49 protein-coding genes, 1 tRNA gene and 2 pseudogenes (1 of these 52 running past the window's edge) are annotated in these 57,671 nt (G+C 47.0%); 36 read left to right on the forward strand and 16 right to left on the reverse strand.

Translation table 11 applies throughout. The features are described from left to right. Positions 1 to 148 precede the first annotated feature (148 nt). The 6 genes from F7D73_RS11085 to F7D73_RS11110 all read right to left on the reverse strand — a co-directional run bounded on the left by F7D73_RS11085 (position 149) and on the right by F7D73_RS11110 (position 7,122). On the reverse strand, positions 149 to 652 hold the full coding sequence (locus F7D73_RS11085; protein ID WP_153124715.1) for a LytTR family DNA-binding domain-containing protein: 504 nt from the start codon (positions 650 to 652) through the stop codon (positions 149 to 151). 838 nt (positions 653 to 1,490) lie between these two features. Further along, on the reverse strand, positions 1,491 to 2,051 hold the full coding sequence (locus tag F7D73_RS11090; RefSeq protein WP_153089672.1) for an NADH peroxidase: 561 nt from the start codon (positions 2,049 to 2,051) through the stop codon (positions 1,491 to 1,493). Positions 2,052 to 2,090: 39 nt separating this feature from the next. After that, on the reverse strand, positions 2,091 to 2,513 hold the full coding sequence (locus F7D73_RS11095) for a Fur family transcriptional regulator (RefSeq protein WP_153124717.1): 423 nt from the start codon (positions 2,511 to 2,513) through the stop codon (positions 2,091 to 2,093). A gap of 145 nt (positions 2,514 to 2,658) precedes the next feature. Next, positions 2,659 to 3,753, reverse strand: coding sequence for a phosphotransferase enzyme family protein (locus F7D73_RS11100; RefSeq protein WP_153124719.1), 1,095 nt, complete (start codon positions 3,751 to 3,753; stop codon positions 2,659 to 2,661). A 60-nt stretch (positions 3,754 to 3,813) separates the two neighbouring features. Beyond that, complete coding sequence (locus tag F7D73_RS11105; protein ID WP_153124721.1) at positions 3,814 to 4,413, reverse strand: LolA-like putative outer membrane lipoprotein chaperone; 600 nt, start codon at positions 4,411 to 4,413, stop codon at positions 3,814 to 3,816. Positions 4,414 to 4,509: 96 nt separating this feature from the next. After that, positions 4,510 to 7,122 carry an FtsK/SpoIIIE family DNA translocase gene (locus F7D73_RS11110; RefSeq protein ID WP_153124723.1) on the reverse strand — a complete coding sequence of 871 codons (2,613 nt, stop codon included), beginning with the start codon at positions 7,120 to 7,122 and terminating at the stop codon, positions 4,510 to 4,512. Positions 7,123 to 7,234: 112 nt separating this feature from the next. On the opposite strand from F7D73_RS11110, the gene F7D73_RS11115 reads away from it, so the two are divergent. From F7D73_RS11115 to F7D73_RS11175, 14 genes are all read left to right on the forward strand, one after another. Next, positions 7,235 to 7,846, forward strand: coding sequence for a 3'-5' exonuclease (locus F7D73_RS11115; RefSeq protein WP_153124725.1), 612 nt, complete (start codon positions 7,235 to 7,237; stop codon positions 7,844 to 7,846). A gap of 52 nt (positions 7,847 to 7,898) precedes the next feature. Next, a complete protein-coding gene (locus F7D73_RS11120) occupies positions 7,899 to 9,080 on the forward strand; it encodes a class I SAM-dependent rRNA methyltransferase (protein ID WP_153124727.1) in 1,182 nt (393 codons plus the stop codon). 13 nt (positions 9,081 to 9,093) lie between these two features. Continuing rightward, on the forward strand, positions 9,094 to 10,014 hold the full coding sequence (locus tag F7D73_RS11125; protein WP_153124729.1) for an ABC transporter substrate-binding protein: 921 nt from the start codon (positions 9,094 to 9,096) through the stop codon (positions 10,012 to 10,014). An 18-nt stretch (positions 10,015 to 10,032) separates the two neighbouring features. After that, positions 10,033 to 12,489: a hypothetical protein gene (locus F7D73_RS11130; RefSeq protein WP_153124731.1), complete on the forward strand. Its 2,457-nt coding sequence runs from the start codon at positions 10,033 to 10,035 to the stop codon at positions 12,487 to 12,489. Further along, the gene (gene dnaB, locus F7D73_RS11135) at positions 12,479 to 13,990 is read left to right on the forward strand and encodes a replicative DNA helicase (protein ID WP_153124734.1); all 1,512 of its coding nucleotides are present in this window, start codon (positions 12,479 to 12,481) and stop codon (positions 13,988 to 13,990) included. Before F7D73_RS11130 ends, dnaB begins: the two co-directional genes overlap by 11 nt. 393 nt (positions 13,991 to 14,383) lie before the next feature. Further along, complete coding sequence (locus F7D73_RS11140) at positions 14,384 to 15,886, forward strand: 2-isopropylmalate synthase (RefSeq protein ID WP_153124735.1); 1,503 nt, start codon at positions 14,384 to 14,386, stop codon at positions 15,884 to 15,886. An 85-nt stretch (positions 15,887 to 15,971) separates the two neighbouring features. Continuing rightward, positions 15,972 to 17,366 carry a 3-isopropylmalate dehydratase large subunit gene (gene leuC, locus F7D73_RS11145; RefSeq protein WP_153113763.1) on the forward strand — a complete coding sequence of 465 codons (1,395 nt, stop codon included), beginning with the start codon at positions 15,972 to 15,974 and terminating at the stop codon, positions 17,364 to 17,366. 111 nt (positions 17,367 to 17,477) lie between these two features. Continuing rightward, a complete protein-coding gene (leuD, locus tag F7D73_RS11150; protein WP_006846819.1) occupies positions 17,478 to 18,068 on the forward strand; it encodes a 3-isopropylmalate dehydratase small subunit in 591 nt (196 codons plus the stop codon). A gap of 2 nt (positions 18,069 to 18,070) precedes the next feature. Next, on the forward strand, positions 18,071 to 19,669 hold the full coding sequence (locus F7D73_RS11155; protein WP_153124737.1) for an alpha-isopropylmalate synthase regulatory domain-containing protein: 1,599 nt from the start codon (positions 18,071 to 18,073) through the stop codon (positions 19,667 to 19,669). Beyond that, positions 19,656 to 19,838: a hypothetical protein gene (locus tag F7D73_RS16075; RefSeq protein WP_194256903.1), complete on the forward strand. Its 183-nt coding sequence runs from the start codon at positions 19,656 to 19,658 to the stop codon at positions 19,836 to 19,838. Before F7D73_RS11155 ends, F7D73_RS16075 begins: the two co-directional genes overlap by 14 nt. A 92-nt stretch (positions 19,839 to 19,930) precedes the next feature. Further along, positions 19,931 to 20,992, forward strand: coding sequence for a 3-isopropylmalate dehydrogenase (gene leuB, locus F7D73_RS11160; protein ID WP_089542501.1), 1,062 nt, complete (start codon positions 19,931 to 19,933; stop codon positions 20,990 to 20,992). Positions 20,993 to 21,202: 210 nt separating this feature from the next. After that, entirely contained in the window at positions 21,203 to 21,904 is a 702-nt protein-coding gene (locus tag F7D73_RS11165; RefSeq protein WP_420377618.1) for a hypothetical protein, read from the forward strand. 60 nt (positions 21,905 to 21,964) lie between these two features. Then, complete coding sequence (locus tag F7D73_RS11170) at positions 21,965 to 22,780, forward strand: metallophosphoesterase family protein (RefSeq protein WP_153124742.1); 816 nt, start codon at positions 21,965 to 21,967, stop codon at positions 22,778 to 22,780. A gap of 40 nt (positions 22,781 to 22,820) precedes the next feature. Next, on the forward strand, positions 22,821 to 23,513 hold the full coding sequence (locus F7D73_RS11175) for a hypothetical protein (RefSeq protein WP_194256904.1): 693 nt from the start codon (positions 22,821 to 22,823) through the stop codon (positions 23,511 to 23,513). A gap of 65 nt (positions 23,514 to 23,578) precedes the next feature. On the opposite strand, the gene F7D73_RS11180 is transcribed toward F7D73_RS11175, so the two are convergent. From F7D73_RS11180 to F7D73_RS11195, 4 genes are all read right to left on the reverse strand, one after another. Then, a complete protein-coding gene (locus F7D73_RS11180) occupies positions 23,579 to 25,069 on the reverse strand; it encodes an aminotransferase class V-fold PLP-dependent enzyme (protein WP_194256905.1) in 1,491 nt (496 codons plus the stop codon). Between the two features lie 436 nt (positions 25,070 to 25,505). Further along, a tRNA-Cys gene (locus tag F7D73_RS11185) sits at positions 25,506 to 25,576 on the reverse strand. Positions 25,577 to 25,905: 329 nt separating this feature from the next. Then, positions 25,906 to 26,127, reverse strand: coding sequence for a hypothetical protein (locus F7D73_RS11190; RefSeq protein ID WP_153124744.1), 222 nt, complete (start codon positions 26,125 to 26,127; stop codon positions 25,906 to 25,908). Positions 26,128 to 26,202: 75 nt separating this feature from the next. After that, positions 26,203 to 27,012 (reverse strand): hypothetical protein, encoded by an 810-nt coding sequence (locus F7D73_RS11195; protein WP_153124746.1) that lies wholly within the window; start codon positions 27,010 to 27,012, stop codon positions 26,203 to 26,205. A gap of 124 nt (positions 27,013 to 27,136) precedes the next feature. Here F7D73_RS11195 and F7D73_RS11200 point away from each other — a divergent pair, with 124 nt between their 5' ends. The 3 genes from F7D73_RS11200 (at position 27,137) to F7D73_RS11210 (ending at position 30,693) form a co-directional block, all read left to right on the forward strand. Beyond that, on the forward strand, positions 27,137 to 28,411 hold the full coding sequence (locus F7D73_RS11200; RefSeq protein WP_153124748.1) for a replication-associated recombination protein A: 1,275 nt from the start codon (positions 27,137 to 27,139) through the stop codon (positions 28,409 to 28,411). Between the two features lie 91 nt (positions 28,412 to 28,502). Continuing rightward, entirely contained in the window at positions 28,503 to 29,153 is a 651-nt protein-coding gene (locus F7D73_RS11205) for a trimeric intracellular cation channel family protein (protein WP_153124749.1), read from the forward strand. Positions 29,154 to 29,184: 31 nt separating this feature from the next. Continuing rightward, the gene (locus F7D73_RS11210) at positions 29,185 to 30,693 is read left to right on the forward strand and encodes a family 10 glycosylhydrolase (protein WP_153124751.1); all 1,509 of its coding nucleotides are present in this window, start codon (positions 29,185 to 29,187) and stop codon (positions 30,691 to 30,693) included. Between the two features lie 90 nt (positions 30,694 to 30,783). On the opposite strand, the gene F7D73_RS11215 is transcribed toward F7D73_RS11210, so the two are convergent. The 3 genes from F7D73_RS11215 to mltG all read right to left on the reverse strand — a co-directional run bounded on the left by F7D73_RS11215 (position 30,784) and on the right by mltG (position 33,673). After that, the gene (locus F7D73_RS11215; RefSeq protein WP_153124753.1) at positions 30,784 to 32,148 is read right to left on the reverse strand and encodes a PFL family protein; all 1,365 of its coding nucleotides are present in this window, start codon (positions 32,146 to 32,148) and stop codon (positions 30,784 to 30,786) included. 44 nt (positions 32,149 to 32,192) lie between these two features. Next, positions 32,193 to 32,465, reverse strand: a complete 273-nt coding sequence (locus tag F7D73_RS11220; protein ID WP_153124755.1) for an ACT domain-containing protein — start codon at positions 32,463 to 32,465, stop codon at positions 32,193 to 32,195. Positions 32,466 to 32,626: 161 nt separating this feature from the next. Continuing rightward, positions 32,627 to 33,673 carry an endolytic transglycosylase MltG gene (mltG, locus tag F7D73_RS11225; RefSeq protein WP_153124757.1) on the reverse strand — a complete coding sequence of 349 codons (1,047 nt, stop codon included), beginning with the start codon at positions 33,671 to 33,673 and terminating at the stop codon, positions 32,627 to 32,629. Positions 33,674 to 34,360: 687 nt separating this feature from the next. On the opposite strand from mltG, the pseudogene F7D73_RS16235 reads away from it, so the two are divergent. Next, positions 34,361 to 34,615, forward strand: a pseudogene (locus F7D73_RS16235) (carbohydrate-binding module family 20 domain-containing protein); the annotation flags it as partial. Positions 34,616 to 34,681: 66 nt separating this feature from the next. After that, positions 34,682 to 35,353: an HAD family hydrolase gene (locus tag F7D73_RS16080; protein ID WP_334645066.1), complete on the forward strand. Its 672-nt coding sequence runs from the start codon at positions 34,682 to 34,684 to the stop codon at positions 35,351 to 35,353. 37 nt (positions 35,354 to 35,390) lie between these two features. Here F7D73_RS16080 and F7D73_RS11235 read toward each other — a convergent pair whose 3' ends face one another. Further along, on the reverse strand, positions 35,391 to 36,098 hold the full coding sequence (locus tag F7D73_RS11235) for a LytR/AlgR family response regulator transcription factor (RefSeq protein ID WP_194256906.1): 708 nt from the start codon (positions 36,096 to 36,098) through the stop codon (positions 35,391 to 35,393). A 278-nt stretch (positions 36,099 to 36,376) separates the two neighbouring features. Between F7D73_RS11235 and F7D73_RS11240 the strand changes: the two genes are divergently transcribed. The 10 genes from F7D73_RS11240 to F7D73_RS11285 all read left to right on the forward strand — a co-directional run bounded on the left by F7D73_RS11240 (position 36,377) and on the right by F7D73_RS11285 (position 48,550). After that, positions 36,377 to 37,480, forward strand: coding sequence for a phosphatidylinositol-4-phosphate 5-kinase (locus F7D73_RS11240; protein WP_153124794.1), 1,104 nt, complete (start codon positions 36,377 to 36,379; stop codon positions 37,478 to 37,480). 181 nt (positions 37,481 to 37,661) lie between these two features. Then, positions 37,662 to 38,105: a YhcH/YjgK/YiaL family protein gene (locus F7D73_RS11245; RefSeq protein WP_153124763.1), complete on the forward strand. Its 444-nt coding sequence runs from the start codon at positions 37,662 to 37,664 to the stop codon at positions 38,103 to 38,105. Positions 38,106 to 38,161: 56 nt separating this feature from the next. Continuing rightward, positions 38,162 to 40,264, forward strand: coding sequence for an alpha amylase C-terminal domain-containing protein (locus F7D73_RS11250; RefSeq protein WP_153124764.1), 2,103 nt, complete (start codon positions 38,162 to 38,164; stop codon positions 40,262 to 40,264). Positions 40,265 to 40,278: 14 nt separating this feature from the next. Continuing rightward, a complete protein-coding gene (locus F7D73_RS11255; protein WP_153124766.1) occupies positions 40,279 to 41,388 on the forward strand; it encodes a DUF6057 family protein in 1,110 nt (369 codons plus the stop codon). Positions 41,389 to 41,503: 115 nt separating this feature from the next. Further along, positions 41,504 to 42,724: a tetratricopeptide repeat protein gene (locus tag F7D73_RS11260; RefSeq protein WP_437182320.1), complete on the forward strand. Its 1,221-nt coding sequence runs from the start codon at positions 41,504 to 41,506 to the stop codon at positions 42,722 to 42,724. A gap of 32 nt (positions 42,725 to 42,756) precedes the next feature. Further along, the gene (locus F7D73_RS11265) at positions 42,757 to 44,076 is read left to right on the forward strand and encodes a DEAD/DEAH box helicase (RefSeq protein WP_153124768.1); all 1,320 of its coding nucleotides are present in this window, start codon (positions 42,757 to 42,759) and stop codon (positions 44,074 to 44,076) included. A gap of 344 nt (positions 44,077 to 44,420) precedes the next feature. Continuing rightward, positions 44,421 to 45,491 (forward strand): 3-phosphoserine/phosphohydroxythreonine transaminase, encoded by a 1,071-nt coding sequence (gene serC, locus F7D73_RS11270; protein ID WP_153124770.1) that lies wholly within the window; start codon positions 44,421 to 44,423, stop codon positions 45,489 to 45,491. Between the two features lie 73 nt (positions 45,492 to 45,564). Beyond that, the gene (locus F7D73_RS11275; RefSeq protein WP_153124772.1) at positions 45,565 to 46,482 is read left to right on the forward strand and encodes an NAD(P)-dependent oxidoreductase; all 918 of its coding nucleotides are present in this window, start codon (positions 45,565 to 45,567) and stop codon (positions 46,480 to 46,482) included. 146 nt (positions 46,483 to 46,628) lie between these two features. Next, positions 46,629 to 47,963: a DUF1015 domain-containing protein gene (locus F7D73_RS11280; RefSeq protein WP_153124774.1), complete on the forward strand. Its 1,335-nt coding sequence runs from the start codon at positions 46,629 to 46,631 to the stop codon at positions 47,961 to 47,963. Further along, complete coding sequence (locus F7D73_RS11285) at positions 47,963 to 48,550, forward strand: IMPACT family protein (protein WP_119249538.1); 588 nt, start codon at positions 47,963 to 47,965, stop codon at positions 48,548 to 48,550. The genes F7D73_RS11280 and F7D73_RS11285 overlap by 1 nt, the downstream gene beginning before the upstream one ends. A gap of 52 nt (positions 48,551 to 48,602) precedes the next feature. Here the strand turns inward: F7D73_RS11285 and uvrB are convergent, their stop codons facing one another. After that, positions 48,603 to 50,726, reverse strand: coding sequence for an excinuclease ABC subunit UvrB (gene uvrB / locus F7D73_RS11290; RefSeq protein WP_153124776.1), 2,124 nt, complete (start codon positions 50,724 to 50,726; stop codon positions 48,603 to 48,605). A 136-nt stretch (positions 50,727 to 50,862) separates the two neighbouring features. On the opposite strand from uvrB, the gene F7D73_RS11295 reads away from it, so the two are divergent. The 5 genes from F7D73_RS11295 to F7D73_RS11315 all read left to right on the forward strand — a co-directional run bounded on the left by F7D73_RS11295 (position 50,863) and on the right by F7D73_RS11315 (position 54,952). Next, a complete protein-coding gene (locus F7D73_RS11295; RefSeq protein WP_153124777.1) occupies positions 50,863 to 51,723 on the forward strand; it encodes an outer membrane protein assembly factor BamD in 861 nt (286 codons plus the stop codon). 58 nt (positions 51,724 to 51,781) lie between these two features. Then, on the forward strand, positions 51,782 to 52,135 hold the full coding sequence (locus F7D73_RS11300) for a DNA-directed RNA polymerase subunit omega (protein ID WP_153124780.1): 354 nt from the start codon (positions 51,782 to 51,784) through the stop codon (positions 52,133 to 52,135). A gap of 18 nt (positions 52,136 to 52,153) precedes the next feature. Next, positions 52,154 to 52,624, forward strand: a complete 471-nt coding sequence (locus tag F7D73_RS11305) for a DUF4293 domain-containing protein (protein ID WP_153124781.1) — start codon at positions 52,154 to 52,156, stop codon at positions 52,622 to 52,624. Positions 52,625 to 52,785: 161 nt separating this feature from the next. Continuing rightward, positions 52,786 to 53,322 (forward strand): 30S ribosomal protein S16, encoded by a 537-nt coding sequence (locus F7D73_RS11310; RefSeq protein WP_153124783.1) that lies wholly within the window; start codon positions 52,786 to 52,788, stop codon positions 53,320 to 53,322. Between the two features lie 136 nt (positions 53,323 to 53,458). Then, positions 53,459 to 54,952, forward strand: a complete 1,494-nt coding sequence (locus F7D73_RS11315; protein WP_153124785.1) for an oligosaccharide flippase family protein — start codon at positions 53,459 to 53,461, stop codon at positions 54,950 to 54,952. A gap of 905 nt (positions 54,953 to 55,857) precedes the next feature. Here F7D73_RS11315 and F7D73_RS11320 read toward each other — a convergent pair. Beyond that, positions 55,858 to 56,280, reverse strand: a pseudogene (locus tag F7D73_RS11320) (IS1380-like element IS942 family transposase); the annotation flags it as partial. Positions 56,281 to 56,420: 140 nt separating this feature from the next. On the opposite strand from F7D73_RS11320, the gene F7D73_RS11325 reads away from it, so the two are divergent. Then, positions 56,421 to 57,383: a CfxA family broad-spectrum class A beta-lactamase gene (locus F7D73_RS11325; protein WP_117694737.1), complete on the forward strand. Its 963-nt coding sequence runs from the start codon at positions 56,421 to 56,423 to the stop codon at positions 57,381 to 57,383. A 122-nt stretch (positions 57,384 to 57,505) separates the two neighbouring features. Then, a protein-coding gene (locus tag F7D73_RS11330) for a transposase (protein ID WP_153124789.1) crosses the window boundary here: on the forward strand, positions 57,506 to 57,671 show its beginning. 1,058 nt of this gene lie beyond the right edge of the window; 166 of the gene's 1,224 nt are visible here — the first part of the coding sequence; it begins with the start codon at positions 57,506 to 57,508; the stop codon falls past the right edge of the window.

Below are 57,671 nucleotides of genomic sequence, written 5' to 3' on the forward strand. Positions count from 1 at the left end.
CAATTGTAGTTACCCTATGCGAGGGAAATCATTTTCGTTTTATAGAGGAAAGATAGCATTTTTTTTCGAGAGATGCAAATCCGTCTTACGAACGTAGTAATATTGTCAACGAACAACCTGTTTGAAGCAATTTAGCCACATGAGCAGTTTAATACTTTTTGAGTATGATGCAGCAATCCTCAAATTTATTCTTGTAACTTGGAGTGATTGAAAATTCCTGTCCCATGACGATTACAGTATCTCCTATCTTTTTCGTGATGTAGTTGTAATTGACAGCAACGGATCTGCTGATTCTTATAAACTGTTCGCATCCGTCTCTTTGCAGCTGTGACAGCGTAGAATGGAGTAGGGCGCTATGCAGATAAATCCTACCATCGCCGGCGCATACCTCTGTATACGAACCGCATGCCTTCAGATATGCTATCTGATTGATAGGCAACACGGTATTTTCATCAATACCGTTCATAACCACGAATTTCTTGATAGGCAGCGTTTGTTGCTGGAGTAGGATTTTCGTTGTCTGTCTGATGTCACGGATAACTTCTTTCTCCAGTCCCTGGCTGAGAAGATACTTCTCTGCATCCATTACTACTGCCTTTACTACAGTTTTTACCATTTCGTCTAATGGAACGATTACTTTTTTATCTTTCATTTTGTTTGTTTTTAAAAAATGCTGTAAAGTGAATCATTTTTTTGCAAATAGCCAAATCTATCTTGTGAATGCTATGTTTTTGGCAATAAAAGGTAAAAAAAGCAATCGTTTAAGTTTTTCCCCATTTGCGGTTGGCGTTTTTCTTATCAAAAAATATGGAAACAATGGGAAAATGGGCGAAATAAAAAAATAGGACACGGAAACTGAAGGAACTGAAGGCAAAGTTTCTGGGAGTGTTAAAATGGAGTTAAAAAGTAAAGAGAATGAACAAAAAATGGGACTGAAGGACTGAAGGCAGTTTTTCAAAATAATAATTTCATATCAAAAACTGCATTTTAACATTTGACAAAATATATTGCAATTACTTGATAATCATATACTTTCATCTTTTTTGCTCTACGCTGCATATAAAAATGAATTTTTAATTTCAGATTTCAGTTTTTTTTTGTGACCCTTCCTTCACATCCTTCAGTTTTTCATGGGGTATCCTTCAGTCAGAATCCTTTACAAATACGTCACCCCACAGATTGTTTTTTTAAAAGTCCCGCAGATTATTATTTTTTAGTCCCACAGATTTCACAGATTTACACAGATACTTTTTACCTTTTTATCTTTTAAGTCCCACAGATTTCACAGATTTACACAGAACATTCTGATGATAATGGGAAAATAAAATCTGTGTAAATCTGTGAAATCTGTGGGACTTAAAAAATAATAATCAGTGGGACTAAAAAAAAATCAGTTGGACTTAAAAAAATAATCTGTGGGGTGATGAAAAAGCCCAGAGCAGAAAGAATCTGCCCTGGGCAATATTTCCCGTGAAAAACGGGAGGTGCTTTTACTTGAAATATCTCTTGTAGAGACCAGCGAAGCCAGCGCAGTGGCGAGCCTCGTCCTTAGCCATTTCGTGAACAGTATCGTGGATGGCATCAGAACCCTGCTCCTTAGCGAGCTTGGCAATGCGGAACTTATCCTCGCATGCACCCTTCTCAGCAGCAATACGAGCCTCGAGATTGCTCTTGGTATCACCCAGAACCTCACCCAGCAACTCTGCAAAACGAGATGCATGGTCAGCCTCCTCGAAAGCATAACGCTTGTAAGCCTCTGCAATCTCTGGATAACCCTCACGGTCAGCCTGACGAGCCATGGCAAGATACATACCTACCTCGCCGCACTCACCTGCGAAGTGATCCTTCAAACCCTTGATGACCTCCTCATTGACGCCATCCTTATATGCCTGACCGAGAACGTGAACTGTAGCGAATGTCAAATCGTCATCCACTGCATCCTCCATCTCCTTGAACTTGCTGGCTGGAGCCTTGCAGATAGGGCACTTCTCTGGTGCCTCTGTTCCTTCGTAAATATAACCGCAAACGGTGCAAATAAACTTCTTCTTCATAATGTTAATGTTTTATATGTTATTGTATATGTTAATGATTTAATTCAACTTCTTGGCACATTCAGCGCAGATGCCCTTGTAGTAGAGCTGCTCTTCCTGTACGATGTTGCCATTGATCACCTTGTCGCTTTTCAGTGATGGTGCCTCCTCGTCGAAGAGGTCGATGATCTTACCGCAATGCTTGCAGTAGAAATGGACATGACTGTCGGTATTGCCATCATAGCATACACGATGGTCGTCGATAGTAATCATTTGAGCTGCATGCTTCTCGCTCAACATTCTTAGTGTATTATAAACTGTGGTACGACTCAACGTTGGAACCTCCTCACAAAGAGCTTGGTACACATCGTCGATTGTTGGGTGGGTAGGATGCTTGATCAGGTAATCCATGATGGCTAGTCTCTGTACCGAAGGACGAACGCCACTCTCTACCAATCTAGTGTAAGCTTCTTTCTTCTTCATGCTTTTTATTTATTACTGTTGTTGATTTTTCTGAGTGCAAAGGTAACATATTTATTTTTAATAACAAAATAATTCTGTAAAAAATCCAAATAATTTTAGGACTTTTTACAGAATTAATTGAATTTTCACTATTTCGGGGTCGATTTTACTGTTTTTCCTGGAGTTTTTTGATGAAAGCCTTCATCTCTGCCTCGTGTTCCTTTGCCTTGAGGAAGAGGTGCCACTGGTTCTTAGCTCTTACGAGGTTGTGCTCAGGATATTTGCACTTCCAGTAGTGGTCGCCGTTGAGGTAATCCCAAAGGAAGCGCACTGCCTGCATGTATGGGAAGAGCTCGGCTGCATGAGGCAGGAGGGAAATCTCAAGAGGGGAGAGGAAGGCTGATGCTGACTCCACGTAGCCACGGGTGAAGGATTCGAAGATATCCATGCGGAAATCTATCTTTTCGAATTCTGGAGAATCCTCGGCGATGGTATTGGCTGCCGTACGGAGGAAATCGCCGTAATCGCTCACGAAGAGGGATGGCATCACGGTATCGAGGTCGATGACGCACAATACGCGGCCCTCCTCATCAAACATCATGTTGTTCACCTTGGTATCGCAGTGGCAGACGTGCTTCTGCAGCTTGCCTTCACGGAAGAGGCGCTGGCAGAGACACATCTCGTCCATATAGCTCTCTATCTCTGCGATGAATTCCTTCACGCCCGCTGCGCGTCCGGCACGGTCTTCCTTTACAGCCTGGCGCAGCTGGTCGCGGCGCAGTTCCATGTTGTGGAAATCAGGGATGGTTTCGCCGAGACGGTCGGTGATGTCGGTGAGCTGTGCCTCGAACTCGCCGAAGGTCTTGCCGGCGTAGTAGGAACTTTCCGGGTTGACGGCTTCCTGGGTGATGGCACGAGGGATGAAGACGGAGATGCGCCAGTACTGCTGGTCCTGGTCCTTGACATAGGTCTTGCCGTCGTGTGCCTTGACGAAGGTGAGTACCTTGCGGTCGATATCGTCAGCGCCCTTTGCTTCGAGCTGCTGCCGGATGTGGGTGGTCACTTCCTCGATGTTGCGCTGCAGGAGGTCAACATCGGTGAAGATGGCGTTGTTGATGCGCTGCAGAACGTAGTCGGGTGCATCTTCTTCCTGGGTTGTCACCTTGTAGGTGTCATTGATGAGTCCGTTACCGAGGGGTTTCACTTCTTTTACAGTTCCCTTGATATCGAACTGGTTGAGGATAGTTGTAAGATCTTTCATTTTAGTTATTGATTAATTATTAATTTTAATTACTAGGGATTTTTTGCCCTAAGGCAAAGGTTATCTCAGGTCGATAACCTCTGCTTTAGGGAATTCCTTGCTGTTGAAGGTGAAGGCACTGTTGGCGATGTTCTTCGCCTTGAAGCCATAGATATCGATGGTGCTCCAGGTAGAGCCCTGGCGCATTTTCACCTGCGAAGGCACGTGGGTCTTCTTGTTGATGGTGATGTACATCTCTGCCACGGTGCGCTTCTGGTTGTTGGCTACGAGGTGAACCTGGTAGTTGCCGCCCACGGTCTTGAGGGTGCTCTTGTAGCCCGTCTTGTAGATATTGATGAAGGTATATGGATTCATCGACATCTGCTGTGCCTGGGTAGGGTTGGTGACGTTCACCTCATTGGTCTTCTTCATGTACGACCACTGTGTCTTTCCGTTATACCATACGATAGCCTGCGGCGTGCGGGCGTTGAACTTATTGCCCTTGATGGCAATAGAACCGCTGGTGGAACCATATTTAGGGCTTGACAACTTGAAGCTGGCGCTGGCGCCCTTCTTGTTGCCCACGATGGCAGCTGTCTTGTCGAGTACCTGCTGGGCTGTCTGTGCCATAGTGCCCAGGCTCATCATCGCTGCGAAAGCGATAGCTAGAATTTTTTTCATATCCTTACTGTTTATGATGTATGTTAATTGTATATGAAGCCGTAAAAGCGACCTTCAGATGATTAGACGCTTCTACGGCTTCAAGGTTTAATAATTTTATGAGTTTCTGAGCTGGAGCAGGAGGTTGTTGAGCTGATTCTCATCCTGTATCAGCACTTCACGCGGCTTGCTGCCCTGGGCTGCACCTACGATGCCGGCTTCCTCCATCTGGTCCATCAGGCGTCCGGCACGGTTGTAGCCGATGCTGAATCGGCGCTGGATCATGCTGGTAGAACCCTGCTGGGAGAGGACGATGGCATGGGCTGCCTCCTCGAAGAACGGATCCAGATTCTTGGTGTCCACTGTGCCGCTGCCGGAAGGACCACCCTCGTTGTTGGCTGGCTCTGGCAGTTCCATCGGCTCAATAGGACCAGGCTGCTCCTGGATAAACTCGTTGATGCGCTCAATCTCAGGCGTATCAACAAAGGCACACTGCACACGTACTGGCTCCTGACCGTTGAGATAAAGCATATCACCACGACCTATCAGCTGGTTGGCTCCGGTGCGGTCGAGGATGGTCTTCGAGTCGATGGCAGACGTCACCTTGAAGGCTACGCGGCCAGGGAAGTTAGCCTTGATGTTACCGGTGATGATGCTGGTGGTAGGGCGCTGGGTGGCTATGATCATGTGGATACCCACGGCACGTGCCAGCTGGGCGATACGGGCGATAGGAAGCTCTACCTCCTTGCCGGCTGTCATAATCAGGTCACCAAACTCATCAATGATGACTACGATGTATGGCATGTACTCATGTCCATCGGTCAGTCGCAGCTTATGGTTGATATACTTCTGGTTGTATTCCTTGATGTTTCGGGCTCCCGCCTTCTTCAGCAGGTCGTAGCGGCTATCCATCAGGACACAGAGACTGTTGAGGGTGCGTACCACCTTGGTTACATCGGTGATGATCGGCTCGTCCTCGTCAGCCAGGGCTGCCATGAACTTGTTGGTGATGCGCGAGTAAACGCTGAACTCCACCTTCTTAGGGTCGATGAGCACCAGCTTCAGCTCGTTAGGGTGCTTCTTATATAATAAGGAGGTGATGATGGCATTCAGACCCACAGACTTACCCTGACCCGTAGCACCGGCAACGAGCAGGTGAGGAATCTTGGCAAGGTCTACCATGAACACTTCGTTTGTAATCGTCTTACCCAGCGCGATAGGCAGCTCCATCTTGGTTTCCTGGAACTTCTTGGAGTTCAGTGTGCTCTCCATGCTCACAATCTTAGGGTTGGCGTTAGGCACCTCGATACCGATGGTACCCTTGCCAGGGATAGGAGCAATGATACGGATGCCGAGCGCCGCAAGACTCAGGGCGATATCATCTTCCAGGTTCTTGATCTTGGAGATGCGGACACCCTCGGCAGGCTGAATCTCATAGAGGGTGATGGTAGGACCCACGGTGGCACGGATGGTCTTGATCTGTACGCCGAAGTTGCCGAGCACCTCGATGATTCTGTTCTTGTTGGCGCGCTGCTCCTCCTCGTCGATGGAAACGCCGTCGTCCTCATATTTCTTCAGGAGATTGAGGGTAGGGTATTTGTATCTTGTAAACGGTTCCTTCGGATTGATAGGCGTATTGAGCACCTCGGCACTGCTGACTGTATTTCCCGATGCCTTTTCGTCAGAGGCAGCCACGGAGATATCCATGTTGAGCGCCTCGCTGGCAGCAGCAGCCTTCGTCTCCTCATCTTCCTGCTTGGCTCTAGCCGCACGCAGCTGACGCTGCTGTTCCAGGAAAGAAAGTGGTTTTCCGGCAGTCTCTGCATCGGTCTGCTCTTCAGTAGCATTCTCCTGACTGTCGGCAGCATCAGCCGTTTCATCGGTCTGAGCCTGCCCGTTCTCCTGTCTTGCAGGCTCTGAGAAGGTCTTGTCAGGGGCTACGTCCAGGTCGATGACGGTAGGTTGCTCATCGTCCTTGTATTCTTCCTGTTCCTCTTCCTTTTCATCGGTCTGCCCTTTGGCAGCATGCGCATAGGCCTCGTCGATGGCGTTGGTTTCAGCCTTGTTGTCGTGGTTGGTAATCTCGAACTTCACCTTATTAGATATATATCCGATAGGGTTGAGTGCCTTTCTGATGATGGTGATGGTCTCAGACGTGAGATAGGTGAGGAAGGCGATAGCCACGAAGAGGAGGATAGCGGTAAGTCCCGGAGGCCCCACTACGTTTTCCAGGTTCTGTACCACGAAGAGTCCATGCTTTCCGCCAGGATTGAAGATGAGTCCACCCATGATAGGAGTGAGGAACTTGGCGAAAGTGACAGACGACCATATCATGACAATCATCAGGCAGAAAAACCATTTCCAGAGGTTCACCTTGTATGCATTCATGAGCTGCAAGCCAGCCATGATGATGTAGCAAGGCAGGAGGAATGCCGGTAAACCGAAGTTCACGGCTATGAGCCAGTAGGAGATGATGGCACCCAGGGAGCCGCAGTAGTTCTGGAACTGCTGCTCGTTGTTGGTCCATTCGCCTGCTTTCAGATTCTCCAGTATGCTCTGGTCGGCATATCCCGTGTTGAGGAATGAAACCATAGCGATGATGGTGACAATAGCAATACCAATCAGCGCCAGCCCTAGGAAAAAGTCGGTGATAGTATTGTTAAAAATATATTGCAAACCTATAGCTTCGCCAAAAGATTTGGCTTTGCGTTCTGTTCTTTTTTTAGCCATTTTTTTTGTCTTTGAATATTTTATCTGCAAAATTAGCGAAAATAAATGAAAAAACCGCTCTTTTCTCAGGTTTTTTTTTTAATTTTGCAAATTGTAAAGAATAAAATGAGTAATGAGGATTATTTTCACTAAATTCGATAAGAAATCAATAAACAGTTTGCCGAGGATTCTCTTCCCAGGTAAAATCGTACTGATTGACAAGGCTGAAGACACGGAAGAAGCCGTAAACTTCCTCCTGAGCCAGCCCATTCTAGGGGTAGATACGGAGACCCGTCCTTCGTTCAGCAAGGGCAGGGGATTCCAGGTTTCGCTGCTCCAGGTGAGCACCCGTGATACCTGCTATCTCTTCCGTCTGCATCTGACGGGCATTACGCCTGCCATCATCCGGTTCCTGGAAGACAAGACGGTGCCCAAGGTGGGATTGTCATGGCATGACGACCTGCTGCAGCTGCATAAGAGGGCTGAGTTCAAGCCGGGATATTTCATAGAACTGCAGGACGAGGCGAAGAAGTTCGGACTGCAGGACATGAGTCTGCAGAAGCTTTATGCCAACCTCTTCCATCAGAAAATCAGCAAGGCACAGCGGTTGAGCAACTGGGAGGCTAGCGAGTTGAAGGACTCGCAGATGGCGTATGCTGCCACGGATGCCTGGTGCTGCATCAATCTCTATGAAGAACTGCTCCGACTGAAGCAGGTGGGAGATTATGAGCTCGACGAACTGTAGGATTCGGAAATAAATAATTTTATAGTAGCTAATCAATAAGGTATATATAAATATGTATAAGAGCATATATTTGAAGAAAGGTAAAGAGGAATCGCTCAAGAGATTTCATCCATGGATTTTCTCCGGTGCCATCCAGGCGATGGATGAAGGCATCGAGGAAGGAGAAATCGTTAGAGTGATTACACGTGGGGGTGATTTCATCGCCGTAGGTCATTATCAGATCGGTTCTATCGCCGTGCGCGTTCTTTCCTTCAAGGATGTAGAAATCAATGAGGAATTCTGGTGCTCACGCCTGGAGTCAGCGTATAAGATGCGAGTGGCTGTGGGTATCGCCGAGAATCCTGAGAACAATACTTACCGTCTGGTGCATGGAGAAGGAGATAACCTGCCAGGACTCGTCATCGACTGCTACGGACCTACTGCCGTGATGCAGGCTCACAGCGTGGGCATGCACGTATGCCGTATGGAAATAGCCAAGGCGCTGAAGAAGGTGATGGGAGACGAACTGCAGAACATCTACTACAAGAGCGAGACAACCCTGCCATACAAGGCTGACCTCAGACAGGAGAACGGATTCATCCTGGGAGGTGATGCCGACGACGTGGCGGTAGAGAACGGACTGAAGTTCCATATCGACTGGCTGCGCGGTCAGAAGACCGGTTTCTTCGTAGACCAGCGCGAGAACCGTTCGCTGCTGGAGCATTATGCCAAGGGCAAGAGCGTGCTCAACATGTTCTGCTATACCGGCGGATTCTCAGTCTATGCCATGCGTGGTGATGCCAAGGCAGTCCATTCCGTAGACAGCAGTGCCAAGGCCATCGAACTGACCAATGAGAACATCGCCCTGAACTTTCCTGGCGATGCGCGTCATCAGGCTATCTGCGAGGATGCATTCAAGTATCTCGATGACCACGACCAGCAGTATGACCTCATCATCCTGGACCCACCAGCCTTTGCCAAGCACCGTGCAGCCCTGCATAATGCCCTGAAGGGATATACCCGTCTGAACGTGAAGGGACTGCAGCGCATCAAGAAGGGCGGCATCCTGTTTACATTCAGCTGCTCGCAGGTGGTGACGAAGGACAATTTCCGCAATGCCGTCTTTACGGCAGCAGCCCAGGCTGGCAGAAAGGTGCGCATCCTGCACCAGCTGCATCAGCCTGCCGACCATCCTATCAATATCTATCACCCGGAGGGTGAGTATCTGAAGGGACTGGTACTTTATGTGGAGTAAAAAACAGAAGATTATGAAGAGATTATTATGGATCACGTTGGTGAGTGGCTTTATTTTTGGACTGTGCAGTTGCGGTGATTCCCAGCAGGAACGCCAGCGGCTGAGCAAGCTGGAACGTGCCCGTCTGGACAGTATCGACCGGGCTGCGCTCAAGGTGGGCGTGATGCCCACCCTGGACTGCCTTCCCGTATATCTAGCTTATGAAGACAGCCTCTTCCTCAAGCAGGGAGTGGATGTTCATCTGCGCTATTATACGGCACAGATGGACTGTGATACAGCCCTGATGAATGGCAGGGTAGAGGGTTCCATCACCGACCTGATCCGAGGAGCCCGAATGGTAAGGAAGGGCACTCCGCTCACTTATCCTATCGCCACAGATACCTACTGGCAGCTGATTACGAACAAAAAAGCCCGTATTGCCGACTTGAAGCAGCTGAGCGATAAGATGATAGCCATGACACGCTATTCGGCTACCGACTATCTTGCCGACCTGGCAGTAGACAGCGGCAAGCCGAAATATGACGTGTATCGTGTGCAGATAAACGATGTGAATCTTCGTCTCAAGATGCTTCTCAACAACGAGATGGATGCCATGCTCCTGCCGGAGCCTCAGGCAACCAGAGCCCGTATGGACAAGCATGTGGTATTGATGGATAGCCGCGACAAGAACCTGAACCTGGGTGCTTTTGCCTTCCGCGAGAAGGCGCTGAAGCAGCCGGGACGCAAGCAACAGCTGCAGAAATTCATCCAGGCTTACAATATAGCTGTGGACAGCATCAACTCCAAGGGAGTGAAGCATTACTCCAAGCTTATCAGTAAGTACTGTCACGTAGATGAGAAAACAATTGGAAACTTGCCTAAAATAAAATACAACCATGCATTGGAACCTCGCCGTCGTGACCTTGAGGCTGCAGCTCGTGTGGCTAAACATTAATCTGTAAAATCAAGAAAAATGGAAGAAAATGACATTAAAAAGTTGAGAAAGATACCTGGTTTTGAGAACCTCAAGTCTTTCCGTTTTCTGGTAGAGAAAATGTATACGGAACTCGAAGCCCAGCCAGAGAAGGAGACAAAGAAGGTGGCTCAGGTTCTGGGAGAGTCATTGCATGAGCTGGATGTAGTGGGGAAGCATGCCTTCTCGGCATCTCATCCGATAGACTTCAGTGATGTGTACAATATCTACGAGGATCTGTATACGACTGTTCAACAATTCCAATATGCGCTCTTGCTGAGTCATGATGCCACTCTTTTAGCCCTTTATAATAGAGGTAAGAAGCTGGGAATTCTCTGCGACCTGAAGGAGAAGCTGGTTTCTGCCTTGGCAGATGTGGCTATGCTCTCTCTTGACGAGGGAGGTTCGAAAAAGAAGAAGATAGATCAGATGATTGAGGCACAGAAACGTCTCAACGAGTTGCGCAATGTCATCTTCTCTTATATCACAAGCTCATCTATGTGGGATGAAGATGAGGCGAAGGAGTATCAGGAACTGCTGAATTCCACAGCCGTCGATTCCGTCACAGCCCAGCTCATGGTGAGTGCCATAACCCTTTCCTGCCTCTACTTCTTTGACCGTAAGAAGTTCAAGTTCCTTTTCAAGCTGGCTAAGGAGAGCGAAGACATGCAGGTACGTGTACGTGCATGGGTGGGCTGGGTCTTGTGTTCCAGTCAGGTTCCAGGCTTTATGGTAGAAGAGTGCGCCAAGGATATCGAGTCGCTGAAGGAGGATGAGGAAGGCAAGAAGCTGCTGCTCCTGATTTCCAAAATCCTGCTACGTTCACAGGATATGAAGGAGGATAGCGAAGCGATGATGAAGAACATGTTCCATAATATGGCGGACAAGTTAAGTCATGAAGATATTGACTGGGAGGGGAAATCAAGCTTCTCTTTTATCCAGAATGATGATGAGGAGGAGGATGAGCCGGAAGACGGTCGTGATGTCGACGAGACGGTGGAAATGCTGGAGGATGGTGCTGACATCTATTTCACGCAGTTTAGAGAAACCAAGAAACTGGGCTTCTTCCATTCCATGTACAACTGGTTCATGCCGTTCTATTTCGAGTCTCCACTTTATCTCTCCGTTCAGGAGATGGCGGGTGACAAGGAACGCAACCTGCATCTGCTGCTTGAGAATGGTACCGCCTGCGACAGCGACCGCTATAGTCTGCTTCTGATGCTCGAAAAAGAGAAAAAATCCTTTAACGAGGCGCTGGAGAACATGGCTCCTGATGAGGTGGCAGAACAGTATCTGAACTCGATGGATGAAGATGAAGCCGCAGGGTTAAATGAAGAGGAGAAAAAGTATTTGGAAAAGAAAAAATTACATACTGCGGTGATCTATTACATCCTGGATCTTTCCCGTTTCTTCAACCTTGCTCCGATGCGCAAGGCGTATGACAATAGCATCAAGAGGGATGCTGAAGACGAACTGTATACTACTCTTGCGCTGCCTATCTTTGAGGATGCTGCATTCGACGAGCTGCGTTACAAGATGGCGAGATATTGCTTCAAGCGTAATTATCAGAATTTCATCTTCGACCTGATGGGTAATCATTATCCTGACACAGTGGAGAGTCATTATCTGCTGGCATGGGCTGCTGTGAAATCCAAAGCTAAGGAGAATGTTCTTCTGGCTTATCCTCATATTGATTATCTGATGAAGAATGAGCCCGGACAGTTTCAGCTGGTAGAAATGGCTGTGGACTTTTACGAGAAGGTTGCCTGCTACGAGAACGTGAGCGCCTATCAGAAAGCTGTGGACTGCCTGACTCATCTGATGGAAATCAAGAAAGATGACGAGAAGGCGCTCTTATGGTGTAAGAAACGTCTGGCTAAGATCTATGTCTTGATGGAACGATATGAAGATGCCGTCAAGCTGTTTTACGAGATAACATATCTGGAGCCGGACAACCTGACTGCGGCTGCTAATCTGGCTGAAACACTTCTCTATATGGACGGTGACGATAAGAAAAACCTGGAAAAGATTGAGAAAATATTGAAGTCAGGAAAGGAAAAATTGATGAATCTGAGAAGGGATAACTTTAAGTTGGACAGTTTTCCAGACGATCCAAAGGGAGGATTGGCAACTTTCTTCTCTGCCATGTCTGCTTGCTTAAATATGGACTTCATGGTAGACTTTGAACTGTATAGAGTGGACGGCATGCTTTGGTGGGCTCGTGACGATCGGGAAAAGGCTATGAAGTCTTGGCAGAGAGCCTATGAAGCTAGAAGCATGGCTCATCAGGAGGGTCCGTTATTTGACGAAAAGCAGGGAAAATGGTTGTCTGCGCATGGAATAAATGAAAATATGCATATCTATTTGGAAGAATTGATGGCTCAAAAAATTCGTCAAAGTATGAAAAAAATGATGGATCAATTTAGACATGATGAAATGAACGATAATGGCGAATAATAATATAGGTAACAATAAAAAGGGGCAGCAAGCTCCGATAGATAATAATTATGCGCATCTTCAGCCGCAGGCGATAGATGTGGAGAAAGTGGTGCTGGGTGCCCTCATGGTGGATTCGGACGCCTTCTCCATGGTATCCGAGGTGTTGAAACCCGATTCCTTCTATGAGCCTCGTCATCAGAAGATTTACCAGGCTATCCAGACCATGAATATGGAGGAGCGCCCGGTGGATGTCATGACACTCACTGATGAGCTGGCGAAGATGGGCGAACTGGACAGAATAGGCGGACCTGCCTATCTGATGGAGATTTCTTCCCAGGTGGCTTCGGCTGCCCATATCGAGTCGCATGCCAGAATCCTGGCGCAGAGATATCTGCAGAGACAGCTCATTCATTTTGCCGGTGGCATCGAGACCAAGGCGTTCGACATGAGCGTGGATGTGGATGAACTGATGCAGCAGGCAGAGGGTGAACTCTTCCAGATTTCGCAGAACAACATGAAGCAGGATTATACACAGATTGATCCGGTCATCAAGGATGCCGTGGATATCCTGCAGCGGGCTGCGCAGAACAAGGGAGGTTTGACTGGTATTCCTACCGGTTATCACGGTATGGACGAGATGACTTCCGGATGGCAGGATTCCGACCTCGTCATCATCGCCGGACGTCCTGCCATGGGTAAGACTTCCTTCGCACTCAGCATTGCCAAGAACGCGGCGGTGGATTATCATATTCCTATCGGATTCTTCTCCCTTGAAATGAACAACGTTCAGTTGGTGAACCGCCTTATCTCCAATGTATGTGAGATTTCCGGTAAGAAGATACTGAACGGTCAGCTCGATCCAAGCGAGTGGGAGAGACTGGATAAGAAAATCCGTGACCTGACGGGGGCACCTATTTATGTTGATGATACGCCGGGTCTTTCGGTTTTCGAACTGCGTACCAAGGCTAGAAGACTGGTAAGAGAGAAGGGAGTGAAAATGATCATGATTGACTACCTGCAGCTGATGAATGCCAACGGTATGAAGTTCGGTAGCCGTCAGGAAGAGGTTTCTACCATCTCACGTTCGCTCAAGGGACTTGCCAAGGAGCTGAATATCCCAGTCCTGGCTCTCTCACAGCTCTCACGTAACGTGGAGAACCGTGAAGGTCTCGAAGGAAAGCGACCTCAGTTGAGCGACCTCCGTGAATCCGGAGCCATCGAGCAGGATGCCGATATGGTACTCTTCGTTCACCGTCCGGAATACTATCACATCTATCAGGATGAAAAGGGAAACGACCTGCATGGCATGGCGCAGATCATCATCGCCAAGCACCGTAAGGGTGCTACGGGTGATGTGCTCCTGAACTTCCGTGGCGAGTTTACACGCTTCCAGGACCCTGAAACTTCGTTCGCTCCTATCCAGGAGGGTGGCGAAATCATGGGCTCCAAGATGAATGCCGGAGGTGACGACAGCCAGTTGCCGCCTCCTCCTGTTCCTAATGGTCCGTTGCCATTCTAGGTTTGGATTCGTAGCCATTCAGGTCTTTTTTGCTGCTTTTTACTGCATAAAGGCGCAATTTTAGCGCATTTTTGCGAGAAAAGTGCAGGAAGAATAGTAATTTGTTAGATTTTCTATTAAAAAAGTTATAAATTGTTTGCGTATATCAAAGAAATATATTACCTTTGCAAGCGATAAAAATATAACATAAAAAATAGAAAGATATGAGAGCAATAGCGTTGAATATTACAAGCATTATTATTCGACTTCGACTACAGACTGTGGGCGGAAGTGATAAGGTGTGCGTATAGTTCATCGGTTTGGATATATAAAGCCTTTCTACACTTCCGTATCTGGGAGTGAGAAAGGCTTTTTCTCATATTATAATATAGAGTATTAAAAATATAAAGAGATATGAGTGACAGATTATTTATTTTCGACACAACCCTTCGCGATGGCGAACAGGTTCCAGGATGCCAGTTGAATACAGTTGAGAAAATTCAGGTGGCTAAGGCGCTGGAGCAGTTGGGCGTTGATGTCATTGAGGCGGGCTTCCCTATTTCTAGCCCGGGCGACTTCAATTCGGTGGTGGAGATTTCCAAGGCTGTGACATGGCCTACCATCTGTGCGCTGACACGTGCAGTGGAGAAGGATATTGACTGTGCTGCCGAGGCGCTGCAGTATGCCAAGCACAAGAGAATCCATACGGGTATCGGTACCAGCGATAGCCACATCAAATATAAGTTCAATTCCAACCGCGAAGAAATCATCGAGCGTGCCGTGGCTGCTGTCAAGTATGCCAAGAAGTACGTGGAAGATGTTGAGTTCTACGCTGAGGATGCGGGGCGTACCGACAATGAGTATCTGGCTCGCGTGGTAGAGGCTGTCATCAAGGCGGGTGCTACCGTAGTCAACATTCCTGACACTACCGGTTACTGTCTGCCTGATGAGTATGGCGACAAGATCAAGTATCTGATGGAGCATGTGGATGGCATCGAGAAGGCATGCATCTCTACCCACTGTCACAACGATCTCGGTATGGCTACTGCCAATACCCTGCAGGGTGTATTGAATGGTGCACGCCAGGTAGAGGTGACCATCAATGGTATCGGTGAGCGTGCGGGTAATACATCGCTCGAGGAAATCGCCATGATTCTGAAGTGCCACAAGAACATCGATATTGATACCAATATCAATACTACCAAGATTGTTCCGATGTCCCGAATGGTGAGCAGTCTGATGAACATGCCTGTGCAGCCTAACAAGGCTATCGTGGGCCGCAATGCCTTCGCTCATTCTTCTGGTATCCACCAGGATGGCGTGCTGAAGAATGTTCAGACTTACGAAATCATCGACCCTAAGGATGTGGGATTGGATGATAACGCTATCGTATTGACAGCCCGCTCTGGACGTGCTGCCTTGAAGTATCGCCTCCACGTGAACGGCGTGAACATTGAAGACGAGGAGAAGCTCGACAAGATCTACAAGAAATTCCTCCAGTTGGCTGACAAGAAGAAGGAGGTTACCGACGAGGATGTATTGATGCTCGCTGGTGCTGATTCTGCCGATAAGCATGGTGTACAGCTCGACTGGTTGCAGGTAACTACCGGCAAGGGCGTGAAGAGCGTGGCAAGCATCGGCTTGAATATCGCTGGTCAGAAGTTCGAGGCTGCATCATCCGGTAATGGTCCTGTGGATGCTGCCATCCGTGCCCTCAAGAAGGTCATCACCAAGGAGATGAACCTCAAGGAGTTCACTATCCAGGCAATCGACAAGGGTTCAGACGATGTGGGTAAGGTTCACATGCAGGTGGAGTACGATGGTCATGTATATTATGGCTTCGGTGCAGATACCGATATCGTAACCGCTTCCGTAGAGGCTTACATCGACTGTATCAACAAGTTCAAGGTAAGATAAAAGTTCTGTAGCTTAAAAGTTCTGTAGCTAGAATGTTCTCGCCTTGTAATTAATCAATAATAAATAATAATTAATCAATAACATAATGAATACATTATTCGACAAGATTTGGGACAAGCACGTTGTCCAGATTGTTCCGGACGGTCCTACACAGCTTTACATCGACCGTCTCTACTGTCACGAAGTAACATCACCTCAGGCATTCGCTGGTATGCGAGCACGCGGACTCAAGATGTTCCGTCCAGACCAGATTTTCTGTATGCCTGACCACAATACACCAACCCACGATCAGGATAAGCCAATCGAGGATCCTATCTCAAAGAAGCAGGTAGATACCTTGGCAAAGAACACCGCTGATTTCGGCGTAACTCACTTTGCCATGAACACCAAGGACAATGGTATCATCCACGTAGTAGGTCCTGAGAAGGGTCTTTCTCTTCCTGGTATGACCATCGTCTGCGGCGACTCTCATACTTCTACTCATGGTGCTATGGGTGCCGTAGCTTTCGGTATCGGTACTTCTGAGGTGGAGATGGTGATGGCTTCACAGTGTATTCTCCAGAGCAAGCCAAAGTCTATGCGTATCAGCATCAACGGCAAGCTCAGCAAGGGTGTTACCGCCAAGGATGTAGCTCTTTATCTGATGAGCCAGCTCACTACTTCGGGTGCTACCGGTTACTTCGTTGAGTACAGTGGCGATGTAGTGAAGGATATGTCTATGGAAGGTCGTCTTACCCTCTGTAACCTCTCTATCGAGATGGGCGCCCGTGGTGGTTTCGTAGCTCCTGATGAGACCACATTCGAGTACATCAAGGGTCGTGAATATGCACCTAAGGGTGAAGAGTGGGACAAGGCTGTGGCTTACTGGAAGACCTTGAAGAGTGGCGATGACGCTGTATTCGACAAGGAGTTGACTTTCGAGGCAAAAGATATCGAACCACGCATCACCTACGGTACCAATCCTGGTATGGGTATCGGTATCACTGAGAGCATCCCAACGCTCGATGAGATTCCTGAGGAAGAGCAGGCTGGTTTCAAGAAGAGCCTCAACTACATGGGCTTCCAGCCAGGCGAGAAACTCGAGGGTCATCCTATCGATTATGTATTCCTGGGAGCATGTACCAACGGTCGTATTGAAGACTTCCGTGCCTTCGCTTCATTGGTTAAAGGAAAGAAGAAGGCTGAGGGTGTAACTGCTTGGCTTGTACCAGGTTCTTGGTTGGTTGATAAACAAATACGTGAAGAGGGAATTGATAAGATTGTAGAGGCTGCCGGCTTCGAAATCCGTCAGCCAGGATGCTCTGCCTGCCTGGCAATGAACGATGATAAGATTCCTGCAGGCAAGTACTCTGTAAGTACATCCAACCGTAACTTCGAGGGTCGTCAGGGACCTGGTTCCCGCACTATCCTTGCCAGCCCATACGTAGCAGCAGCTGCCGCTATCACTGGTAAGATTACCGACCCAAGAGAGTTTATGTAAATAGTGATTAATGATTAGTGATTAGTGATTAGTTGGGCTTCGCCTTATAACTGTCAATCACGATCCAATCAAGTAAACACTAAACATTAAAAATTAAACATTACAACAACGATGAAACAGAAATTCAATGTAATTACATCAAGCTGCATTCCTCTTCCATTGGAGAATGTAGATACAGACCAGATCATCCCAGCCCGTTTCCTCAAGGCTATCGATAAAGAGGGTATGGGCGACAACCTCTTCCGCGACTGGCGCTACAATGCCGACGGAACTCCAAAGCCAGACTTCGTGATGAATGACCCTTCTTACAGTGGTGTCATCCTCGTAGCTGGCAAGAACTTCGGTTCAGGTTCTTCCCGTGAGCACGCTGCCTGGGCCATCGCAGGCGCAGGCTTCCGTGTAGTCATCAGCTCTTTCTTTGCTGATATCCACAAGAACAACGAATTGAACAACCTCGTATTGCCTGTAGTAGTAAGCGAGGAATTCCTGAAGGAGCTCTTCGAGAGCATCGACAAGGATCACAAGACAGAGGTAAAGGTAGATCTTCCTAACCAGACAGTCACCAATCTTGCTACCGGCAAGAGCGAGCACTTCGAAATCAACGGCTACAAGAAGCACTGTCTGGAGAACGGTTTGGACGATGTGGATTTCCTCGTTCAGAACCGTGACAAGGTTGAGGCTTGGGAAGCTAAAAACAAGTAATTATGGACGTTAACGCAAAGAGAGATAATTCCCGCATCAAGGAGATTGAGATCATGGACAGCACGCTGCGTGACGGCGAGCAGACCAATGGTGTCAGTTTCCTTCCTCACGAGAAGTTGATGATAGCAAGAATGCTGTTGCACGACATCAATGTTGATCGCATTGAGGTGGCTTCAGCGCGTGTGTCGGAAGGCGAAAAGGATGCTGTCGCTCGTATTTGCCGTTATGCCAAGACCATTGGTAAGCTGGATTCCGTTGAGGTATTGGGATTCGTGGATAACAACAAAAGCGTGGACTGGATTGCTGAATGCGGCGGTCACGTCATCAACCTCTTGGCTAAGGGTAGCTACAAGCACTGCACCCAGCAGCTCAAGATGTCGCCTGAGGAGCATCTCGCTCATATCAAGCAGACCATCGACTATGCCCTGAGCAAGGATTTCACCGTAAATCTCTACCTGGAGGACTGGTCGAGCGGAATGCGCGACAGTCGTGACTATCTCTTCACGATGATGGACGAGCTGGTGAAGTTGCCTATCAAGCGCTTCCTGCTTCCTGATACTTTGGGTATCCTGAACCCATTGCAGTGTGTGGAGTACATGCGCCAGATGGTTCGCCGTTATCCGAACTCTCACTTCGACTTCCATGCCCATAATGACTACGATTTGGCGGTGAGCAACTCGCTGGCTGCCGTATTGAGTGGCGCCAAGGGTCTTCATGTTACCGTGAATGGTTTGGGCGAACGCTGCGGCAATGCACCATTGGCGAGTGTTCAGGTGATTCTGAAGGATATGTTCGAGGCAAAGACCAATATCAAGGAAGACCGTCTGAACGATATTTCCCGATTGGTTGAAGGATACAGCGGCATCGCCGTGGCTCCGAATACCCCTGTGGTGGGCGATAACGTCTTCACCCAGGTGGCTGGTGTGCATGCCGATGGCGATAACAAGGACAAGCTTTATTGCAACGACTTGGTGCCAGAGCGTTTCGGCAGACATCGTGAGTATGCATTGGGTAAGAATTCCGGTAAGGCGAACATCATCCAGAACCTCAACGAGCTGGGATTGGAGTTGACGCCGGAGCAGACCAAGGCTGTGACCAAGCGAATCACCGAACTCGGCGACCGCAAGGAGCTGGTAACCCAGGACGACCTGCCATACATCGTGAGCGATGTGTTGAAGCACAGCACACCTGAGGATAAGGTAAAACTGGTCAGTTACATGGTGTCCACTTCCTATGGTTTGAAGCCTATCGCCAGCGTGAAGGTAGAAATAGAGGGTAAGGAGTATGAAGACCGTAGCTCTGGTGATGGTCAGTATGATGCCTTCGTAAAGGCTCTTCGCAACATCTACAAGGTGAAGCTCGGCAAGACCTTCCCTACGCTCGACAACTATCAGGTAACCATTCCACCTGGTGGCCGTACCGATGCCCTCGTCCAGACCGTCATTACCTGGCGTGAAGGCGACCGCATCTGGCGTACCCGCGGCTTGGATGCCGACCAGACGGAGGCAGCTATCAAGGCAACGCTCAAAATGCTTAATATGTATGAGGCTGATAAGAGCGATGAACAGCCGGCATCGCCTCGAAATCTTGATATGGAATAATATCTCCGAAGGTTACGAAAATATCTCCGAAGATTACGAAATTATCTCCGAAGGTTATGAAAATATTTCCGAAGATTACGAAATTATCTCCGAAGATTATGAAAATATCTCCGAAGGTTTCTATTCAGCAGCGCGCCCTGAAGGGGCAGAAGCTCCTAGCCCAGGGTAACACCCTGGGTATAAGATAGCATTTAGCAATGCGCCCTGTAAGGGCAAAAGCTTTAATCATTCAAAAAATAAACAATTAAAAAATCAGATAAGATGAAATTAAACATTGCAGTTCTCGCCGGTGATGGTATCGGACCAGAGATTATGAAGCAGGGCGTAGCAGTTATGCAGGCCATTGCAGAGAAGTTCAACCACGAGTTTACTTACAACGAGGCTATCTGCGGCGCTCACGCTATCGATGAGGTAGGTGATCCATTCCCAGAGGAGACCTTCAAGACTTGTATGGATGCTGATGCTGTACTCTTCGCAGCCGTTGGCGACCCACGTTTCGACAACAACCCTACAGCCAAGGTTCGTCCTGAGCAGGGCTTGCTCGCTATGCGTAAGAAGTTGGGCCTCTTCGCCAATGTCCGCCCAGTAGCCACATTCGATTGCCTGCTCCATAAGTCACCATTGAAGGATGAACTCCTGAAGGGTGCTGACTTCGTAGTAATCCGCGAGTTGACTGGTGGTATGTACTTTGGTGAGAAGTATCAGGATAACGATAAGGCATACGATACAGATATCTATACCCGTCCTGAGATTGAGCGCATCCTGAAGGTAGCTTTCGAGTTTGCCATGAAGCGCAACAAGCACTTGACAGTAGTAGATAAGGCAAACGTATTGGCATCTTCTCGTCTCTGGCGTCAGATTGCCAAGGAGATGGAGCCACAGTATCCTGAGGTAAACACCGACTATATGTTCATCGACAACGCTTCTATGCGCGTGTTGACAGAGCCTACATTCTTCGATGTCATCGTTACAGAGAACACCTTCGGTGACATCCTTACCGATGAGACTTCTTGCATCACCGGTTCTATGGGCTTGCAGCCATCTAGCTCTCTCGGTGAGCACACACCTTTGTTCGAGCCTGTTCACGGTTCATGGCCACAGGCAGCTGGCAAGAACCTGGCTAACCCTGTAGCTCAGATTCTTTCTGCAGCCATGTTGCTTGAGCACTTCGGTTTGAACGAGGAGGGAGCCTTGATCCGCAAGGCAGTAGATGCTTCTCTCGATGCCAATGTCCGCACACCTGAAATTCAGGTTGAGGGTGGTGCTCACTATGGCACAACAGAGGTTGGCGAGTGGATTGTCAACTGGATCAAGAATGCATAAGCATAAAATGTGAATAATCATATCAAGGGCCTTATGGAGGAATCGTTTCTTCCATAAGGCTTTTTTATTTCGGTAATTGTAGTTTTTTTATATGGATAGTTGTCATATTTGCCTTTTTTTTGTTTATTTCTGGAAAGCTATTTAAGTTTAATAGTTTTTTACTTGGTTGTTTGCTAAAGTATTTGTAATTTTGCAAGCATGAAAAAGAAAATGATTATATCAATGTTGTTAGGAGTTTGGGCTTTGTCTATGTCGGCTCAAAGTCAGAACGAATCTGAAAGCTTAAGCAAGGACCAGGCGAAGGCTTTGAGAGATTCTCTAGCCCAGGCTACGGAAGTTCTGGCGTATCATCCGGATAGTATCGACCTTCGTCTGAAGAAGGCAGCCTGGAATATCCAGCTCAAGCAGTGGCAATATGCCAAGGATGACCTCGATAAGGTGCTGTTTCTGAACAATACCAACATCGCAGGTCTCTTTTATCGTGCCTATGTCAACGAACAGCTGCGCAGATACAACTTCGCCCGTTTAGACTATCAGAATCTGCTGGTTCTGGTGCCTGGCAATTTCCAGGCACAGCTCGGTCTCGCTCTTCTCAATCAGAAAGACAAGCATTATACCGAGGCTTATAACGGCATCAATATGCTGATAGAGCAATATCCCGACAATGCCATCGCCTATGCTGCACGTGGAGGAATGGAGAAGGAGAAGGGACAGCTTGAAGCTGCGGAATATGATTATGCCAAGGCGATGGAGCTGGATGCTGATAATGCCGATTATGTGCTGAATCATCTTGACCTGCTCATCTTGCTGAAGCGTAGGAATGAAGCCTATGCCGATTTGCAGCGGTTGATGAAGATGGGGTACTCCAAAGGGCAGTTGCTGGAGTTCTATAACAGACTGAAGAAAAAGTAGTAGTAATTCCATCTGATATAATCTATAGGGAAGAATAGAACAATTAGAAGATACTTGTTTATGAAGAAAATTTTTACGCAGATTGCTGTAGCTTTTGGCTGTCTCTTTCTGGCGGGCTGCGATACCGTTTTTGATGTTCATCCATACGATGTTCATGTGGATGGAGACAAGAACGTGAATGCTGCCAATATCGCCAAGATAGAAAGTGCCATCAAGTATAAGGATACCATCCGCTTTGCAATGATCAGCGATACTCATCAGTGGCTCGACGATCTGAAAAAGGAAGTGAATGATATCAACAGGCGCAAGGACAGTATTGATTTCGTACTTCACTGCGGAGATGTCACAGACTTTGGAGCTACGCAGGAATTTCAGTGGACCCGAGACAGATTGCAGAAGCTGAAGATGCCGTTTGTGGTATTGCTCGGCAACCATGACTGCCTGGGAACCGGAAACCAGACTTACGAGGTGGTTTTCGGCAAACCGGATTTCAGTTTCATCGCCGGCAGGGTGAAGTTCGTATGTCTCAATACCAATGCCATTGAGTACGACTATTCCCGTCCTGTACCTAACTTCGATTTCATGGAAGAGCAGTGCAAGGCGGATTCTGCCGATTTCGACCGTACCGTTATCTGTATGCATGCTGCTCCTTATTCTGAGCAGTTCAATAACAATGTGGCTAAGGTATTCAACTATTATACCCATCAGTTCCCTGGTCTGATGTTCTGTCTCTATGGTCATGGACATCATACCAAGCAGACCGATATGTATGGTGATGGCACTATGTATTATGAGATATGCAATGCTCCTAAGCACCAGTATTATATATTTACCATTACTCCAAAAGGCTACCGTTATGAGATTATCGATTATTAATAAACACTTCTACTTTTCGTCAGTGAAGAGATTTTCTTCCTTGAAGAGAAGCTTATGTCTGGCTGGATGCTTTCTGGGTGCTGTTATCTCGGCTTCTGCTGCTGAAGGCGAGATGAAGAATGACAGTATTGTTCATGATACACTGGTTGTTAATGAGCAGGGTGAACTCTCGCGTTATGACAGGCGGGTACTCAAATACCGCGAGCATTGGGATTTGCTGATTCCTACCAACGGAGTGATACAGACCTGCGGTAACATGGGTGTGATTTCCCTGGGCATCGGATGGGATTACGGCAAGCATCGCCAATGGGAGACGTTTGTGATGCTCGGATATATTCCCCGTTTTGATTCTGACGATTCGAAACTGACACTCACGATCAAGGAGAATTTCATTCCCTGGCACCGTGATATCGGTAAGGGATGGTGGTTTGAACCGTTGGAGTGCAGCATCTATTTCAATACCATCTTCGGACATGATTTCTGGACCAAGCAGCCTACCAAGTATGAAAACGGCTATTATCCGTTCTCTACCCGTATCCGTCCTAACATCGCCTTCGGTGAGCGCTTCAGATACAATATCCCGCACAATATGCGTAAGCGCATCAAGAGCATTACGTTCTTTTATGAGTTGGGAACCAATGATATCTATACCATGCGTTTCATACGTAATGGCAATGGCAACTTCTGGGACATCTTCGGTCTTTCCCTGGGCGTCAAGATGCAATATTTATAATGTTTCAGGAACTTCCCAAGGGTTCTTGAAAAACAAAAGGCTTCATCAGCCGTTTCTTCGGAGAATTAAATTCCTCTCTCTTCGAAGAAACGGTTGATGAGGTTGATGATTCTGTCCAGTTCTTCCTGCTTCAATGTAGAATTGCAGGGAAGGCTGATTTCCTGCTGCGCTATCCGTTCCGTTACAGGGAACGAAAGATGGTTCCATTCCGGATAGCAAGGCTGCTGATGAGGCGGAATCGGGTAGTGACACACGGTCTGCACCCGATGCTCTGAAAGGTAATCGCGCAGTTCATCCCGTTTTTCTGTCAGGAAAGGGAAGACATGCACCACATTCTCTGATTCCTCCTTATATAGTTCTTGCGGAATGCAATGCTCTACTATCTTTTTGTCGAGTTTGGAAAGATAGTATTGGGCTTTCTGGAATCTGTCCTTCGCCTCTCCGTATGGATTCTTCAGCTTGACGCAGAGCACGGCAGCCTGGAGCTCTTCCATTCTCGAATTGAGTCCCTGATAATCGTATTCGTATTTGCTCACCCTGCCATAGTCGCGGAGGGAAGTGATGACCTCTGCCAGCTTCCTGTCGTTGGTGGTGATGGCTCCTGCATCGCCCAATGCGCCCAGGTTCTTGCCCGGATAGAAGCTGTGAGCGGCTGCATCACCGATATTGCCCGTATGGATGCTTTTCCTGCTCGCTTCGCTGTTCTCTACCTGCATCTGGCAGGCGAATGCCTGTGCATTATCCTCAAACAGCAATAATTGATGTTTCCGGCAAAGTTCCAGTATCTTGGGTGTAACAGACAGCTTGCCGTATAGATGGACAGTCATCAGCGCCTTGGTTTGGTGTGTGATGTGCTGTTCGATGAGTCGCTCATCTATCTGCAGGGTGTCCAGCCGTGCATCAATGAGCACAGGCTTCAGTCCCACGCTTGTGATGGCAAGGATGGTGGCATAGTAGGTATTGGCAGGCACGAGAATCTCGTCGCCCTTCTGCAGTCTTCCCAATTCCATTTCGCCCATGAGAATGAGTTTTAGGGCATCCAGTCCGCATCCGCATCCTATGCTGTATTCTGAGCCGATGAATGCTGCGTATTCTTCTTCAAACTGCCTCAGGGCTTTGCCGTGCAGATACCAGCCGCTGTCTAATACCTGGGCAATGGCATTGTTGATTTCCGGCTGATATTGGTCATTGATGGCTTTCAGGTCTAGATACTTGATTTCCTTTTCTGCTGCCGTCAGTCGCAATACTACAGTTTCTTCTGTGAAATCTGTCAGCTGATACGGACAGTCTGCCGTAATCAGGGCTCCCTCGTTTGGATTATCAAGCAAGGTTTCTGCTCCGGTTCCGTCCTGTTCTATTACCCGAAGGGTAAAGTGACCGGCGAGTGCAACCAGCATGGTTTCTCTCTGATGCTGGGTGATGACGGTGCATTTCGGTGAAAACCATTCCGTATTTCCTATTTCAAAAGGCACATGGGTATTTTCCTCAGCGACGACAAGTGTGCCGCGAGGGTCATATATCTTTTGTAACTTGATGATGTCTATTTTCTTATTCATATATAATATAACGTCTGAAAAGGGAGTATATTATATGGGAGGGTTATAAAAAACTAAGAGCAGCTACCTTCGCAGGCAACTGCTCACATTCAATAGGTATTAGTTTTCTTTAAGGTAAAAAGATTGTATTCAGGATAACGTTTGCAAAGGTACATATTTTTTTTTAAATAAAAGAATAAAACTTAAAGTATTTTTTGATTACTCATCATTTTTTTTAAAATGTAGTAAGTTCAGATACTTTTTTAGAAATTATTTTATTTATTCATCATATTCCCCTTGTAATATTGTTTTGTTGCCACACGCCCTGTTGGGTCATTTTGTTGCCACACGCTCTTTCAGGGCGAGTGGGGCAAACTGGATTTGTTGGTTCAGAGGTGAGTGGGATATAAACGAAAAAAAAGGAAATTCAAATGAATGAATTTCCTTTTTTCTGAAGAGGTGTCTAGCGGAGTCGAACCGCTCTACACGGTTTTGCAGACCGTTACCTAACCGCTCGGTTAAGACACCATTTATAAGCTAAGCAACCATTTCTGAATTGCGAGTGCAAAGGTACTACTTTTATTTGGTTCCACCAAATTTTTCATCTACTTTTTTCAAAAAACTTTCATTTTTTATTGTTTTTCCCTTGTTTTCTCTGTTTTTACTTCAGCTTTTCTCTTTTTCTGTTCACATTTTTCCAGAAAAGGGCAGTTGGCGCATTTGAAGTCCTTACACGTCTTGGCTTTCCGGTAAGTTTTATAAATGCGATTGGCGGTATACATCACGCATACCGCCAATATCAATAGAATTAACACGTTTTGTGTCATTTATAAAATGTATGAATTGATGATTCTACTTTAACCTACGGCATTGTAGCCGTTTGTAGAGTTCTTGCGCATGATGTCACGGATGTTCATCTCCTTGAAACCATTCTCGCGCTGAATCTCTTCCAGTTCCTTCTCCTCTTCCAGATCCTTTTCAGAACGGGTAAAGGTGAAAGCCTTATACTTAAACTCTGCGATAGCCCATCCTACGATGGCTACCACAACTAATGCGATAAATCCTACTAAAGCGTTCATTTCCTTATCTATTATTTAATAATGTGTAAATTCCTTTTTTTTATTCTCACTACTTCCAGTTTTGGGAATCCTCTGTTAGTAGTCGTCGTCAGCAACATCTTCTGCATCGTCAAGATCGAGATTCTCCGGGTCTTCGAATGTAGTGCGATAACTCTCTTCGGTCAACTTGTCGTCGTCGAAGGCATCATCGTCCTCGTCAGGATCGTTGTAGTGATCCTCAATCTCTGGTGCATCCTCATCGTCGTCATCGGTGTCCTCGATATCGTCCTCACGGTCCAGCTCGTCTTCATCCATGAATTTCATGCGGATCTTCTCTACCTTTGGCTTCTCCTTAGCGAAGATTGCTTCCACCCATGTACCCTTTGGTACAACGAGTACTTCATAATCATCGGCAAGTTTCTTCTCGTACAAGCCACCTGGTTTCTTCAGGCGGTCCTTAGGAAGGGTAGTGGTACTGATATCAAAGTTGCTCTCGATGATGTCCTGGATGCTCTGTGGCAAGCTTTCCCATCCGCCACCGAAGTTGCGCTCCAGCAGCTCGATGAGCTTGCTGGCTGTAATATGGCCTACGTTCTCGTATGTCAGGTCGGTAACGCGCATGATAGGACGCTTCTTGATGGCATACTTCACGTTCTGGTCATCGATACGGAAGGTACCGATCTTGAAGCCACGTTCTGTTAACTTATCCAGCACCTCTGGGCGATCGACGGTAATCTTCTCCATTTCGAATGCGCTGCGGATAGTGTCTAGATACTTACGCTGGTTGTCCTTCAGGTCGTTGTCTTTCTCGGCAGCTTCCCAAAGGCGGAAAACATCGTTCTCCTGCACTTCCCATACACTACTCTTTGTGAGAGTCTTGAGTGTTATAACTTTGTCTTTTTTCATTGTCTACTATATTTTGATTGCAAAATTAAGTACTTCTTTTTATATATCCAAATTTTCCAGCCTATTTTTTTATTTTTCATTGTATTTTTTGTGTCGGTTTCGTTTTTTTTATTACCTTTGCAGTATGAGTGAACCGTTAGCTGAAAGAATGAGGCCTCACACGCTTGCTGATTATGTCGGTCAGAAGCATCTCGTTGGTGAGGGAGCCGTCCTGCGCAAGATGATAGATGCAGGGCGTATATCTTCTTTTATCCTATGGGGACCACCGGGAGTGGGAAAGACTACCTTGGCGCAGATTGTGGCGCAGACCTTGAAGGTGCCTTTCTATACACTCTCTGCGGTGACCAGTGGCGTAAAGGATGTGCGTGAAGTGATAGAAAAGGCAAAGAACGGAAGATTCTTCAATTCCGCTTCACCTATTTTATTTATAGATGAGATTCACCGATTCTCCAAGAGTCAGCAGGACTCTCTCCTGGGAGCGGTAGAAAAAGGAATCGTTACCCTGATTGGTGCTACTACGGAGAATCCTTCGTTCGAAGTCATCAGGCCGTTGCTCTCCAGATGTCAGCTCTATGTCCTGAAACCTTTGGAAAAGGAAGATCTGGAAGGACTGCTGAATCGTGCCATTACGGAGGATGTGGAACTGAGGGAAAAGCATATTGAACTGAAGGAGAAGGGTGCCTTGCTGAGATATAGTGGTGGTGATGCCCGCAAGCTGCTCAATATCCTTGAACTCGTGGTTGAATCGGCTGGGTCGAATGATGTGGTCATTACCGACCAGATGGTGGTACACCAGTTGCAGCAGAATCCGCTGGCTTACGACAAGCAGGGAGAGATGCATTATGACATCATCTCCGCTTTTATCAAGAGTATCCGTGGCAGTGATCCTGATGCGGCTCTCTATTGGATGGCACGTATGATAGAGGGTGGAGAAGACCCGCAGTTCATCGCCCGAAGGGTGGTTATCAGTGCCAGCGAGGATGTGGGACTGGCTAATCCGAACGCCCTGCTGCTGGCGAATGCCGCCTTTGATACGGTAATGAAGATTGGCTGGCCTGAGGCTCGTATCGCACTTGCCGAGGCTGTAGTTTATCTAGCCACCAGTCCTAAGAGCAATAGTGCCTATCTGGGCGTCAATGAGGCCATTGCTACCGTTAAGCAGACGGGCAATCTGCCTGTGCCTCTGCATCTCAGGAATGCGCCTACCAAGCTGATGAAGGACCTTGGCTATCATGATGGCTACAAGTATCCTCACGATTATCCGGGGCATTTCACCGAGCAGCAGTATCTGCCGGATGAACTCAGGAATTCGCGATTCTGGTATCCGCAACATTCTCCTTCTGAGGAACGACTCTATAACTGGATGGTAACCTGCTGGGGAGAGCGGTTTAAGGATTAACAATTTATAATTGATAATTTACAATTTATAATTGATATTTTTAACTGATAGAAAATCATATAATTGAAAACAACTAACTGTTACGAGAAAAATGACTATTCATAATGACCCGGAACTGGTGATGACGCTTCAGAGTGTCATTGAGTTCATAGGAACCTTTGCGTTTGCCCTTTCGGGCATCCGACTTGCCGCCACCAAGCATTACGACTGGCTGGGCGGATTTGTGTGTGGTGTGGCTGTTGCCATCGGTGGCGGAACCATCCGTGATGTGATGTTGGGTCAGACTCCTTTCTGGATGTCGAGTCCAATCTATCTTCTGTTTACGCTGCTGGCTCAGCTAGTAGTCATCGTCTGCCATCATTATCTGAAGCGTCTCGATAACACCTGGTTTCTTTTCGATACGCTCGGTCTGGCGCTTTTCAATATTGCAGGAATTCAGAAGACCCTTGATTGCGGCTTCCCGTTCTGGGTGGCAATCATCATGGGTTGTATTACGGGTTCTTTCGGTGGAGTAATCCGTGATGTGCTTCTCAATGAGGAGCCGGTTATCTTCCGCAAGGAGATTTATGCGATGGCTTGCGTCATCGGTGGTCTCGTCTACTGGGGATTCAGTTGTCTGGACGTGAGTCTCTACGTAACGGTGGTTGCTTCCTTCGTTACTGTATGTGCCATCCGTCTGCTTGCAGTGAAATACCACATCTCGCTGCCTACATTGCGGGATGAGGATGAGAAGGATAATTAATAATTGATAATTAAACATTAAACAATACTACATGAGAAGAGAGAAAATCTTTGGATTGCTGATTCTGGCGATGATGCTGATGTTTCAGACTTCGCTGATGGCACAAAACAAGCGAGAGTTTCGTGGCGCATGGATACAGTGTGTCAACGGACAGTATTTAGGTAAGAGTACGCAGCAGATTCAAGCTATGCTCACCAGACAGCTGGATGAATTGCAGAAGGATGGTGTGAATGCCATCATCTTCCAGGTGCGTGCTGAGTGTGATGCGCTCTATGCCAGTGAGTATGAACCATGGAGCCGTTATCTGACGGGTGTGCAGGGAAAGGCTCCTTCTCCTTACTGGGATCCGCTGCAGTGGATGATTGAGCAGTGCCACAAGCGTGGTATGGAACTTCATGCCTGGATCAATCCGTTCCGTGCCAAGCACAGTTCTACTCCTTATGCCAATCTCTCACCTAAGAGTGTTGTCAAGCAGCAGCCTGAACTTTGCTTCAAGTATGACAACCTGGTGCTTCTCAATCCGGCTTTGCGAGAGGCTACTGAGTATACTTGCCGTATTGCAGCTGATATTGTAGGAAGATATGATATCGATGGATTCCATATTGATGATTATTTCTATCCTTATCCTGTAGCAGGCAAGCAGATTCCGGATCAGGCGCTCTACAGACAGCATCCTAGAGGATTCCGCAATATCGGTGATTGGCGCCGTGACAATGTAAGCCGATTTGTTCAGGAATTGGGTGAAACCATTCATACCATCAAGCCTTGGGTGAAGTTTGGTGTTTCTCCTTTCGGTATTTATCGCAACAAGCGTACCGATCCTAACGGTTCTGAGACCTACGGCTTGCAGAACTATGATGATCTCTATGCTGATGTGTTGCTCTGGGTGAACAATGGATTTGTTGACTATACCGTGCCTCAGCTGTATTGGGAAATTGGCAACAAGGCGGCAGACTATAAGACGCTCATCACCTGGTGGAACAAGCATGCCGGCAACCGTCCTCTCTATATCGGTGAAGACATTGAGCGTACTGCCAAGCATGCTGATCCTGGAAATCCTCGCAGTCATCAGTTGCCTGCCAAGCACCGTCTGCACCAGCAGATGAGCAATGTGCAGGGTACTGTGTTATGGTATGCTAAGACTGCCGCTGATAATGTGGGCAATATCGGCCATACGCTCCGCAACAATTATTGGAAGTATCCGGCTCTTCCTCCATTGATGCCTTTCCTGGATGATAAGAATCCTAAAAAGGTAAAGGGAATCAAGCTGCACTGGACGGAATTTGGTCCGCTGCTTGTATGGAAAGCTCCAAGATGGAAAAAGAAGAAATGGGGTGATGAAGCGAATCGTTTTGCAGTCTACCGTTTCAGAAAGGGAGAGAAGATTGATCTCCGTAATGTGAAGGCTTTGCAGAAGATAACCTACGATCCTTTCTATAAGGTGAAGTACGAGAAGGGAAAACAGTATGTTTATGTAGTGACAGCTCTTGACAGAGTAGGTAATGAGAGTAAGGGAAAGAAAGTCAAGGTTTCATTCTAGCTTCATTCGGTTAATCCGATGATATGATTAATAAGCCCCGGAAGTCATTATCAGACTTCCGGGGCTTTTACTATATATAGGAACTAAATGTTAGTTCTTGAAACTGTGGATAGGAGCTGGGATGCGACCTAAACGGTTGATAAATGCCTCGCAGCTGAACTTGTTCACTGGCATGATAGGAGCGTGACCCAGCAAGCCACCGAAGTCTACATTGTCACCAACCTTCATTCCTACAACAGGGATGACGCGGACGGCTGTGGTCTTCTGGTTGACCATACCGATAGCAGCCTCGTCGGCAATGATGCCGGAAACTGTTGTGGCAGGAGTATCTCCCGGAATGGCAATCATATCGAGACCTACAGAACATACGCAGGTCATAGCCTCCAGCTTTTCGATGGTCAGTGCACCCGCCTCAACGGCATTGATCATACCCTGGTCTTCACTGACAGGAATGAAAGCACCGCTCAAACCGCCAACGTATGATGACGCCATGATACCGCCCTTCTTTACCTGGTCGTTCAGGAGAGCAAGAGCTGCTGTAGTTCCAGGAGCACCTGCATGCTCAAGACCGATGAGTTCGAGGATATCAGCAACACTGTCACCGATGGCTGGAGTAGGAGCCAGAGAGAGGTCGATGATGCCGAATGGTACGTTGAGACGGCGTGAAGCCTCCTTAGCAACCAACTGACCTACACGGGTAATCTTGAAGGCAGTGCGCTTGATGGTTTCGCAGAGAACCTCGAAGCTTTCGCCCTTCACCTTCTCCAATGCATACTTTACTACACCCGGACCGCTGACACCAACGCTTACTACAGCATCAGCCTCTGAAACACCGTGGAAGGCACCAGCCATGAATGGGTTGTCATCAGGAGCATTGCAGAGAACAACAAGCTTGGCGCAGCCCAAAGAACCATTTTCCTTGGTAGCTTCAGCCGTATCCTTGATGATTTCTCCCATCAGACGGACAGCATCCATGTTGATTCCGGTCTTGGTAGAACCCACGTTGACAGAGCTGCAGACGAAATCTGTCTGAGCCATTGCCTGTGGGATAGAACGGATAAGGAGTTCATCGCTCTTGCTCATACCCTTGCTTACGATGGCAGAGTAACCACCGAGGAAGTTGACACCGAGTTCCTTGGCACACTTGTCGAGGGTCTTGGCAACCTTCACGTAGTCGTCTGTAGTCTTGCATGCAGAGCCGCCTACCAGAGAGATAGGAGTGATGGAGATACGCTTGTTGACGATAGGCACTCCAAATTCCTTGGAAATATCTTCGCCCGTCTTCACCAGGTTCTTAGCGAGTCGTGTAATCTTATTATGTATATTCTGACAGAGTTCCTCCACATCGGTAGAAGCGCAGTCCAGGAGATTGATACCCATGGTGATGGTGCGCACATCGAAGTTTTCCTGCTCTATCATCTTATTGGTTTCGATAACCTCAGATATATTGATCATACTTTCAAAATTTAGCTATTGATTATAAACTTTTGGATTCTTGCTTAGATTCTGTGCATCATGTTAAAGATTTCCTCGCGCTGGCATTTCACCTGCACGCCGAGTTCCTTACCCACGTTGGCAAGTTCATCAGCAACCTCTTCAAACGATTTTGTCATCTTGCCCATATCTACAATCATCATCATGTTAAAATACTCCTGTACGATGGTCTGAGAGATATCAAGAATGTTGATGCTGTTCTCTGCCAAATAAGTACAAACCTTGGCGATGATACCAACGGTATCCTTTCCCACTACTGTAATAATCGTTCTGTTCATGATTATAGCTTTTTATTGTTATACTTTTGTTCTTAATATGTTTTATGCCACAAAAGTACAACTATTTTGTCAGACTGCCAAATAAAAAAAAGAAAACTTGCAAAATAACTGATATTTTGCAAGTTTTCTCTGCTTGTATTCTAAATAATTGATACTTCTAATTATTTGATACCTCTTTCATTCAATGCCTTTGAATATTTAGCAGCATTCTGCAGGTGCTCCTGATAAGTGCGTGCAAAATTATGGGTGCCGCTGAAATCCTCCTTGGCGCACATGTAGAGATAATCGTGCTTGACGAGGTTGAGAACAGCGTCAATGCCAGCTACTGAAGGGATGCGGATAGGTCCTGGTGGCAATCCCGGATTCACATAGGTATTGTATGGACTCTTGATGCGCAGCAGATTGTTGTAGATGCGCTTCAGGTCGAATCGCTTCCAGGCGTATTTGATGGTTGGATCTGCCTGCAGCGGCATTCCTTCCGGATATTCTGCATTGCGCAGCTTGAAGCGGTTGTAGTACATTCCGGCAATCATCGGCTTCTCGCCGTTGTTGGCTGTTTCTTCGTCCACGATGCTTGCGATGGTGATGACTTCTACCGGAGTCAGCTGCAGAGCCTTTGCCTTCTGCGTACGGTCTTCATTCCAGAACTTCTCGCTTTCCTTCTTCATTCGGTCGAGCAGCTTTTCTACGGATGAGTTCCAGTAGATGTCGTAGGTGTTCGGGATGAACATGCAGGCGATGGTGGTGGTGTCGTAACCATACTTCTCGCAGGTAGCCTCATCGGTCAGCGCCTGGAGAATGGAGGTGCTGTCTATCATCAGCTTCTTGCTGAGTTCTACCGACAGTTTGTCCAGTGTACGTACGGAAGGCAGTGTGAGGTTGATTGGTTCCTGCAGTCCGTTCTTCATGTGTCGCCACACCTTCAGTGCGCCTTCTCCCGGATGGATGGCGTAGCGTCCGGTATGGATATGCTCCGCATATCCGAAGTGATGGGTCAGGGTCTTGAATGCCTGATACGGGAAACTGTTGTCTATCGGTTCCACCTTTTTATATACAGAGTCTATATTGTCGTCTGTGTCAATATAGACATACTGCGTATTGCTGCTCTTCGAGAAAGAGGAGAAGCAGTAGAGGTAACCAACAATGGCAACTATCACGATGCATGCGATGGCACCGTAGAGATAGAGCTTAGAAACTGATTTTTTCATTTTCTTTGTATTCATTTTTGTTTTGCTTCACTTTTTTTCTGTTCAATCCTATCATAAACATGATATTGCGTTCTTATCTGCAAAAGTACTGCAAAAATGGGAAATGGCAAAGTATCGTCAATTAAATTAGGTTAAAAAGCCTCTCTCGTTGTCAATTTCTTATGTTTCTCTTTTTCTCTTTCAAAAAAAATATTTACTTTTGCGGTCGACATACGGAAATCCTGTGCGATGGGGATACTGATGGTTTCCTGCACAGTGATTTGTTGAATCAATAAGAATAACTAGGAGAAAGAAAGCATGAAGATAAATTTTTCTTTACCATATAAGGCTCATTGGGGCGAGATGCTATGTGTGAATCTCACCTTTTATTCTTCAAGGGGAGCCAGTCAGGAGGTGAAACTCCTGATGAGTACCCGGGATGGTTATCACTGGATGGTGGAAACTTCTACCCGTGAAAACCGCCAGCATCCCTTTGATCTGATTTACTATTATTATACGGTGGTTGATGAAGACGGCAAGGTGCTCCGTACGGAATCGGTTGATTCGCCGAGAGTATACGTATATGATTCTTCCAAGAGTTATATCTTTGACGATTTCTGGCTGGAGGAGAAGCCGGCAGCCCGCATGGCTACAGCCATCGGCAGAACTCCCAAAGTGGATGTGGAATCGTATGAGCGCATGGAATGTATGCCGCTCTTCGGCGAGACAATCATCTTCAAGGTTCATGCTCCCCGTCTTCACGAAGGTGAAGCGATTGCCTTATTGGGCAATCATCCTACGCTGGGCAACTGGAACATCGACCATTTCCTGCAGATGAAGTCTCTGGGCAAGCATGAATGGGTATTGTCGGTCAATGTGGCTCCGATTGATGCTCCGATAGAATTCAAGTACATCATTGTGAATACGGACACCCAGCGATTCAAGCGCTGGGAGTATGGTGGAAACCGTACGCTTGACGAGCGTATCTATCAGGACGAGGTTCATGTGCTTCATGGCGGTGATTTCCGCATCAAGAAGTTCCCGCCACATGCTCAGTTTGACTTTGAGACATACGTCTTCGACCTTGACGGCACCCTGATTTCATCTCTTGAAGATCTGGCTTCCAGCTGCAATTATGCCCTGCGGGCGAATCAGTTGCCTGAGCGTTCCATTGAAGAAGTGAGAATGATGGTGGGCAACGGTGTGAAGTTGCTGATGGAGCGTGCGATAGGAAAGGAACGGCTGGAGTCGGGCGAGGTGGATTTCGACCGTGTGTTCCAGGACTTCCGAAATCATTATATGGTTCATAATCTGGACGAGACTGCTCCTTATCCTGGAATCATGGACATGCTGAAAGAGCTGAAGGCGCGCGGCAAGAACATCGCCGTGGTCAGCAACAAGTTCTATGCTGCTACGGAGGAACTCTGCCGCCATTTCTTCGGAGACCTTGTAGACGTAGCCATCGGTGAACGGGAGGGCATTGAGAAGAAGCCGGCTCCGGACACCGTGAACGAAGCACTCAGACTGTTGCATGCGGACAGGGAGACTGCTGTATATATCGGTGACAGTGATGTGGACGTGATGACGGCACGCAACAGTCACATGCCTTGCATCAGCGTGCTCTGGGGCTTCCGCGACTGCGATTTCCTGTCAGAGCATGGGGCAACTATCTATGTCAGTGCTCCTGACCAGCTGCTCTGATGATTGTCGGATATTATATAAAAAGTATTGATGAGCATCATACAGAATGCTCATCAATATAGGTTTTTACAACATCGCTGAAGGTGTCAGAGATAGGAATGCCCAGCGATCCGTATATCAGCTTGCCCCGTTCGATGACGTCGAACTTGGTCATGTTGGCAAGATAGGAACGGTGTATTCTTCTGAATTTCTCTTTTGGAAGTCGTTCTTCCAGATGCTTGAGGTTGCCCAGGGTGGATACGTTCTCCATTCCTTCCAGATGGAAGAGGATGTAATCCTTCAGGCTTTCTACGAAGAGAATCTTATCGAACGGTATGCGTACATATTTATAATCGCTCTTCACGATCAGGAACTTGTCGCGTTTGATAGGATTGTATTTGTCGTCCTGCATGTAGGATTCGAAAACCTTCTTGCAGGAGTCCATGAAGTCTGGATAGCTGATAGGCTTCAGCAGATAGTCGAAAGCGTGAACCTTGTAGGCTTCGATGGCATACTCCTTGAAGGCTGTAGTGAAGATGATCTTGACGTTCTTAGGTACCACCTTGGCGAATTCCAGTCCACTGATTTGCTGCATGTGGATGGCCAGGAACAGGATGTCGAGATGACTGTGGCGTATGCCGTCTACTGCATCAATGGCAGAAGGGTAGGCGCCGATAAGATTCAGCGTAGGTGTTTCGTCTACGTATTTCTTCAACTGCTCCAGTGCAGTAGGATCTTCATCTATAATTGCACAGTTTAAAATCATAAGCGTTTGTTGTGGTTTAAAATATATTTTTCGGTATAAACGCATTTCTTATTTATATATTGTATTGTGTTTCGATTTTTTTGCGTTAATAATTATTTTTCTTCTTATAAACTTAAATTTGTTTAATCTATTTGGTCATTTGACGAAAAACTTATAACTTTGGGGATTGAAACATGAGATTACTGTATATGAAAAAGAAATATAATAAGAAATCTATAGCAGACAACGTCAATCAGTCATCTTCGGCGTGTAGATTTTTCTGGCAGAACGGAAAGCAGATGCTTCTGGCGTTGGCTCTCTGTCTCAGTCCGGTATCTACCTTCGCCCAGAAGATTTCGCTGGGTTCCTGCATCACCCGTGACGGTGGTCAGTACAAGGGCGAAATGGTAAGCGGAAAGCCTCAGGGCAAGGGTGCTGCCGTCTATCCGAACGGCGATACTTACGAAGGCGCTTACCAGAAAGGAAAGCGTGAAGGATATGGCGTATATACTTTCTCTGACGGTGAAAAGTACGAAGGTCAGTGGATGCAGGACCAGCAGCATGGCAAGGGTACTTTCTATTTTCAGAATAATAACAAGTATGTAGGACTCTGGTTCAGAGACTTCCAGCACGGTCATGGAGTCATGTATTATTATAATGGTGACAGATACGACGGCGACTGGTATAAGGACAAGCGACAGGGTAGAGGAACCTATACCTATTCCAATGGTGCCCAGTATAAGGGCCAGTGGATGAACGACATGAAGAATGGCAACGGTTTTTTCAATTGGGGTGACGGTACTACCTACGACGGTCAGTGGGTGAACAACCAGCGTTCCGGAAAAGGCGTATTCAAGTATGCTGACGGTGATGTCTACAATGGCGACTGGAAGGATGATATCCAGGACGGCAAGGGAATCTACAAATTCCACAACGGTGATGTCTATGAAGGCGATTATGTTCAGGGCGAACGTACCGGTGAAGGCATTTTCCGTTCGATGAACGGCTCCAAGTATACAGGACAGTTTCTCGACGGTCAGCGTTCCGGTCAGGGTACTTTCGTATGGAAGAACGGAGACATCTATGTTGGTTCCTGGAAGGATGACCTGCAGAACGGAAGGGGCAAGCTGACCAAGAAGAACGGTGATATTTACGAGGGTGAATTCCGCAACGGTCATGTAGAGGGCAATGTGGTGATTCACTATGCCGACGGTCGCCGCTTCAAGGGAGTCTACCGTAAGGGCAAGCGCGAAGGAGCCTGCATTGAGGAAGATAAGAACGGCAAGCGTTTCGAGGGCAACTATCGCAACGACATGCGTGACGGCAGATTCGTAGAGAAAGACCGCAATGGTCAGGTTACAGCCAAGGGAACCTACGAAAACGGCAAGCGTTTCGAAGATTAATCGAATTTAATAGAACTAATAAAGAAGATTAATCGGAAAAATAGGAATAATAAAGAAATAATAAATAGGAATAATATGAATTAATAACGAGATACTGAACAGCGGACATATCATAAAGTTCAATGTTCAATGTTCCGAGTTCAAAGTTCCATGTTCAAATCTCAAAGTTCAAAGTAAGACTATGATAGTTGATACATTAGACAATTTGGAGAGATATATTTCTCTCAATCCACTCTTCCCGGAAGTGGTGAAGTTTATTAAGGAGAACGATCTCACTCAGCTTGAGGCAGGTAAGCATCCTATTCAGGGCGCCGACCTTTTTCTGAATATTGCTGAGGCTCAGGGTAAGGACGAGGAGGATGCTGTTATCGAGACTCATCGCAAGATGATCGATATCCAGATTCCACTTGATAATGAGGAAACCTACGGATATACTCCTTTGAAGGACCTTCCAGAGGTAGAGTACAACGAGGCAAAGGATATCACCAAGTATCCTGGCGTGAAGGCGCAGACGCTCGTTACCTGCAAGCCGGGTCAGTTTGCCATCTTCTGGCCAGAGGACGGTCATCAGCCATGTATCGGCAAGGGCGCCATCCACAAGGCTATCTTCAAGATCAAGGCTTAATCTGGGCAAGTTCACAATCGAATACACATAAATATAAATATTTAAATCTATAATCCATGGCAACAGAAAAGAAGACTACAGCTAAGAAGACAACAGCCAAGAAGGCAGCCTGCAAGAAGACTGCCTGCAAGAAAACAACCAAGGCTGCTGCTGTTAAACATATAGGACTTGTAAAGAACGATCCTTACCTGGCAGACTACGAGGATGCTATCCGCGGCCGCCACGACCACGTGCTCTGGAAGATGGGCCAGCTTACCAACAACGGCAAGACCACCCTGAGCGATTTTGCCAATGGCTTCGAATACTTCGGCCTTCACAAGACAGAGAAGGGATGGGTGTTCCGTGAGTGGGCGCCTAACGCTACAGATATCTATCTCATCGGTGACTTCAACGACTGGAAGGAGACAGAGAAGTATCGTGCCAAGAGACTGAAGAACTCTGGTAACTGGGAGCTGAAGCTTCCTGAGAAGGCATTGAAGCACGGTGACCTCTACAAGATGAAGGTGCACTGGGAAGGTGGCGAAGGCGAGCGAATCCCTGCATGGGCTCAGCGCGTAGTACAGGATGAGCAGACCAAGATTTTCTCTGCGCAGGTTTGGAATCCAGAGCCTTACAAGTGGAAGAAGAAGACTTTCAAGGCAAAGACCACTCCGCTCTTGATTTATGAGTGCCATATCGGTATGAGCCAGGATGCAGAGAAGGTTGGAACCTATACTGAGTTCAAGGAGAATGTATTGCCTCGCATCATCGAGGACGGTTACAACTGCATCCAGATCATGGCTATCCAGGAACATCCATATTATGGTTCTTTCGGTTATCATGTGAGCAGCTTCTTTGCAGCCAGCAGCCGTTTCGGTACTCCTGAAGAGTTGAAGGATCTCATTGATACTGCCCATCAGAACGGTATTGCCGTCATCATGGACATCGTCCACTCTCATGCAGTGAAGAACGAGGTGGAAGGCCTTGGTAATCTTGCCGGCGATCCTAACCAGTATTTCTATCCTGGCGACCGTCATGAGCATCCTGCCTGGGACAGCCTCTGCTTCGACTACGGCAAGAACGAGGTAATCCACTTCCTGCTGAGCAACTGCAAGTACTGGCTTACAGAGTTCCATTTCGACGGCTTCCGCTTCGATGGTGTAACTTCTATGCTGTATTACAGCCATGGATTGGGTGAGGCATTCTGCAACTACGGCGATTACTTCAACGGTCATGAGGACGATAACGCCATCTGTTATCTTACCCTTGCCAACAGTCTGATTCATGAGGTGAACAAGAATGCGATTACCATTGCCGAGGAGGTGAGCGGAATGCCAGGACTGGCAGCCAAGTTTGAAGACGGCGGCTATGGCTTCGACTACCGCATGGCGATGAACATTCCTGACTACTGGATCAAGACCATCAAGGAATTGAAGGATGAAGACTGGAAGCCATCCAGCATCTTCTGGGAAATCAAGAACCGCCGTGCCGACGAGAAGACCATCTCTTACTGCGAGAGTCATGACCAGGCACTGGTAGGCGACAAGACCATCATCTTCCGTCTCATTGATGCTGATATGTACTGGCATTTCAAGAAGGGAGATGAGAACGATGTTGCCCACCGCGGTATTGCCCTTCACAAGATGATCCGTCTGGCTACAGCATCCACCATCAATGGCGGTTACCTGAACTTCATGGGTAATGAGTTCGGTCATCCGGAATGGATTGACTTCCCTCGCGAGGGTAATGGCTGGAGCTATAAGTATGCCCGTCGCCAGTGGAACCTGGTAGACAATAAGGAATTGTGCTACCACTACTTAGGCGATTTCGATAAAGCAATGCTCAAAACGATTACGAGCGAAAAGAATTTTAACAAGACACCAGTTGTAGAGATCTGGCACAATGATGGAGATCAGGTTCTAGCCTACATGCGAGGCGATTTGCTCTTCGTGTTCAACTTCTCGCCAACCCGTTCGTTTACCGATTACGGTTTCCTTGTTCCTACAGGCGCCTACAGCGTAGTGCTTGATACGGACAACAAGGCATTCGGCGGCAACGGCTTGAATGATGATGAGCTGACCCATCTCACGACTTACGATCCACTTTACGTGAACGACCGCAAGGAGTGGCTGAAGCTCTATCTGCCAGCCCGTACAGCATTGGTGCTGAAGAAAAATTAATGTAGATAAATTTTATGGGAAATAAAAAGAATAGCACAGCGAAGATGCACTTCGCTTGTGCTATTGTCTTTATCATTTTTGTTTATTGCTACCTGGCTTTTTACCAGGCAGATGTATTAGCCGTTGCCCAGCATGTGCTGAGTGATGGTAAAACCGACTATAGCTATACAGTCGCCCCGCTGCTGATTACGTTGGTACTTTATGTCCTGCATTTGGGCGTCTATGCGTTAACTCAGGTAAAGCGCCGCTTTCATGCTCTTACGTATTTTCCTTCCTTCCTGATTCTCACCATCATCACCGACATTCCTACGGATGTGGATATTCATCATTCCCTCGGTGCCTGGTGGATAGTGGCTCCCTTGTGCCTTCTGGCTTTCGGCGGAGCGGTATGGGTCATCAGGCAACTGGAACCATTGGAACAGGAACCTCATAGCAGCGGCTGGCTTTCCAAGTATATGTGGCTCAACCTCTTCCAGATGGTGGTGATGATTGTCGTGATGAGCTTTGTGGCAAGCAACGACCGTCTGTTCCATGAACGTATGAAGATGGAGCGGTTGATGAAGCAGAAGAATTATGCTGAAGCGCTGAAGGTGGGCAGAAAGTCCTTGCAGACCGATTCCTCGCTGACCATGCTGCGCATAGCCTGTCTGCATCATACGGGTGAACTTGCCGACAAGCTGTTTTCCTATCCGCTGGTTGGTGGCAGCAAGGCAATGTTGCCCGACAGCGTTACCGTGAAGTCATTGATGTGGAGATCTCACCGCTGGATGCAGGAGCCTACCGATTCGATGAAGATGCAGCATCTGGTATATCGCAAGCCGGAAGATTACAAGCTCTGTGCGCTGCTGCTCGACAAGAAGCTGGATCAGTTTGTCGTGGCTCTGTGCAAGCATTATGATGTGAAGACCGCCAAGCTCCCTACCCATTACAAGGAGGCTCTGACGCTCTACATCCATCGTCGCAGCAAGCCTGTCATCGAGTATCACGACAATGTGGTTGATACTGATTTCCAGGACTATCAGCAGATGGAACACAAGTATACGAACAGGCAGGAAATGCAGACTGCCATCCGTGACACCTACGGCAACACGTACTGGTATTATTTCGACTACTGCAGTAAGTAAGGAGAATATCTCTGAGAGATAAAATAATATCTCTGTAAGATAAAAAAATGTCTCTGAGAGATAAAATCATATTGCAGTAAGAGATTGGGATTTTATTATATAAAGAGATTAGAAAATGACAAGATTGAAATACATATGGATGTTTACAATAGTCTTTTTCTTCGGGCTTCCATCGGTGATGCAGGCTCAGAAGAAGGAGATTACGGCTGCCCGTGATCAGGTCAAGGCGGGCAAGGACCTGAACAAGGCACAGGCTAGCATGGAAAAACTCTTGAAGGATTCGGCTAACCTGGGCAACAAGAAGATTTGGGTTACGCTCTTTGATGCTGTCAGAAAGCAGTATGAACAGGGCAATGAAAAGCTCTATCTCAAGCAGAAGTATGATACTGCCCAGCTTTTCAATCTTGGCAGGCAGATGTTTCTCATTGCCCAGGGGCTGGACTCGGTAGAGATGGTTCCTAACCGGAAGGGCAAGGTGGATATTGAGTATCGCAAGGCGCATGCTGAATATCTCAAGCGCATCCGTCCCAATATCTACAACGGTGGAGTCTGGTTTCTGCAGAAGAAGAAATATCCGGAGGCTTATCAGTTCTTCGACCTCTACATCGACTGTGCCAACAAGCCGCTCTTCAAGGTCAATGATTTCCAGAGCAAGAATCCGCCGCTCCATACTGCTGCCTACTGGGCTGTGTATTCCGGCTATAAGATGAAGAACAGCAAGGCTACCCTGCATCATTCCTACGAAGCGTTGAAGGATACGGTTCACTACAACTATATGTTGCAGTATCTGGCTGAGACCTACAAGCTGGATAAGGATACTGCCCGCTATGTGGCTACGCTGAAGGAAGGCTTCTCACGCGCTCCGAAGTTCCCGTTCTTCTTCCCGCGTCTGGTGGAATACTATTCGGACAGGAACCAGCTCGATTCTGCAATGGATGTGGTCAATCAGGCGCTGGCTGTAGATTCGGTGAATGATATTTATCTCTTCACCAAGAGCACCCTGCTGCTCAATCTCTGCCAATACAAGGATTGCATCAAGGTGTGCGACCGGATCATTGCGCAGAACGATACTATGCCGGGAACCTATCTGAATGCTGGATTGGCTTACTTCAACATGGCTGTGGAGCAGGACAAGAACCTGAAACAGTCCAACAAGCAGCGTTCGCAGATTCAGAGCGATTACAAGAAGGCTCTGCCGTATCTGGAGAAATACAGAAAGATGATGCCCGACAAGAAGGACCAGTGGGCCTTGCCGCTTTATACCATCTATCTGAACCTGAACATGGGTAAGGAATTTGATGAGATTGACAAGCTGCTGAACCAGGGCAGAAAATAAGGATTAGAAAATTGATAATAAAGAAAATAAATATGATAGATAGAATATTGAATAAACTGGGAATCTCGCTGAACGAGATGCAGCAGGAGGCTTTTCAGTCTATTGCACATGGCAATAAGGATGTAATTGTTCTTTCGCCTACGGGCAGTGGAAAGACGCTGGCTTATCTCTTGCCGCTTTCCCAGCTGGTGGATGCGGGCGATGATGAGCCGCAGGCAATCGTGGTTACTCCCGGCCGTGAGCTGGCTTTGCAGTCGTCTACCGTATTGAAGGATATGGGTTCGGGGCTCCGTGCCATGGCTTGCTACGGCGGTCGTGCTGCGATGGATGAGCATCGGGTGCTGAAGCAGGTTCGTCCGCAGATTATCTTCGGAACTCCAGGTAGATTGAACGACCATCTCAGCAAGGGCAACTTCTCGCCTTATCATATCAAGTATCTGGTCATCGACGAGTTTGACAAGTGCCTGGAGATGGGTTTCCAGGACGAGATGAGCCGCCTCATCCAGTCTTTGCCAGGCTTGCGCCGCCACTTCCTGCTTTCTGCTACCGAGGCAGAGGAGATTCCTCGCTTCGTCCACATGGGCAGGGTAGAGAAGATAGATTATCGCATGGACGAGGAGCAGGTGCCTGAGCGAGTCCATATATATAAGGTGGAAAGTCCGGTGAAGGATAAGCTGGAGAGTCTGGGTCGATTGCTTCGCAGTCTGGGCGAAACCAGCACCATCGTTTTCCTGAACTACCGTGACAGCGTGGAGCGCACCAACAACTATCTGGTTGAGCAGGGTTTCTCCACTTCATTCTTCCATGGCGGATTGGAGCAGAAGGAGCGTGAAGCTTCCCTTTACCGATTCAGCAATGGCAGCGCCAATATTCTGGTGAGCACCGACCTGGCTTCCCGTGGTCTTGATATTCCTGATATTGACAACATCATCCATTACCACATTCCTGAGAGCGAGGACGGCTATATTCACCGTGTGGGTCGTACTGCCCGTTGGGAAGCGCAGGGTAGAGCCTTCTTCCTGCTGGGTCCTGAGGAGCATATTCCGGAATATGTGGATGCAGAGGTTGAGGAATACGAGATTCCTGCCGTTGAGGAGTTGCCGGCACCAGCCAAGCCGAAGATGGCTACCTTATATATAGGTAAGGGAAAGAAGGACAAGATCAGCAAGGGCGATATTCTCGGCTTCCTCTGCAAGAAGGGTGGCTTGAATTCTTCTGAAATCGGAAAGATTGATGTCAACGACCGGTACGCCTATGCAGCCATCGCCCGTCCTAAGCTGAAGAGCGTGCTCAACAATGTGAAGGGCGAAAAGATTAAAGGTGTCAAGACGATAGTCGAAGAAGTGAGATGAAATTTCAGGCTTTGGATAAAAAAACTGCAATGTGAGATAAATTTATAACTAGTAAAAGCCTCATCTTGGAATCTGTTTCCAGATGAGGCTTTTTAGGTTATAAATTGTAATTTAGGGCATAAATATGCAGATAATATGTTAAAACTGATGACAAAAAGAAAGATTTATGCCCAAAATGCTAAAAATGTGCAGAAAAATTTGGTAGTTTCAAATAAAAAATGTAATTTCGCAGTCGTAAGTCCTTTCATAAGGTTTACAGCTAAGCCTATATGGGTGGATTGCGCATGTATGTCTCCTGCTAACAGGAGTAAAATACGATTAATTACTTAAATAATTATAATAAGATGAAGAAGTACAATTTTAACGCAGGTCCATCAATGCTTCCACGCGAAGTGATTGAGAACACAGCAAAGCAGATTTTGGATTTTAATGGTTCAGGTCTTTCATTGATGGAAATCAGCCACCGTGCTAAGGATTTCCAGCCAGTTGTTGACGAGGCTGTCTCCCTTTTCAAGGAGCTTCTTGACATTCCTGAGGGTTACTCCGTAATCTTCCTTGGTGGTGGTGCGTCGCTGCAGTTCATGCAGATTCCTGCCAACTTCCTCATCAAGAAGGCTGCCTACATTAATTCTGGTACTTGGGCCAAGAAGGCAATGAAAGAGGCGAAGCATTTTGGTGAGGTCGTGGAGATCGCATCATCGTCCGACGCCAACTACACTTTCTATCCTCAGGTTCCTAACAATGTGCCAGCCGATTGTGATTACTTGCATTTGACAAGCAACAATACTATATATGGTACCGAACTCCGTGTAGATCCAGACGTGAACGTTCCATTGATTTCTGATATGTCATCAGATATCATGAGCCGTCCTGTAGATGTTTCCAAGTACACCGCTATCTATGCCGGTGCTCAGAAGAACCTCTCTATGGCAGGTGTTACCGTCATCGTCGTGAAGGATGAGATGCTCGGCAAGGCTCCTCGCGAGATTCCTACCATGCTCGATTATCGCACTCACGTAGAGAAGGGCAGTATGTTCAATACTCCTCCTGTAGTTCCTATCTATACCTTGATGGAGAATCTCCGCTGGTTGAAGGCCAACGGTGGTGTTGAGGCTGCTGACAAGCGTGCTCACGAGCGTGCTGAGGTTCTCTATACAGAGATTGACCGCAACAAGCTCTTCAAGGGTACTGTAGAAGAGGCTTCACGCTCTTTGATGAACATCTGCTTCGTAATGAACGATGAGTACAAGGAGTTGGAGAAACCATTCCTCGATTTCGCTACAGAGCGTGGTATGGTTGGTATCAAGGGTCACCGTTCTGTAGGTGGTTTCCGTGCCAGCTGCTACAATGCACAGACCATGGAGGGTGTTCAGGCACTCGTCAAGGCAATGCAGGAATTTGAAGCTCAACACTAATTGATAATTTATAATTAACAATTAATAATTTATAATTATCCTTGGTGATAATTGATTCTTAAAGGATTCAAGTATGAAAGTATTAGTTGCAACAGAAAAGCCATTCGCAGCTGCTGCTGTCGAGGGCATTAAGAAAGAAATAGAGGGAGCAGGCAATGAACTCGTACTGCTCGAAAAATATACTGAGAAGGCTCAGCTTCTCGAGGCAGTGAAGGATGTGGACGCGATGATTATCCGTTCTGACAAGGCTGATGCCGAGGTGCTTGACGCTGCCAAGAACCTGAAGATCATCGTTCGTGCTGGTGCCGGTTATGATAATATCGACCTGGCTGCTGCTACTGCTCACAACGTGGTGGCTGAGAATACTCCGGGTCAGAACTCCAACGCCGTTGCCGAGTTGGTTTTCGGTCTGCTGGTTTTCACCGTTCGTAATTTCTACAACGGCAAGGCTGGTTCTGAGTTGAAGGGTAAGAAGTTGGGTATCCTGGCTTTCGGTAACGTGGGTCGCAACGTGGCTCGCATCGCCAAGGGCTTCGGTATGGAGGTAGCTGCCTATGATGCATTCTGCCCAGCAGATGTCATTGAGGCTGCCGGTGTTCACGCCGTGAAGTCTCAGGATGAACTGTTCCAGACTTGCGACATTGTTTCTCTTCATATCCCTGCTACTCCAGAGACCATCAAGAGCATCGACTACAAGACCGTGAACCAGTTGCCAAAGGGTGGTATCCTTATCAACACTGCCCGCAAGGAGGTAATCAATGAGCCAGAGCTCCTGAAGCTTCTCGCTGAGCGTGAGGACTTGAAGTTCATTACCGACATCAAGCCAGATGCTGATGCCGACTTCGCCAAGTTCGAGGGTCGCTACTTCTCAACACCTAAGAAGATGGGTGCTCAGACAGCCGAGGCTAACATCAATGCCGGTATTGCTGCCGCCAAGCAGATCAATGCGTTCTTCAAGGACGGCTGCACAAAATATCAAGTAAACAAATAAAATTTAGGATATAAGAGAGCTCATAGAGGGTGCTTTAGCTAGTGCCCTTTATGGGCTTTTTATCTTTTTAAAAGAAGGAAATCCTTGTCATCTTTTTGTTTAATTACTTTAGAAACATTCAAATATTAATTATAAAATAAAACATTATGGCTATTATTAAACCATTTAAAGGCATTCGCCCTCCAAAAGATTTAGTAGAGCAAGTTGAGTCTCGTCCATACGATGTCCTCGATTCAGAGGAAGCTCGTGCCGAGGCTGGCGATAACGAGAAAAGCCTTTATCATATTATTAAACCTGAAATCAACTTCGAACCAGGTACATCTGAGTATGATCCTCGCGTCTATGAAAGTGCTGCAGAGAACTTCAAGAAGTTCCAGGAGAACGGCTGGTTGAAGCAGGATGATAAGGAACAGTATTATATCTATGCACAGACCATGAATGGCAAGACTCAGTATGGTCTTGTTGTGGGTGCATACGTTAATGATTATATGACGGGTGTCATCAAGAAGCATGAGCTCACCCGCCGTGATAAGGAAGAGGACCGCATGAAGCACGTTCGTGTCTGCAACGCCAATATCGAACCAGTCTTCTTCGCTTATCCTGATAATTCAGTGCTCAATGAGATTCTGATGCGCTATGCTGCAACAGAGCCTGAGTATGATTTCATCGCTCCGATTGATGGCTTCCGTCATCAGTTCTGGATTGTCAGCGATGATAAGGACATTGAGACCATCACCGCAGAATTTGCCAAGATGCCTAGTCTCTATATAGCTGACGGTCATCACCGTTCGGCAGCCGCTGCTTTGGTGGGTGCAGAGAAGGCTAAGCAGAATCCTAACCATACCGGTAAGGAGGAATACAACTATTTCATGGCTGTCTGCTTCCAGGCTAGCCAGTTGACCATCCTTGATTACAACCGAGTAGTGAAGGACTTGAATGGCTTGACATCAGAACAGTTCCTTGATGCCTTGACCAAGAACTTCGAGGTGATAGAGATTGATGCGATTAATGTGAATGTATCTGGCGAAGAGGAGGGTATCCCATGCTATGAGAAGTTTGCCATTGATGCTGCTATCGAGCAGTTTGGCTTGGATATCCTGAAGCCAGCCGCTCTCCATTCTTTCCTCGTTTATCTGGACGGCAAATGGTACGGTCTGTTTGCCAAGCCGGGAACATACGATGATGAGGACCCAATCGGCGTGCTCGATGTAGACATTTCTTCCCGTCTGATTCTCGACGAAATTCTGGGCATCAAGGACTTGCGTTCAGATAAGCGCATCGACTTCGTGGGTGGACTTCGTGGTCTCGGAGAGTTGAAGCGTCGTGTAGATAGTGGTGAGATGAAGATGGCATTAGCCTTGCATCCAGTCACCATGCAGCAGATTATGGACATTGCTGACAGTGGCAAGATTATGCCACCAAAGGCAACCTGGTTTGAGCCTAAGTTGCGTAGCGGATTGATTATTCACAAGTTGGATTAATGATTGACGAATTTAAGACTATATCAGATACAGTAGGCGAGGGATATTACACCGAGAAAAGGAGTAAGTTTCTCGCCTTTGCTCACCACGTTACGACCGTTGACGAGGTGAAGGAGATTGTTGCCGGGTACCGTAAGAAATATTACGATGCCCGACATTGTTGTTATGCCTATATGCTGGGTCCGGAGCGCACCGAATTCCGTGCCAATGATGATGGTGAACCATCTTCTACGGCTGGCAAGCCTATCCTTGGACAAATCACGAAGGCGGAATTGACGGATATTCTCATTGTCGTCATCCGATATTTCGGAGGTGTGAAGTTGGGTACCAGCGGATTGATTGTTGCTTATCGTGAAGCAGCAATAGATGCTCTGGCGCATTGCGAGGAAGTGACGCAGCAGGTGGAGGAAATCGTTACCTACGATTTCACTTATCCGATGATGAATGATGTGATGAGGATTGTCAAGGAGATGAATCCCCGTATTGTGGATCAGACTTTTGACAATACCTGTACCATCAAGTTGTCCATCAGAAAGAGCGAAGCCGAGCAGTTGCGTACTCGCCTGAAGAAGCTTTCCTTCGAATAAAGATAATAGCGTAGAAATCAAATCAGATTTCTACGCTATTTGCATATAATTATTAATTATTTTTTTCTTCCAATTCCTTCTGCAATCGGATGATTTCATCGCGATACTGCGCGGCTTGCATGAAGTCGAGGTCCTTGGCGGCTTGCTTCATCAGGGCGGTGGTATTGGCGATGCTCTTCTCCAATTCCTCCTTGCTCATGCTGCGGACGATAGGGTCGGCAACCATCGTGGTGCTGTCTGGTTCGATGTAAACTCGCTGTTTCGATCCTTCAGCTCCCTGAATAGTGCGGAATGATGCAGAATTGATACCAGAACCTGCTCCAGAAGCTTTTCCAGAACCGCTTCCATAACCACTTCCCAATCCATTTCCTGCCTCTTCCTTGCTGGTTGGCAGGGCGGATGTAATCGCCTTTTGAATCTGCTTCGGCGTAATGCCGTGATCGGCATTATACTGCAGCTGGATGCTTCTTCTGCGGGCGGTTTCGTCGATGGTCTTCTGCATGCTATCTGTAATATTATCTGCATACATGATTACCTTGCCGTTCACGTTTCTTGCCGCACGACCCGCAGTCTGCGTCAACGAACGGTGACTGCGCAGAAATCCCTCTTTATCAGCATCCAGGATGGCTACAAGCGAAACTTCAGGAAGGTCGAGACCCTCACGGAGCAGGTTCACACCCACCAGTACATCATAAACGCCAGCTCGCAAATCGTTCATAATCTTTACTCGGTCAAGTGTAGCCACATCACTATGGATATATGCTGCCTTCACGTCATGGTTCAGCAGGAATTCCGTCAGCTCCTCTGCCATGCGCTTGGTAAGCGTAGTGATGAGCACTCGCTCATTGCGGTGCGTGCGGGTCAGGATTTCATCCAGCAGGTCATCTATCTGGTTCTCGCTCGGGCGCACTTCAATCTCTGGATCCAGCAAGCCCGTAGGACGGATGAGCTGTTCTACCACCACGCCCTCAGCCTCTCTCAGCTCGTAATCGGCAGGGGTGGCACTGACGTAGATAGCCTGATGAATCAGACTGTGGAACTCCTCGAACGTCAGCGGACGGTTGTCGAAGGCGGCAGGCAATCGGAAACCATATTCCACGAGGTTCTTCTTTCTCGCCCTGTCGCCACCATACATGGCGCCAATCTGCGGAATGCTCACGTGGCTCTCGTCCACCACCAGCAGGAAGTCTTTCGGGAAGAAATCCAGCAGACAGTATGGCCGTTCGCCAGCCTTTCTGCCGTCGAAATATCTCGAATAGTTCTCGATGCCCGAACAGTGACCCAGCTCCTTGATCATCTCCATGTCGTATTCCACACGCTCCTTGATGCGCTGCGCCTTGATTCCGTCGCCTATACTCTTGAAGAACTCCTCCTGTTTCACCAGGTCGTCCTGAATCATGCGGATGGCGCATTCCTGCTGCTCCTTCGTGGTTACGAAGAGGTTGGCAGGATAAATCTCGTAGGTTTCGAACGAAGCCAGACGGTGATAGGTCATCGAATCCACCTCCTCGATGCTGTCTATCTCGTCGTCCCACCAGGTTACTCTCAGCACGTTGTCGCTGTAAGCCATGAAGATGTCAACGGTTTCTCCCTTCACCCGGAAGTTGCCGCGTTGCAGTTCGATGTCGTTTCTCACGTAGAGGGCGTCCACCAGCTTCCGCAGGAATTCGTTGCGGTCCAGCGTCTGTCCCTTCTTGATTTTGATGATGTTTTCCTGCATCGCCACCGGTCCGCCCATACCGTAGATGCATGATACGGATGAAACCACGATGACGTCTTTCCTGCCGGAGAGTAGGGCAGAGACGGCTCCCAGTCGCAGCTTGTCTATCTCATCGTTGATGGCGAGGTCTTTCTCGATGTATGTATCGGTGGTTGGCAGGTAGGCTTCCGGCTGATAGTAGTCGTAGTAGGATACGTAGTATTCTACGGCGTTCTCAGGGAAGAATCCCTTCATCTCCTGATAGAGCTGTGCGGCGAGCGTCTTGTTATGGCTCAGGATAAGCGTTGGTTTGCCGATGTTTGCGATGACATTGGCAACCGTAAAGGTCTTTCCCGAACCGGTAACGCCCAGCAGTACCTGCGCCGGCTCACCCTGCTCAATGCCTTCGGTAAGCTGTCGGATAGCCTGTGGCTGGTCGCCCGTCGGTTTGTATTCTGATGTAATTTTAAAGTCCATAATCACTGAATTTAGGTGCAAAAATACAAAAAAATCGCCATTAATCGTTATAAAGATTAATATTTTGCGAAAAAATGTATTTTTTCTTTTGATAATAAGTAAATTATGAGTAACTTTGCATCTCAAAATGAGAATTATGAAGAAATTGACTCTTATCGCAACATGCGTAGCACTGCTGATGACCAGCTGTGTGAACGAATATAACCAGATCACCAAATTGGGTGATTATACTTTGAAGTACGAGTATGCCAAGCAGTGTTATGCTCAGGGCAAGTATTCCCGTGCCGTACCTCTCCTGCAGGAAGTCGTTACCATGAAGAAGGGTTCTACCGAGGGCGAGGAATGCCTCTATATGCTTGCCATGTCGGAGTTCGGAATGAAGGATTACGAGACCGCATCCGAATACTTCAAGAAGTATTTCTCTTCCTATCCGAAGGGTCGCTACGCTGAGAATGCCAAGTATTACGTGGGCGAGAGTCTCTTCCAGAATGCTCCGGAGCCTCGATTGGACCAGAGCACCACGATGACTGCCATCGCTGCCTTCCAGGAGTATCTCGACATCTTCCCTGATGCTCATCTCAAGTCTCAGGCCACCAGCCGTCTCTATGCCCTGCAGGATCTGCTTGTGGAGAAGGAATACAAGAGCGCCCGTCTCTACTTCGATTTGGGAACCTACTTCGGCAACTGCACCAACGGCGGCAACAACTATGAGGCTTGCATCGTCACAGCGCAGAATGCCCTGAAGGACTATCCTTACAGTAACCGCCGTGAGGAGTTTGCTTCGCTCGTAATGAAAAGCAAGTACGAACTCGCCAAGATGAGTGTGGAGAGCAAGCAGCTGGAGCGTTATCAGGACGCTGAGGATGAGTGCTACGGCTTCATCAATGAATATCCTGATTCAAAGGAGCGCTCGCTTGCCGAGAAGTATATCGAGAAATGCAAGGAGTATGAGAAGGCTCATCCTGAGGATTCGCTCGAAAAGCTTGCCGAGAACTAGAGCGCATATATATAATAAGGTAATAATCGAAAAAAAGAATAATAATAGTACTATAATTATGGATTACAAGAAATCAAATGCACCAGTAAACACAGTTACTCGTAACATCATGGACCTCTGTGATGAAACTCAAAACATTTATGAAAGCGTAGCTATCATTGCTAAGCGTGCCAACCAGATTTCGGTTGAAATCAAGCAGGACCTGAGCAAGAAGCTCCAGGAGTTTGCTTCTTACAACGATTCTTTGGAGGAGGTATTCGAGAACCGTGAGCAGATTGAAATCTCTCGCTACTACGAGAAGTTGCCAAAGCCAACATTGATCGCTACTCAGGAGTTTATCGAGAACAGCATCTTCTGGCGCGACCCCTCTAAAGAGTATCGTCCTGCTGCTACTACAGTCAATGAGTTGTAATAAAGGGAAAGAAAAGATATGATACAGCGCAAACAGACTCTGTTTCTGCTTTTGGCAGTCATCGTATGTGCGCTCTGCCTGTTCCTGCCAGTAGGCAGCGTTGAGCCGAAGGGAATGGGTGCCGACAGTCTGATTTACAATCTGGGAGTGGTGATGGGTGATGGCGGTCTCGCTATCTCTACCACCTGCATCCCGTTGTTTGTCCTGCTCAGCGTAACAGCGATACTATCGTTGGTAACGATATTCCTTTATAAGAATCGCAAGGTCCAGATGTCAATCTGCAAGAATGCCATGCTGCTCAATGCGCTCTGGGTTCTCGACTATGCCCTGATTCTCTTCGGCATCATTCCGGTTCCTGAGGTAGAGGGCAAGGTGAACATCGAGTTTGCAGCCTGCCTGCCTATCGTCAGCATCATCCTTCTGGCAATGGCCTATAAGGGCGTCAATGACGACGAAAAGCTGGTAAAAGCGGCAGATCGCATCCGATAAGGGGCTGATTCTTAAAAGAAATGCTAAAAAAGCCTATAAAAATAGGATAAAATTTGTGGGTACCAAATAAAAGTTGTACCTTTGCACCCGCTGTCACGAGATGGCAGCATAAAATTCAAACCTCATATATATTAATTAAATTAAAATTTAAGATTTAAAAAATGGCAACAAAGATCAGATTGCAGCGCGGCGGTCGTAAGAACTATGCTTTCTACAGCATCGTAATCGCTGACGTTAGAGCACCACGTGATGGTAAATTTACTGAGAAGATTGGTACATTCAATCCTAACACCAATCCTGCTACTGTAGATTTGAATTTCGAGCGCGCTCTCTACTGGGTAGAGACAGGTGCACAGCCAACAGACACAGTTCGCAACATCCTCAAGGGCGAGGGCGTTTACTTGATGAAGCACCTCAAGGGTGGCGTTAAGAAGGGCGCATTCGACGATGCAGAGGCTCAGAAGCGTTTCGACGCTTGGAAGAACGGCAAGGACGCTAAGAATACTGCTGTTCGTGAGGGCGATGCTAAGGCTAAGAAGGAAGCTGCTGCTAAGGAGCTCGAGGCTGAGAAGAAGATGAACGAGGCAATCGCTAAGAAGGTAGCTGAGAAGAAGGCTGCTGAGGCTGCTGCTAAGGCAGAGGCTGAAGCTGCTAAGGCTGCTGAGGAGGCTTCTGAGGAGGCTCCAGCTGAGGCTTAATCTTCTGAATGAATCTTCTTTGAAGATTGAAAAGTATAAGGTCGATTACTCTTTTTTAAAGGGTGTCGGCCTTTTTTTGTTGTTTTTATTCCTGCAAATTCCTGCAATAAACCGCCGGGAATTCCGTTTAGATAATATGGAAAAGACAAAGGAAACTAATCATGAGATGGAGGCTGAAAAGAACAGCTACTCTCATATACTGAAATATACCGGATTGCTGGGAGGCGTACAGGGACTCAACATGCTCGTGGGTATTGTGAGGAATAAGTTTACCGCCATGTTCCTGGGACCATCCGGCATGGGATTGCTGTCTCTTTTCAATGCAACTTCCGGTTTTCTTACCTCCGCCACCAATCTCGGCATTCCTACCAGTGGCGTCAGGGTGGTTTCCGAGGCTGAAGCCCGGAATGGGGTAGAGCAGGCGATTTCTCAAGTCCGCACGCTCAGTCTGCTTTCTGCCCTTCTGGGTGCGCTGGTCTGCGCCCTTCTCGGTCCTCTCCTCAATCTCTTCACCTTTTCCTGGGGCAATCATACCTACCATTTCGTGCTGCTGGCTCCTACCATTTTCTTCACGATTCTTGCCGGTGGCGAAACGGCTATCCTCAAGGGTTTGGGCAAGCTGAAGTCGCTGGCTGCGCAGGCATTTGCCCTGTCTCTCCTTTCCCTGCTCGTTTCCGTACCCGTTTACGGCTTCTTTGGCGAGAGCGGCATTCTCGCAGTGCTCTTTCTGCTGGCACTGGCTCAGTGGCTCCTCGCCCTTTCGTTTTCGCGAAAGGAGCATCCCTTCCGCCTGTGCCTTTCCCGAATCCAGCTGCTCAAGGCTTTCCCGATGATCCGTCTCGGACTCTCCTTTGTGCTGGCTGGGATGATGAGCAGCGGGGCTGAGTTTCTGGTCAGAGCCTTTCTCAACCACCAGGGCAACCTGGCTGAGGTAGGACTTTTCAATTCAGGCATTACCCTGGTGCTGGTCTATGGCGGCATGGTTTTCTCGGTGATGGAGACCGATTATTATCCTCGTCTTTCTGCTGCAAGGGGAGAAGGAAGCGCAACATCAGAGGCTGAAAACCGCAATCTGATCGTCAACCGTCAGTTGGAGATGAATCTTCTGCTGATGGGGCCCATCATCAGCGCCATCATCCTGCTGCTGCCCATTGCCATTCCGCTGCTCTACAACTGGGAGTTTCTGGGTGTGGTGGGGATGACTCAGATTGCAGCTGTTGGCTTGCTGTTCAAGGCGTTCTACATGCCTCTGGAGTACATTCCGCTGTCCAGGGGCGAGGCTCGTGTGTTCCTGGTGCAGGAGAGCTGTTGCGTGGTGTTGCTCATCGTCTGCGAAATCATCGGCTATCTGCTTCACGGACTGGACGGTCTGGGAGCGGGCATTGTCGTAGCTTACGCCGTAGAGTCGATAGGTGTTTATGTCTTCTGCCGCATCCATTATGCCTATCGCCTGAGTTTTCCGTCGGTCCAGCATCTGTTGGTTCATGTATTGAATCTGCTCTTGTTGGGTTGTGTAGTATGGTTATCTGAGGTAGATTCATGGTGCTATTGGCTGTTGGGTCTTTTTCTCTGTGCGGCTTCCCTGCTGTACAGTTTCTCCCGTATCAGGCGTTCGCTGAAGGGAAAATGATGACTGGCGCCTGTCATCATTTATCCCCCGCCTGGGTCATCATAGATAACCGTTTGAAGGCACATAAGGCGTTTCCTTCGATTGCCGGTGCAAAGATACGAAGATTTTCGGTATCTACCAAAATTTGGCATGTGATAAGGAGCGATTTTCAGCAGCTTACGATTTGAAACTTAGTTAAAAAGACTAACTCGCTCTAAATTGGACTTTGATTGAAAATCAAGAAGTTGGGCGTTTGCCTATATTATATAGGTAACAATATGGAAACGAGCGGACTTCTGCTCGTTTCTGTATTTTGCAATATGCAAAGAACGCCTCAATTCGGGGACAAAGATACGATATTTTTCTAAATATCCCATGACTATCTAGGAGAAATTTATGGAATTTAGAACTTTTGCGTAAAATTCTCTACCCGATAAGCTGGTTTCTTAGAAAATATTTGGAGAAGGCGAATTAAAGCCACATTTTTGTAGCTATAAATTCCACCACTCCTCTCAACGATGTGTACTAAGATGAGGCTTTACTTTTTATTTGGATATATGAGCTACGACAAACAACTCATATATATTTAACAATTAGTCTTACCCTCAAATCCGCAACCTATAGGGTTTCGTGGGATTTTGCTTGTAAAACGACAAAAATTCTTTTATTGTACATATTCCTTGGGCATAACAGAAACGTCGTAAACACAAAATCCCCTTACTCCATAAAGCGACTTGAGGTAATACGCCGGTTTAACCAGAAAAGCATGGCCTTTAACCAAAGTCTGTCTTGAACAGGTTGGCATAAGCATTGTCGTCTGAGTAAATGTTCAATACATGCCTACGTGATGTCTTAATCCATTTCGCAGGAACAGAGATGAACTTGAAAACAAAGGTCTTGATTCTGCTGGTGGCACGCAATCCAAAATCGTACTCTTGACCGGATTTCAATTGACCAGTAGCAAGCAGGGCATTGACCAGTAAGCAGTTCATCTTGTCTGCAGTATTGAAATCATAGGATTTGCCAGAAGCAGACTTATAGGTGATGCTCTTAAAAGTCAGTTCTTCGATAGCACGTAATATGGTGTCTGCGCTGCAAGTGCGAAGAGTTGGATGAAGAGACAAATGTTTCATCAGGTGAGTTGTAACATCCTCAATACATGAGCCACCACAAAGATATACGCACATCAGAGAGCGTAGAATCTCGCTATATTGATAACCAAACATAGTGCATCTCAATCCCAAGGTGGAATCTATGGTTTGAGCTAAAAGAGCATCAAATTGCTCCATAATCGAAAAAATTCCCCCAAAAGGAGTGAGTTTCTCAGATTTAATTTGTATCTTTGCCATGTCATATTAGAGTTTTGCTTGTCTTCTTTTCGCAACACTAAGGTAAGTGAAAATTCTGACATGGCAAAATCCTGGGCAACTTTTTGTTGCTCAGGCACTTATAAATAATGTTAAACTATAGTGTTGCGGAATTAAGAAACATGAAAAAAAACAGAAAAAAGCAAATCGTAGTTTTGTGTATAGCTTTAGTTTGCATCTTCATCTTGGTGTTCTCATTGTCCCATAAATCAGCTACAAAAGGTAGCGCGAATCCTCCATTAACAGATGTTTTGACTGATAGCATTTCTCAGATTGTCTCGGCTTGTCCTGGTGAAATTGGTGTGGCGGTTATTATTAATAACACAGATACGGTTAGTGTTAATAATAAAAGCATTTATCCTATGATGAGTGTATTTAAGGTTCATCAGGCATTAGCTCTTTGCAATGATTTTGACAAAAAAGGCCTTTCCCTTGATACCTTGGTAAAGATAAATAGGGAAAAACTTGATCCAAAGACATGGAGCCCTATGATGAAAGATTATTCAGCACCAGTTATATCGTTGACAGTAAGAGATCTGTTGCGCTATACTCTTTCCCAGAGCGACAATAATGCAAGCAATATCATGTTTAAGAATATGCTCAATACTGCACAAACAGACAGTTTTATAGCGAAACTCATACCACGTTCGAGTTTTCAGATAGCTTATACAGAAGAGGAAATGTCCGCTGACCATGACAAAGCTTACTCTAATTACACATCTCCTCTTGGTGCTGCAATGTTGATGAATCGTTTGTTTACAGAAAGTCTTATCAGTAATGAGAAACAAGATTTCATTAAGAATGCATTGAAAGAATGTAAAACAGGTATAGATAGGATAGTAGCTCCACTTCTTGATAAAGAAGGGGTTGTAATAGCACATAAGACAGGTTCTGGTGATGTCAATGAAAATGGTATTCTTGCAGCTCAGAATGATGTAGCCTATATATGTCTGCCTAATAAGGTCTGCTATACCTTAGCTGTATTTGTTAAGGATTTCAAGGGAAATGAATCACAAGCGTCACAATTTGTTGCGCATATATCAGCGGTAGTATATTCTTTATTAATCAATACTGCGTTAAATTAATATTTAATCGTCTGTAAATCAATAACTTATATTAAGAAATGCTTATGAAAACTTAACTGTAAAAAGTTGGTCAAGTCGCTGATTTTCAGTAACTTTGTAGATCACGACAAATACAATATTACATGAATACAGGACTTGACCAATATATGGATATCTTTAAAGATGCAGTTGAAGATTCGGCTGCAAAGTTAACAAAAAGTTTCGAGAAAATACTCATCGAGGTGATAATTTTGTTCATGGTAATACCAAGAAAGATAAATTTCACCCAAATGGGGAGGTATGGCTCGC

The sequence above is a fragment of the Segatella copri genome, from assembly GCF_009494395.1.
GTDB lineage: Bacteria > Bacteroidota > Bacteroidia > Bacteroidales > Bacteroidaceae > Prevotella.

Excerpts from the sequence above, each read along its gene's own strand:
- F7D73_RS11275 (WP_153124772.1), top strand. The coding sequence starts at position 45,565 with ATGAAAGTATTAGTTGCAACAGAAAAGCCATTCGCAGCTGCTGCTGTC.
- F7D73_RS11255 (WP_153124766.1), top strand. The coding sequence starts at position 40,279 with ATGGGAAATAAAAAGAATAGCACAGCGAAGATGCACTTCGCTTGTGCT.
- F7D73_RS11105 (WP_153124721.1), bottom strand. The coding sequence starts at position 4,413 with ATGAAAAAAATTCTAGCTATCGCTTTCGCAGCGATGATGAGCCTGGGC.
- F7D73_RS11315 (WP_153124785.1), top strand. The coding sequence starts at position 53,459 with ATGGAAAAGACAAAGGAAACTAATCATGAGATGGAGGCTGAAAAGAAC.
- F7D73_RS11300 (WP_153124780.1), top strand. The coding sequence starts at position 51,782 with ATGGATTACAAGAAATCAAATGCACCAGTAAACACAGTTACTCGTAAC.
- F7D73_RS11220 (WP_153124755.1), bottom strand. The coding sequence starts at position 32,465 with ATGAACAGAACGATTATTACAGTAGTGGGAAAGGATACCGTTGGTATC.
- F7D73_RS11305 (WP_153124781.1), top strand. The coding sequence starts at position 52,154 with ATGATACAGCGCAAACAGACTCTGTTTCTGCTTTTGGCAGTCATCGTA.
- F7D73_RS11240 (WP_153124794.1), top strand. The coding sequence starts at position 36,377 with ATGCTTCTGGCGTTGGCTCTCTGTCTCAGTCCGGTATCTACCTTCGCC.
- F7D73_RS11085 (WP_153124715.1), bottom strand. The coding sequence starts at position 652 with ATGAAAGATAAAAAAGTAATCGTTCCATTAGACGAAATGGTAAAAACT.
- serC (WP_153124770.1), top strand. The coding sequence starts at position 44,421 with ATGAAGAAGTACAATTTTAACGCAGGTCCATCAATGCTTCCACGCGAA.
- F7D73_RS11285 (WP_119249538.1), top strand. The coding sequence starts at position 47,963 with ATGATTGACGAATTTAAGACTATATCAGATACAGTAGGCGAGGGATAT.
- F7D73_RS11165 (WP_420377618.1), top strand. The coding sequence starts at position 21,203 with ATGATTATATCAATGTTGTTAGGAGTTTGGGCTTTGTCTATGTCGGCT.
- F7D73_RS11155 (WP_153124737.1), top strand. The coding sequence starts at position 18,071 with ATGGACGTTAACGCAAAGAGAGATAATTCCCGCATCAAGGAGATTGAG.
- F7D73_RS11295 (WP_153124777.1), top strand. The coding sequence starts at position 50,863 with ATGAAGAAATTGACTCTTATCGCAACATGCGTAGCACTGCTGATGACC.
- F7D73_RS11325 (WP_117694737.1), top strand. The coding sequence starts at position 56,421 with ATGAAAAAAAACAGAAAAAAGCAAATCGTAGTTTTGTGTATAGCTTTA.
- F7D73_RS11100 (WP_153124719.1), bottom strand. The coding sequence starts at position 3,753 with ATGAAAGATCTTACAACTATCCTCAACCAGTTCGATATCAAGGGAACT.
- uvrB (WP_153124776.1), bottom strand. The coding sequence starts at position 50,726 with ATGGACTTTAAAATTACATCAGAATACAAACCGACGGGCGACCAGCCA.
- dnaB (WP_153124734.1), top strand. The coding sequence starts at position 12,479 with ATGGCGAATAATAATATAGGTAACAATAAAAAGGGGCAGCAAGCTCCG.
- leuC (WP_153113763.1), top strand. The coding sequence starts at position 15,972 with ATGAATACATTATTCGACAAGATTTGGGACAAGCACGTTGTCCAGATT.
- leuB (WP_089542501.1), top strand. The coding sequence starts at position 19,931 with ATGAAATTAAACATTGCAGTTCTCGCCGGTGATGGTATCGGACCAGAG.
- mltG (WP_153124757.1), bottom strand. The coding sequence starts at position 33,673 with ATGAAAAAATCAGTTTCTAAGCTCTATCTCTACGGTGCCATCGCATGC.
- F7D73_RS11190 (WP_153124744.1), bottom strand. The coding sequence starts at position 26,127 with ATGAACGCTTTAGTAGGATTTATCGCATTAGTTGTGGTAGCCATCGTA.
- F7D73_RS11215 (WP_153124753.1), bottom strand. The coding sequence starts at position 32,148 with ATGATCAATATATCTGAGGTTATCGAAACCAATAAGATGATAGAGCAG.
- leuD (WP_006846819.1), top strand. The coding sequence starts at position 17,478 with ATGAAACAGAAATTCAATGTAATTACATCAAGCTGCATTCCTCTTCCA.
- F7D73_RS11115 (WP_153124725.1), top strand. The coding sequence starts at position 7,235 with ATGAGGATTATTTTCACTAAATTCGATAAGAAATCAATAAACAGTTTG.
- F7D73_RS11180 (WP_194256905.1), bottom strand. The coding sequence starts at position 25,069 with ATGAATAAGAAAATAGACATCATCAAGTTACAAAAGATATATGACCCT.
- F7D73_RS11310 (WP_153124783.1), top strand. The coding sequence starts at position 52,786 with ATGGCAACAAAGATCAGATTGCAGCGCGGCGGTCGTAAGAACTATGCT.
- F7D73_RS11090 (WP_153089672.1), bottom strand. The coding sequence starts at position 2,051 with ATGAAGAAGAAGTTTATTTGCACCGTTTGCGGTTATATTTACGAAGGA.
- F7D73_RS11110 (WP_153124723.1), bottom strand. The coding sequence starts at position 7,122 with ATGGCTAAAAAAAGAACAGAACGCAAAGCCAAATCTTTTGGCGAAGCT.
- F7D73_RS11260 (WP_437182320.1), top strand. The coding sequence starts at position 41,504 with ATGACAAGATTGAAATACATATGGATGTTTACAATAGTCTTTTTCTTC.
- F7D73_RS11195 (WP_153124746.1), bottom strand. The coding sequence starts at position 27,012 with ATGAAAAAAGACAAAGTTATAACACTCAAGACTCTCACAAAGAGTAGT.
- F7D73_RS11095 (WP_153124717.1), bottom strand. The coding sequence starts at position 2,513 with ATGAAGAAGAAAGAAGCTTACACTAGATTGGTAGAGAGTGGCGTTCGT.
- F7D73_RS11235 (WP_194256906.1), bottom strand. The coding sequence starts at position 36,098 with ATGATTTTAAACTGTGCAATTATAGATGAAGATCCTACTGCACTGGAG.
- F7D73_RS11245 (WP_153124763.1), top strand. The coding sequence starts at position 37,662 with ATGATAGTTGATACATTAGACAATTTGGAGAGATATATTTCTCTCAAT.
- F7D73_RS11120 (WP_153124727.1), top strand. The coding sequence starts at position 7,899 with ATGTATAAGAGCATATATTTGAAGAAAGGTAAAGAGGAATCGCTCAAG.
- F7D73_RS11130 (WP_153124731.1), top strand. The coding sequence starts at position 10,033 with ATGGAAGAAAATGACATTAAAAAGTTGAGAAAGATACCTGGTTTTGAG.
- F7D73_RS11205 (WP_153124749.1), top strand. The coding sequence starts at position 28,503 with ATGACTATTCATAATGACCCGGAACTGGTGATGACGCTTCAGAGTGTC.
- F7D73_RS11125 (WP_153124729.1), top strand. The coding sequence starts at position 9,094 with ATGAAGAGATTATTATGGATCACGTTGGTGAGTGGCTTTATTTTTGGA.
- F7D73_RS11170 (WP_153124742.1), top strand. The coding sequence starts at position 21,965 with ATGAAGAAAATTTTTACGCAGATTGCTGTAGCTTTTGGCTGTCTCTTT.
- F7D73_RS11250 (WP_153124764.1), top strand. The coding sequence starts at position 38,162 with ATGGCAACAGAAAAGAAGACTACAGCTAAGAAGACAACAGCCAAGAAG.
- F7D73_RS11265 (WP_153124768.1), top strand. The coding sequence starts at position 42,757 with ATGATAGATAGAATATTGAATAAACTGGGAATCTCGCTGAACGAGATG.
- F7D73_RS11280 (WP_153124774.1), top strand. The coding sequence starts at position 46,629 with ATGGCTATTATTAAACCATTTAAAGGCATTCGCCCTCCAAAAGATTTA.
- F7D73_RS11210 (WP_153124751.1), top strand. The coding sequence starts at position 29,185 with ATGAGAAGAGAGAAAATCTTTGGATTGCTGATTCTGGCGATGATGCTG.
- F7D73_RS11140 (WP_153124735.1), top strand. The coding sequence starts at position 14,384 with ATGAGTGACAGATTATTTATTTTCGACACAACCCTTCGCGATGGCGAA.
- F7D73_RS11200 (WP_153124748.1), top strand. The coding sequence starts at position 27,137 with ATGAGTGAACCGTTAGCTGAAAGAATGAGGCCTCACACGCTTGCTGAT.